We start from the raw sequence: 57,671 nt of genomic DNA, 5'->3' as shown, positions 1-57,671 counted from the left end.
GTCGGCGCCGGCTCGGGCAAGCAGATCGCCAAGATCGCGTCGGGCCTGGCGAAGCCCGACGGCGTTCGGGTGGTCCGGCGCGCCGAGGAGCGGCCGCTGCTGGGCGGGTTGCCGGTGCGGCGGTTGTGGGGCATCGGGCCGGTCGCCGAGGAGAAGCTCAATCGGCTGGGCATCGAGACGATCGGCAACCTGGCCGCCCTGACCGACGCCGAGGCCGCCAACATACTGGGTGCGACGATCGGGCCGGCGCTGCACCGCCTGGCCCAGGGCGTCGACGACCGCCCCGTCGCCGAGCGCGCCGAAGCCAAGCAGATCAGCTCCGAGTCCACCTTCGCCGTCGACCTGACCAGCCTGGAGCAGCTGCGGGAGGCGATCGACCCGATCGCCGAGCACGCGCACCAACGCCTGCTGCGCGACGGCCGGGGCGCGCGCACCGTCACCGTGAAGCTGAAGAAATCCGACATGAGCACGCTGACCCGCTCGGCCGCGATGAAGACCGTGCGCAGGCTTTCGTGCCGGGCCACCACGTCGCCCAGTGCGGCATGGAACGCGTCGGCATCCACGCGCCCGTCCAGCCGCAGCGCCGCCGCCATGTTGTACACCGCCGACGGTCCCTGCAATTGGTCGAGGAACCACAGCCGGGATTGGGCGAAGGACAACGGAATCACCGCGGGCCGTTCGATCGCCGTCAACGGCGTGCGCCCCGCCCCGTCGTCGCCGAGGCGCGGCGCCAACTGGTGGATGGTGGGCGCCTCGAACAGCGACCGCACCCCGAGGTGGGCGCCCAGGCCGGCGTTGACCGCCGCNCTCACGTGATATAACAAGATCCTAAGTGTACACGTATATCTCACAGAATCAAGTAGAAAAGGTCCCCTCTTGTTTTTTTTTTTAACATCACCGCCGCCCCCACGTATCTCCCCCTCACAATTCGCCGACAGCGTCAGTTGTGAATAAAAGACAGCCGCGGCCCCGGGCCCGGCCAGGACGTTCCCCGCCGACACCGCCGAGCTGACCAAGGCTAACCCGGTCGATTCGCTGGACTGGCCGGAATACCTGGGCGCCCTGCAGGCCCTGGAAGCGAACGAACCGTCAGCCCCACCGGGCGATGACGTCGCCGACCGGTAGCTTCGCGGCCAGCGCGGCCATCATCAGCACCCGGGCCTGCGGTGGCCGCAAGCCGGGCACCATCACCGCGCCCGCGGCCGCCATCTCGTGCCCGGGCCCGTAGCTGGCACCGACCCGGCCGCCCGGGACGCGGGTGGACACCGCGACCGCGACCCCGGCCCGGCACTGCCGACGCACCGCGTCGACCACCGCGTCGCCGGCGTTGCCCGAACCCAGCGCCTCGAGCACCACGCCACGGGCCCCGGCGGCCACGCACGCGTCCAGGGCCACCCCGTCGCTGCCCAGGTACGCGGCGACGATGTCCACCCGCGGCGCGTCCGCCGCGGTGAGGTCGCCCAGCCGGGGCCGCGTCTTGGTGCCGGCCAGCGTGACACCGCCGTTCACCGTGCCGATCAGCTCACCCGCGAAGCCGGTCAGGTCGTCGGTGGCCACCTTGCTCATCCCCAGCGGCTGCAGCACCCGGCCGGCGAAACACACCAGCACACCCAGGCCACGGGCGGCGGGGCTGCCCGCCACCGCAAGGGCGGCCCGCAGGTTGGCCGGGCCGTCGGCGCCGGGCGCGTCGGCGCTGCGCATGGCCCCGGTGAGCACGACGGGAACGTCGCCGTCATGGGTGAGCTCGAGCCACAGCGCGGTCTCCTCCATGGTGTCGGTCCCGTGCGTGATCACCACGCCGTCGGCGCCGCCGTCGATCGCCGCGCGCACCGCTCCGCGGATCCGGTCCCAGTCGGCGGGCATCAGCTGCGAGCTGTCCACGGCCAGCACGTCGACGACGTCGACATCGAGGCCGGCAGCCAGATCGGCCGCGCCATAGGAGGGCCGGTGCACGCCGTCCGCGCCCGTGCCGGTCGATATCGTGCCTCCGGTGGCGATGACGGTGAGCCGGCCCATGGTGAGATCATCGCGCACGCCAACCGCGAACCTCGGCCGGCCCGAGTACGCATTGGGGGATGATGTGAGAGTGCCCGAGGAACCCACAGGATCCACTGAGCCCGTGACCTCAACCGACGAGGCCAAGGACGCGCCCGTCACCGACCCGCAGCGGCCGCCGAGGCGGCTGCGCCTGCTGCTGTCGGTCGCCGCGATCGTCTTGGCCCTGGACGTCGTCACCAAGGTGCTCGCCGTCAAACTGCTGCCGCCCGGTCAGCCGGTGCCCATCATCGGCGACACGGTGACCTGGACGCTGGTGCGCAACTCCGGCGCCGCGTTCTCCATGGCGACCGGATACACCTGGGTGCTGACGCTGATCGCGACCGGTGTGGTGGTCGGCATCTTCTGGATGGGCCGCCGGCTGGTGTCGCCGTGGTGGGCGGTCGGGCTGGGCATGATTCTGGGCGGCGCCACGGGCAACCTGGTCGACCGCTTCTTCCGGGCGCCCGGACCGCTGCGCGGCCATGTCGTGGACTTCCTGTCGGTGGGCTGGTGGCCGGTGTTCAACGTCGCCGACCCGTCGGTGGTCGGCGGCGCCATCCTCTTGGTGGTGCTGTCGGTCTTCGGCTACGACTTCGACACCGTGGGCCGCCGGAGCAAGGCCGACCGTAGCCGATGACCGACCGTTCCATGCCGGTCCCGGAGGGGCTGGCGGGCATGCGCGTGGACGCGGGCCTGGCCCGGCTGCTCGGACTGTCCCGCAGCGCCGCGGCGGCCCTGGCCGAAGACGGCGGCGTCGAGCTCGACGGCGTGCGCGCCGGCAAGTCCGACCGGCTGACCGGGGGCGCGTGGCTGCAGGTGCGGCTGCCCGAAGCCCCGCCGCCGGTGGAGAACACGCCCGTCGACATCGAGGGCATGACGATCCTGTACTCCGACGACGACATCGTCGCGGTGGACAAGCCGGCCGCGGTGGCCGCGCACGCGTCGGTGGGCTGGACGGGGCCGACCGTGCTCGGCGGCCTGGCCGCCGCCGGCTACCGGATCACCACGTCCGGGGTTCCCGAGCGGCAGGGCATCGTGCACCGCCTCGACGTGGGCACCTCCGGCGTGATGGTGGTGGCGCTCTCCGAGCGCGCCTACACCGCGCTGAAGCGGGCGTTCAAACAGCGCACGGTCGATAAGCGCTACCACGCGCTGGTGCAGGGGCATCCGGACCCCTCGAGCGGGACGATCGACGCTCCGATCGGACGCCACCGCGGCGGCGAGTGGAAGTTCGCCGTCACGAAGGAGGGCCGGCACAGCCTCACCCACTACGACACCATCGAAGCCTTCCAGGCCGCCAGCCTGCTCGACGTGCACCTGGAAACCGGTCGCACGCACCAGATCCGGGTGCACTTCTCCGCGCTGCACCATCCGTGCTGCGGCGACCTGGTCTACGGGGCGGATCCGAAACTCGCGAAAAGGCTTGGGTTGGAACGGCAATGGTTACATGCCCGCTCGCTGGCGTTCGCCCATCCTGCGGACGGCAGGCGGATGGAGATCGTCAGCCCCTACCCGGCCGATCTGCAGCACGCGCTGGACGTGCTGCGCGCCGAGGGTTGATCAGTCTGATGGTCGCGACCCGCTGCGCCCGGCTTCGCCGCGCTTGCGATCACTCAGCCGGCTTGCGCGCCTCCACGAGCAGCCGCACCGAGTGCGCGACGAACGGCCCGTCGGCCTCGATCCGCTCGTGCAGTTCACGCAGCCGGTCCCGGTAGGCGTCGACCGTGAAGTCCGGCACCGTCCAGATCACCTTGCGCAGGAAGTAGATCACGGCGCCGACGTCGAAGAACTCGGCGCGCATGCGCTCCATGCGCATGTCGACCACGTCCATCCCGGCGGCCCGGGCCTCGGCGCCCTGGACGTCGGGGTGCAACTCCGCCCACTTCTCCGGCTGTGGGCCGATGAAGTATTCGACGAGCTCGGCCATCGTCGCGGGCCCGATCTGCTGGGCGAAATAGGTGCCGCCCGGCCGCAGCACCCGGGCGATCTCGGCCCACCGCACCGCGATCGGGTGGCGGCTGGTCACCAGGTCGAAAGCCGCGTCGGCGAACGGCAGCCGCGGCTCGTCCCCGGTCACCACGACCACCACGCCGCGGGGATGCAGCCGCTGGGTGGCCAGCGCCGCGTTGGGCGGCCACGACTCCGTCGCGGCCATCGTCGGCGGAAACCGTTCGGCGCCGGCGAGCACTTCGCCGCCGCCCGTGTCGAGGTCGCAGGCGGCCGACGCGCTCGCCAGCCGCCGGCTCATCTGCCGCTGGTAACCCCACGACGGGCGCTCCTCGGTGGCGCGCCCGTCCAGCCAGGAGAAATCCCAACCGTCGACGGGGGCCGCGTCGGCCTCCGCCACGAGGTCGTCGAATGTGCGGGCCATGCCGAGCATGCTAGGCAGTGATCAGCGACGAAGTGAGCGTCCAACCGGTGCGAGTCCTCGAAGCCGTTACTGATCCGATCTTTCGGGTATCGGTCCGCCTCAGCCGGCGGACTGACCGCCGCCGTAATCGCGCGGGGTAGCGCCGAACCGGGTCCGGAACTCGCTGATGAAGTGCGAGACGCTGACATAGCCGACCCGGTGGGCGATATCGGCCACCGCCAACCGCCGGTCCAGCACGAGTTCGCGCGCCCGGTTCAGCCGCACGTCCTTGACGTACTGATACGGCGAAGTCCCCGTCACCTCGCGGAACGCTCTGGTGAATGCGGATGAACTCAGGCCCACCTGCGCGGCCAGGGTCGCGACCGTTATCGGCTCGGCCCAATGCGCGTTGATGTACGTCAGTGCCGCGCCGATGGGATTACCGGCCGCCTGCTGGGTGGCGAAGTCCCTCATTCGCGCAAACTGTTCCCGTTGCAGAACCCGGTACACCAACTCGCGAAGATAGAGGGGCGCCAGCACACGCCGATCGACGTCGGTCGACAGCGACCGCAAGAACCGCAGGATCGAACTCATGACTTCGTCGTCGAGTGCGGAGACGACGCACGATTCGGTGAGATCTCGCACCGCCGCGGCCTCGGCGCGCTCCCGGCCCGGCATTTTCTCGGTGATGTCGCGAACGGTGGATGGATCCACCTCCAGCACCATGCACAGGCAGGGCTTGCTCGGCGACGCCTCAAGCACCTCGCTCTGGAATTGCAGATCACCGTTGATCACCAGGTAACTGAACTGGTCGTAGACATGACGCCGACCCATCTCAATGACCGCCTTGCGGCCTTGCGCGACGAGTCCGATCGACAGTCCCCGGATCTCCTGCCACTCGGGTTCGGCGGGCTCGGTGAAACGGTAGATCGTCAGACCTGGCCATAATCCGACGTTTGCGCCGGAATGCCATGCACGAGCCGTCAATTCGGCGACAAGATCGCCGGAGGTGAGATGGTGCTCGATGGGTTCGGTGGCGGTCAGGTCGGCACCCCCTTGGCATCAACACACCGCGGAGGCCGCAACCGCTCCGCAAACAAAAGGTATCGGACTGCCGGGGTCCTCGCTGGGTAAGTGTCGCCGGGGCCGGATCGAAACGGGCAAACATTGAGCAGGAATCTTGTACCGCGGCCGCCATTGATCCGGTTGGCTTTTGATCATCCTTCGGGCAGGACCCATACCGGCGCCATAGGCGATCACATTGCGGACATCGAGGAGAGATCATGCCGATGCGGGCAGCACGCATGCACGGATACAACCGGCCGCTGGAGATTGACGAAGTTCCCATTCCCGATGTCGGGCCCAGCCAGGTCCTGATCAAGGTCGCGGCGACGGGCATGTGCCGCAGCGATTATCAGCTGCTGGATGGCTACTTCCGGGACGGCCTGCCGGTGGACTTCCCGTTCATCCCCGGACACGAAGTGGCGGGCACCATCACCGAAGTGGGCGCCGACGTGCCGGATGCCGCCGGTATCGGCGAAGGGGACCTTGTCGTGGTGGACCCGAACTGGGGGGACGGCACCTGCCGGCAGTGCCACGAAGGCAACCAGCAACTGTGCGCCGATGGGCAACTCGTCGGATTCGGACCCAATGGGGGTTTCGCCGAGTACATGGCCGCTCCTTACGACCACGTGATCTCCGTTGCCGATCAACCGAATGCCGAACCCCGGTACCTGGCCCCACTGACCGATGCGGGCCTCACGCCTTACCGCGGTATGAAGAAGTTGCGTGACGCGGGCAAGCTCGGCGCCGGCCGCACGGTGGTTGTCAACGGTATCGGTGGCCTCGGCAGCTACGCGGTCCAATACGCCCGGTTGCTTGGCGGCGGCGCGACCGTGTTCGGGTTCGCCCGCAGCGACGAAAAGCTCCGGATCGCAACGGACCACGGCGCCCATCACACCGTCAACGTCCGGGACAAGTCCGTCGAGGACGTGCAGGACGAGATCGAGGACGTGACCGGCCGCCGCACCGTCGACGCGGTGCTGGACTGCGCCGGGTCCCCGGAGTCCCTGGGACTGGCGGCCGCAATTCTCGCGACCGAGGGCGCGCTGTCGCAGGTAGGCCTCATGGGAGAGCGGGTGGAACTGCCACTGTTTCCGTTCGTCAGTGGAGAGAAGTCCTACTTCGGCTCGTTTTGGGGCAACTACAACGACCTGCGGGAAGTGCTTGCACTCGCCGGCCAAGGCCTGATCAAGCACCACGTGGTCCCGGTCAAACTCGACGACATCAACGACAAACTGGAAGCGTTGGGGCGAGGAGACATCGTCGGCCGGGCGGTCGTCGTCTTCGACTGATCCGTCGGCCCTTCGCGCGCCGAATCACGGTGCGCGGCAGACGAATTTGGTGCCGTTCAGGTCAAGCTTGACCTCGCCCTGGTGCTCCCAGTACTGCGAGCCCTGCCGGCCGTATCGGGCGCCGCTGCCCGACGGCTCGAGGAAGAGGATCTCCTGGTTGCCCTTCCAGTTGAGCACCGCCGCGGGCGGGTCGAATTCGTTGTAGAACTGCGCGGTCAACGGCCCCGCGTCGGCGGGGCACTGGTAGGTGACGACGGGCGGGCTCAGGGTGCCGGGGTCGGCGATGGCCAGTTCGACCAGCCGCGTCTGATACGCCTCGACCAGGCAGGTGCGCGCTTCCGGGTTCTGTGCGCAACCGTCGCGAGTGGTCGCCCAGCTGTTCTGCGCGGACGTCAGCGCGCCCTGGTCCACGCCGGGCCGGGCAAGGGCCTGTTGGTAGGCGGCCTGCAGGCGGTGGTCGAGGTCGGTCAGCTGCGGATCGCGGCACACCAGCTGCTGCGCCGCGTTGGCCGGTTTGGCGCAGTCGAGCGCCGCCGCGGTCGGCGGGGCAGTCGTGGTGGTGGTCGTTCCCGTGGTGGTGCCGGCCGACGGCGGGGTCGTTTTCGCACCGCAGGCGCCCAGCATCAGGGCCGCAACGATGACGGCGAGCAGTCGCATACGTGCTGACTACCGGTTGCAGGCCGCCGCCCGGGCGCGACACGCCGAGCTCGCCGGCGATCTCGGCGGAGCGGTCAGACGGTCGCCTTGTTGGCCTCGCCGGTGGCGATCTCGGGAGCCAGCGGCGCGATCGCACCGATGATCTCCGTGACCGTCTCGGAGGGAACCCCGGCCGCCGCGAGCGCGTCGGACAGGTGCCTGGCCACCAGGTTGAAGTGGTGCATCGTGATGCCGCGACCCTGGTGCACCTGCTTCATCGGCGCGCCGGTGTAGGGCTCGGGGCCGCCGAGTGCGGCCGCGAAGAACTCCACCTGCTTGCCTTTGAGACGGTTCATGTTGGTTCCGGTGAAGAAGCCCGCGAGTTGGTCGTCGGCAAGCACGCGAACGTAGAAGTCCTCGACCACGACTTCGATCGCCTCGTGCCCACCGATCCGGTCATAGATCGCGACCGGCTCGGGTTTGCGCAAGCGTGCCAGAATTTTCATAAGTGCGATTGGAACATCTCGGCATTGCTCGCCAGTTAGTTCGCGATCACACGCGGATATCTTTGCGTAACAAGCGGATTGCCGCCTTTTGACGGTTGCGCACGGCCGGCCGTGAGACGTGCGCCCGCTGTTACATGCCCGAAATCTGCATCGAGCCGGCGAACCTATGCCATAGGTTGGCTCAATGACTCACGTCACATCATGCACACCGCCCCGCCAGGCGATCGTGGTCAACGGGCAGGCCAATTGCGGTCGGGGGGCCGACACCATCAGGAGCGAAAGCCGATGAATCTTGGTGACTTGACGAGCTTGGTCGAAAAGCCGCTCGCGAACTTGGTGGAGAAGCCGATCGCGGCGGTGTCCCACCTCGTCAACACGCCCAACTCCGCGGGGCGCTACCGGCCCTTCTACCTGAGGAATCTGCTCGACGCCGTCCAGGGCCGCACGCTCGACGAGGCGGTGGGGGGCAAGACCGTCCTGATCACTGGGGGATCGTCGGGCATCGGCGAGGCCGCCGCAAAGAAGATCGCCGAAGCGGGCGGCACGGTCGTGCTGGTCGCGCGGACCCGGGAAAACCTGGAAAAGGTCGCCTCAGAAATCGAAGGCAACGGTGGCACCGCACACGTCTACCCGTGCGACCTGTCCGACATGGACGCCATCGCCGCGATGGCCGACCAGGTGCTGGGCGACCTCGGCGGCGTCGACATCCTGATCAACAACGCGGGGCGGTCCATCCGGCGCTCGCTGGAGCTGTCCTACGACCGGATCCACGACTACCAGCGGACCATGCAGCTGAACTATCTGGGCGCCGTCCAGCTCATCCTCAAATTCATCCCCGGGATGCGGGAACGCGGATTCGGGCACATCATCAACGTCTCCTCGGTGGGTGTGCAGACCCGTGCGCCGCGCTTCGGCGCCTACATCGCCAGCAAGGCCGCGCTGGACAGCCTGTGCGATTCCCTGCAGGCCGAAACCGTCAACGACGGCGTCAAGTTCACCACCGTGCACATGGCCCTGGTGCGCACGCCGATGATCAGCCCGACCACGCTCTACGACAAGTTCCCGGCGCTGACGCCGGATCAGGCGGCCGGGGTGATCGCGGACGCCATCGTGCACCGGCCCCGGCGGGCCAGCTCGCCGTTCGGGCAGTTCGCCGCCGTCGCCGACGCCGTGAACCCGGCGGTGATGGACCGAGTGCGCAACCGGGCGTTCGCCATGTTCGGCGACTCCGAAGCCGCCCGGGGTGACGAATCTGCAAGCGAGTCACAGCAATTCGACAAGCGCAGCGAGACGTTTGTGCGGGCGACCCGCGGGATACATTGGTGACATCATGAGCCTTCCCAAGCCCGACATCCAGACCACCGTCGTCATCACCGGCGCCTCGTCCGGCATCGGCGCCGAACTGGCCCGCGGGCTGGCCCGCCGCGGCTTCCCGCTGTTGCTGGTCGCGCGGCGCCGGGAACGCCTCGACGAGCTGGCCAACGAAGTCGGCCAGGAGTACTCCGTGGCGGTCGAGGTGCTGCCGCTGGACCTGGGCGATTCGAAGGGCCGCGCGAAGCTGGCGGACCGGCTGCGCGCCGAGCCGATCGCCGGCCTGTGCAACAGCGCGGGCTTCGGCACCAGCGGCGTCTTCCACGAGCTGCCGCTCGAGCGCGAAAGCGAGGAGGTCACCCTCAACGCGCTGGCGCTGATGGAACTCACCCACGCGGCCCTGTCCGGCATGGTCAAGCGCGGTGTCGGGGCGGTGATGAACATCGCCTCGATCGCCGGCTTTCAGCCGGTGCCGTACATGGCGGTCTACTCGGCCACCAAGGCGTTCGTGCAGACGTTCTCCGAGGCCGTCCACGAGGAGCTGCACGGCACCGGGGTGTCGGTCACGTGCCTGTGTCCCGGGCCGGTGCCGACCGAGTGGGCCGAGATCGCCAACGCCGAGCGGTTCAGCATTCCCATCGCGCAGGTCTCGCCGCGCGACGTCGCCGAGGCGGCGATCGCCGGGATGCTGGCCGGCAGGCGCACCGTCGTGCCCGGTGTGGTGCCGAAGGTCGTCAGCACCGGCGGCAGGTTCGCGCCGCGGGGTCTGCTGCTGCCGGGGATCCGGATCGGTAGCCGCTTCCGCGGGGGACCCAGCCGCTGAGCGTGCGCCGCGTCCCCTCGGTCACTTCCGTCACTGCGCCGGGGCGATCGACGAGGTGCCCGCCTCACAGCGACAAAGGCGGCTACCGCGCAGCGGGTCTCGGATTGTCGCTACGAGGCGGGCGCAACGCCGCATCCCTCTGATCCGCATCCCTCCGAGCGGGGGCGCGCGGGGCGGGTGTGACGAAGCGGCCGCGCTAGGCTCCGCGCATGGCCGCTGTTGACCTGACCGCCGACGTACCGATGAGCCCGCAGGACATGTGGGACCACGTCTCCGACTTGTCGGACCTGGGAGACTGGCTGGTGATGCACGAGGGCTGGCGCAGTGATCTGCCCGACGAGCTCGGCGAGGGCGTCCAGGTGGTGGGCGTCGCCCGGGCGAAGGGGTTCCGTAACCGGGTGACCTGGACGGTGACCACGTGGGATCCGCCGCACGAGGTGGCGCTGTCGGGTTCGGGCAAGGGCGGCGCCAAGTACGCCGTCACGCTCACCGTGCGAGCCGCCGCCGAGGGATCGACGCTCGGACTGCGGCTCGAGCTGGGCGGGCGTCCGCTGTTCGGCCCGGTCGGTTCGGCGGCGGCGCGCGCCGTCAAAGGCGATGTGCAGAAGTCGCTGAAGAACTTCGTCGAGATGTACGGGTAAAACCGCGCGAGACACACGCGGCGACACGCCGAACTCGTGTCGGTCCGCGGTCATAGACTGGCGTCCCTATGAACCACTCCTCCTTCGTGCACCTGCATAACCACACCGAGTACTCGATGCTGGACGGGGCCGCGAAGATCACGCCGATGCTGACCGAGGTGGAGCGGCTGGGGATGCCTGCGGTCGGGATGACCGACCACGGAAACATGTTCGGCGCCAGCGAGTTCTACAACGCGGCGGCCAAGGCCGGGATCAAGCCGATCATCGGGGTCGAGGCGTACATCGCGCCCGGCTCGCGCTTCGACACCCGCCGCATCCAGTGGGGTGACCCGGGCCAGAAGTCCGACGACGTCTCGGGTAGTGGTTCCTACACGCACCTGACGATGGTCGCCGAGAACGCCACCGGACTGCGCAACCTGTTCAAGCTCTCGTCGTTGGCCTCCTTCGAGGGCCAGCTCGGCAAGTGGTCGCGGATGGACGCCGAGCTCATCGCCGAGCACGCCCAGGGCATCATCGCCACCACGGGCTGCCCGTCGGGTGAGGTGCAGACCCGGCTGCGGCTGGGGCACGACCGTGAGGCGCTGGAATCGGCCGCCAAGTGGCGCGAGATCTTCGGCGCCGACAACTACTTCCTCGAGCTGATGGACCACGGGCTGTCCATCGAGCAGCGCGTCCGCGAGGGCTTGCTCGAGATCGGACGCAAGCTCGGCATCCCGCCGCTGGCCACCAACGACTGCCACTACGTCACCCGCGACGCCGCCCACAACCACGAGGCGCTGTTGTGCGTGCAGACCGGTAAGACGCTGTCGGACCCGAACCGGTTCAAGTTCGACGGCGACGGCTACTACCTCAAGTCCGCCGCCGAGATGCGCCAGATCTGGGACGCCGAGGTGCCCGGCGCCTGCGACTCGACGCTGCTGATCGCCGAACGGGTGCAGCCGTACGACGACGTGTGGACGCCGCGGGACCGGATGCCGGTCTTCCCGGTGCCCGAGGGACACGACCAGGCGACCTGGCTGCACCACGAAGTGATGGCCGGGCTTCGGCGGCGATTCCCCACGGGCGTCGGCCAGGACTACATCGACCGGGCCGAGTACGAGATCAAGGTCATCTGCGACAAGGGCTTCCCGTCGTACTTCCTGATCGTCGCCGACCTGATCAATTACGCCCGGTCGGTCGACATCCGGGTGGGGCCCGGCCGCGGTTCGGCGGCGGGCTCGCTGGTGGCCTACGCGCTGGGTATCACCAACATCGACCCGATCCCGCACGGGCTGCTGTTCGAGCGGTTCCTCAACCCCGAGCGCCCGTCGGCACCCGACATCGACATCGACTTCGACGACCGTCGTCGCGGTGAGATGGTGCGCTACGCCGCTGACAAGTGGGGCCAGGACCGCGTCGCCCAGGTCATCACCTTCGGCACCATCAAAACGAAAGCGGCGCTGAAGGATTCGGCGCGCATCCATTACGGTCAGCCCGGCTTCGCCATCGCCGACCGGATCACCAAGGCGCTGCCGCCGCCGATCATGGCCAAGGACATCCCGCTCTCGGGCATCACCGACCCGGCGCACGAGCGGTACAAGGAAGCCGCCGAGGTCCGCGGCCTGATCGAAACCGATCCGGACGTCCGCACCATCTACCAGACCGCGCGCGGCCTGGAGGGTCTGATCCGCAACGCCGGCGTGCACGCCTGCGCGGTGATCATGAGCAGCGAGCCGCTCACCGAGGCCATCCCGCTGTGGAAGCGGCCGCAGGACGGCGCCATCATCACCGGCTGGGACTACCCGTCGTGCGAGGCCATCGGCCTGCTGAAGATGGACTTCCTGGGCCTGCGCAACCTGACGATCATCGGCGACGCGCTGGAAAACATCAAGGCCAACAGGGGAATTGACCTCGACCTGGAGTCGGTGCCGCTCGACGACAAGCCCACCTACGAGCTGCTGGGCCGAGGCGACACCCTGGGCGTGTTCCAGCTCGACGGCGGGCCGATGCGTGACCTGCTGCGCCGCATGCAGCCGACCGAGTTCAACGACATCGTCGCCGTGCTCGCGCTGTACCGCCCGGGCCCGATGGGCATGAACGCCCACAACGACTACGCCGACCGCAAGAACGCCCGGCAGGCCATCAAGCCGATCCACCCGGAGCTCGAGGAGCCGCTGCGCGAGATCCTCTCGGAGACTTACGGTCTGATCGTCTACCAAGAGCAGATCATGTTCATCGCCCAGAAGGTCGCCTCCTACACGATGGGCAAGGCCGACGCGCTGCGCAAGGCGATGGGCAAGAAGAAGCTCGAGGTCCTCGAGGCCGAGTACAAGGGCTTCTACGAGGGCATGACCGCCAACGGGTTCTCGGAGAAAGCCGTGAAGGCGTTGTGGGACACCATTCTTCCGTTCGCCGGGTATGCGTTCAACAAGTCGCACGCCGCCGGTTACGGCCTGGTGTCGTACTGGACCGCCTATCTCAAGGCCAACTATCCGGCCGAATACATGGCCGGGCTGTTGACCTCGGTGGGCGACGACAAGGACAAGGCCGCGGTCTACCTGGCGGACTGCCGCAAGCTGGGCATCACCGTGCTGCCGCCGGACGTCAACGAGTCCCTGGTGAACTTCGCGTCGGTCGGCCAGGACATCCGGTTCGGGCTGGGTGCGGTGCGCAACGTCGGCGCCAACGTGGTGGGTTCGCTGATCAAGACCCGCAACGAGAAGGGGAAGTTCACCGACTTCTCGGACTACCTGAACAAGATCGATGTCTCGGCCTGCAACAAGAAGGTGACGGAGTCGTTGATCAAGGCGGGCGCGTTCGACTCGCTGAGCCATGCCCGCAAGGGCCTCTTCCTGGTGCACACCGATGCCGTCGATTCGGTGCTGGGCACCAAAAAGGCTGAGGCGATGGGGCAATTCGACCTGTTCGGCGGCGAGGACGGCTGCACCGAGTCGGTGTTCACCATCAAGGTGCCCGAAGACGAGTGGGAGGACAAGCACAAGCTGGCCCTGGAGCGGGAGATGCTGGGCCTGTACGTGTCGGGGCATCCGCTGAACGGCGTGGCGCACCTGCTGGCGGCGCAGGTGGACACCCAGATCCCGGCCATCCTGGACGGCGACGTCCCCAACGACACCCAGGTTCGGGTCGGCGGCATCCTGGCGTCGGTCAACCGGCGGGTCAACAAGAACGGGATGCCCTGGGCCTCAGCGCAACTGGAAGACCTCACCGGTGGCATCGAGGTGATGTTCTTCCCGCACGCCTATTCCACCTACGGCGCCGACATCGCCGACGACGCGGTGGTGCTGATCAACGCCAAGGTCGCCGTCCGCGACGACCGGATCAGCCTGATCGCCAACGACCTTGTGGTGCCGGACTTTTCCAACGCCCAGCCGAACCGGCCGATCGCGGTCAGCCTGCCCACCCGGCAGTGCACCGTCGACAAGGTCAGCGCGCTCAAGCAGGTGCTGGCGCGTCACCCCGGCACCGCGCAGGTGCATCTGCGGCTGATCAGCGGGGACCGCATCACCACCCTGGAACTGGACGCCTCGCTGCGGGTGACGCCCTCGCCGGCGCTGATGGGTGATCTCAAGGAGCTGCTCGGTCCGGGGTGCCTGGGCAGCTAGACCGCGGCTCGGGCGTCAGGGTTCATGCCCAAGCATTGATTGAATCGCGCTTTGAGTTGGTACTTTGCGGGCACAAGACTTTGACATGGCCGCGCAACTCGGTTTCTGCTGCCAGACAACGATGTTGTGCAAGTACTCGCGATGGTGCGGAACGTGTCGCGGACGGGATCGTGCGCTCAGATAAGGTCACTCGCATGGCGATCACGAAACGCATCACCAAGCGTTCTGGAATGCCGAATCCCGATCCGGCATGATCGCCCGTCTCTGGTCGATTCGACATCAGCGTGTCATCAATGGCGCGCTGATTGCGGTCGCGGCGACCGACGGCACGGTATCCACCCTGTACAGCCAGGCTTATGTCCCTGGCCTGGCATTGTCAACGCGCTTTAGTTTGCTGTTGGCCGGGGTCGCGATAGTCGGATTGTTTTTCCGTCACCGCGCGCCCTATCTGGCTTTTGCGTTAACCATTCCGGCTGCGGCAGTCACCACCGGCATGCTCGCTTCCCAGGTGGCATTGTTGACGGTGGCGCGAAGGCGGCCGTCGCTCCGCGCGCTGGGCGTCTGCGGGGGCACCGCGTTCATCTGCTTCACCGAGCCGTGGGCGAACCCGTATTCGGTTCTGAGCACCGTCTGGGCTGCCCTATACGCCGTAGTGTTCGCGGTTGCACCGATCTTGCTTGGTTTGCTGATTCGGGCCCGAGCCGATCTGTCGAGTCAGCTGGACGAGATTGAGCGCGTACGCCGGCACGAGGAGCAGTTGCTCATCGAGCGCGCGCTGGCACGCGAACGCGCCGACCTCGCGCGGGAGATGCACGACGTGGTGTCACATCAAGTGAGCCTGATCGCGGTGCAGTCCGGCGCCCTACAGGTCACCGCGAACGACGACGCCACCGCACAAGCAGCCCGGACAATACGGGCACTCAGCGTGCAGACGCTCGACGAACTGCGCCAAATGGTCGGAGTACTGCGCGCATCCGCAAGCCAAACTGCCGAGGTCACACCTCAACCCGGGCTTGCAAATATTGACAGCCTGGTCGCCGCTTCCGGCGTGCCAGCTGTCATCAGACCTCGTCCCGACACCGCGATCATCCCGTCGCCCGTAGTGCAGCACACCATTTACCGCGCAGTACAAGAGGGTCTGACCAACATCACCAAGCATGCTCCAGGGGCCACCGCCACGGTCGAGCTACAGATCGACCACGGCCAGGTGAGGCTGCTGCTCGTTAACAGCAAACCCGACCGCCCACCTGACCAACTGCCCGGGGCGCAACAGGGGCTGCCGGGTCTACGCGAACGCGCCGAACTGCTCGGAGGCACCTTATGCGCAGGCCCGCTCAGTGACGGCGGCTACCAAATGTCGATGACGCTACCCACACATGTTTGACCATGACGCGGCTACAGAGGCTCACAGCCGCGTCCATTTCACGAATCACCGAACATCCGCGTCTTCTTGGCTTTCCGAAGCGAGTCGGCGAGCACAAGCAACACTTCCCGTTGGTGATCGGTTGTGTCGTCGCCGCACATTAATTCCTCGACCACTCGGATCGCCGCAGCCATGCCCTCCGCAAATCCGCGTTCGTAGAGGCACCACAATTGGATGAATTGCTCGGCACCCCGAAAGCTGTTGACGTCCAATATTTCTTTCCGATCAGCAGAATGTGGTCTGAGAAACGATCCCCCAGCCTTGACTGTGACCGGTTTCAGCCTGTGCAGGTGAAGGGTGAGTTGCATTTGATAGTCAACGGCGCCGTGCAGCCCGAGGCGGTCAATGCCGCGACGGCGAGGATCAGACCCGCCGCAGGCCTGAACCTGAGACGAGACTCACTCAAAGTGGCCCTCGCGCCGAATTGACCCGGCTGCGCAGTTCTTTGACTCATCGATACGACCTTGACGGCCCGGATCGGAAACCGAAATCCGGCAGGTGTCGGTTTTAGCCATCCGAGTGGATGGACGCGCTTACCCGGCTAGCTGGATTCGGCGCTCGGCGCGCCGTCCTCGTGTGCTTGGCGCGAGGGGTTCGACTCTAAACGTCGCGGCGCGCTCAGTCGAGTCGATACGGCGCAACCTCAGGTGGCCAGTTTTGGCAGCCAGTTGGCTGGATGTTGGGTCGGCCGATGAACTGCGTCCGCGGTTGCGAGTACCTTCACCGCAGAGACCGTCGGTGCATGAGGAGGTCCCGTCTCGTGATCAGCGTGGTCATTGTCGATGACGAAGCCTTGATCCGGTCGGGCTTCGAGCTGATCCTGTCAGCGGCCCCGGACGTTGACGTGGTCGCCACCACCGACGGTGTCCATGCCGTGGAGCTGATCGCCGAGCACCAGCCGGATGTGGTGTTGCTGGATATCCGGATGCCCGGAAAGGATGGTTTGGCCGTGTTGGCCGAACTCATGGCCGCCGACTGGTCACCCGTGGTGGCGATGCTGACGACCTTCGACGCCGACGAATACATCGCCTCCGCGCTGCGACTGGGTGCCGCCGGATTCCTCTTGAAAGACACCGACCCCGTCCAACTTCCCGCGATGGTGCGCAGCTTGGCCGCCGGTGGGCTGGTGCTCTCGGACAAGGTCAGCCCGAAGGTGATCGCGGGTTACCTGGCGGACCCCGTCGATCGTGTCGCGGCAAGCAAAGTTGGTGGCCTGAGTGCACGCGAGGTCGACGTGCTGCTACTTGTGGCGCGCGGTTACTCCAACGGCGAGATCGCCTCTAAGCTTTTTTCCAGCGTTGGCACCGTCAAGGACCAAGTCAGCTCGATTCTCGCCAAGCTCTCGGTCAAGACGCGAGTGGAAGCCGCAATCATCGCCCAACGTGCAGGGATTTTGGAGCGTGATCCGACGTGATGACGTCGCTCCCGTCGGGGACCCGTCAGCATGCGATCAACGGCATCTTGATCGTACTGGCGGCCGCTGACGCCGCGGTATCGATCCTCACCAGTGAGACCCATTCTCCGGGCTGGATTTTGGCGGCTGCTGTCGGCATTGTCGGCTTGTGTTTCCGCGCCCGCGCCCCCTACGTGGTTTTCGCGCTGACGGTCGCCGCGACGGTGATCGGTTATGGCGTGCTGGCCGCGATGGTGGGCTTGTTCACGGTAGCGGAACGACGACCGGCCCGAAGCGGGCTAATCGCGTGCGCACTGATCGTGTTCGTCTGCTATTCCGCGCCGTGGCGGGAGGAGGAGTCCTACTGGAGTCTGGGCACCGCGTGGTCCGCCCTCTACGGCATCATTTTCGCAGTCGCGCCGGTGTTGCTCGGCCTGCTCGTGCGAGCCCGGTCCGAGCTGTCGAGCAAGCTGGCCGAGATTGAGCGCGCCCACCGGCATGAAGAGGAGCTGCTCGTTGAGCGTGCGCTGGCGCGAGAACGCGCGGATCTGGCCCGCGAGATGCATGACGTGGTGTCGCATCAAGTCAGCCTGATCGCGGTGCAGTCGGGTGCGCTGCAGGTCACCGCGCCCGACGATGCCACCGTGCGAATAGCTGAGACGATCCGCGCGCTGTGCGTGAAGACCCTCGACGAGCTCCGGGAAATGGTGGGAGTACTGCGGGCGGCTGGCGGCAACACCGCCGCGCCGGCGCCGCAACCGGGACTCGATGATGTGGCCACCCTCGTTGCCGGATCCGGTGTGTCGGCGGTAGTCAGGACACGTTCAAACGCCGCCATCACCCCTTCAGCGGTGGTACAGCGTGTCATCTATCGAGCCGTGCAAGAAGGCCTGACCAACGTCACCAAGCACGCTCCCGGCGCCACCGCCTGCGTCGAGTTGTCGATCGACCGGCGACGAGTGGGGTTGACACTGACCAACAGCAAGCCCCACCGGCCTCCCGACCAGCTGCCCAGCGCCCAGCAGGGGCTGCTCGGCTTGCGTGAGCGCGCCGAACTACTTGGCGGCACCCTGCACGCAACCCATCTCAGCGACGGCGGCTACCAACTACAGATCAGGCTGCCCACCCACGTCTAAGGTCTGGCCGGTTGGTCGCGCGGAATAGCCAGTTGCCCGGTGCCGCAATACCGTTGGATCCAGCACGATTGCACAGTGACTGGATTAGTTGACGAACCTACCGCCGTCGGTGATGACGAGTCTCAACCATCCGTTGCCGGCCGGATCACCGGCGTCGATCTGGCACGGGGCCTAGCGGTATTGGGAATGTTTGCCGTCCATGTGGGGCCGGATCCTAGAGCGGGCGGCGTGGCGGGTCCGATGGCGTACGCCTCGCAGGGCCGAGCCTCGATACTGTTCGCCACCTTGGCCGGTTTGTCTCTGGCATTGGTCACCGGTGGCCCGCGCACCGCTGGTCAAACTGTGCCCGCTGTGCTTAAGCGGCGGGTTGTGGTGCGTGCCGGCATCATCTTCGCAATCGGCACGGGCCTGACAATATGGGGCACGGCGATACCGGTGATCCTGGCGTATTACGGCATCCTTTTCCTGATCGCGTTGCCGTTCTTGCGATTGCGACCGGCCATGAACCTTGGAATCGCTGCAGTCCTCGCGGTTCTGACCCCGATCGTGTCGATCATGTTGCGCCACCCGGCCGTCATCACACCTTTGAAGGCGGCCGAGCGGTTCGATCCCGTAAGTCGGATAGGGGGGGACGGTCTGACGAATCTGTTTCTCACTGGCGGCTACCCGGTTCTGACGTGGACGCCGTTCGTGATCGGCGGGATCGCGCTGGGCCGGCTCGAGCTACAACGATCGACTGTCCGTCGGAAGCTGATTGCAGGCGGTGCTTCGGTCGCCCTGCTCGCTTACGGCGGCGCATGGGTTTTGGGTAAGACCGTCAATGGTGCCGCGGTCGCCTCGTTCGACGAATCACATGGGACAACCGGGAACTCTGGGGCGGATGTGCGGTGGACCTCGTTGCTCAACGCCGAGGGGCACACCGGCACACCATTCGAGATTCTCGGCGGTCTGGGCATAGCGATCGTCGTGGTGGCGTGCTGCATCTCGGTGGCGAATCGGATCCCGCGCGCTGTCGCGCCCCTGGTCGCTATGGGGTCGATGTCGTTGACCGTGTATGTCGGCCACCTCATCGCCATAGAGGCAATGGATATGGCAGCGCGCGACGGCGGATCCAGTCCACCCCCGACGGGCGAATCGGTGCTGAGCTTTTGCACGTTCGCCGCCATTGCCGTTGTCGCCTCCTGGATTTGGATGCGATACAGCCGGCGCGGTCCGATTGAGGAATGTATTCATCGCGTAACGGCGCGGGTCTCGTGATCCATCGACGCGACGTGCAAAAGAGCGATCCGCCAAAATCGGCAGTCGGACGTCGGAGCCCGGTGCTGTGCACCTGGAGCTGAGCATGGACCGGCGTCGTCGCAACCTCCGCTGATCTGAGCCCTCTTCAATGTCGAAAAACCATGTAGCAGCCGCCGGTCCAAATTGCGGCCGGACACGATTGGGATTGCTCTGGTCGTTCACCAGACCCCATCGCGGCGCGCTGCTGGCCGGCCTCCTTCTCGGCCTGCTGGCTTCAACTGCGGGACTGGCGACGCCGATGATCACCAAATCGGTTCTCGACACCCTCGGTGGCCATGCATCACTGAGGGGTCCGGTGGCGGCACTTGCCGGGTTGTTAGCCCTCAGCGCAACGATCCGGTGCGTCCAGATGGTGCTGCTCGGCACCGTCGGCGAGCGCATCGTGCTCGGCGCTCGAAAGTCGCTGGTGCATCGGCTTGTTCGGGTAACCGTGCCGACTCTGATCAGCCGACCGGCGGGTGAGCTCGTGGCCCGGGTCACCTCCGATTCCGTGCTGCTTCGCGACGCCGCTTCGACGAGCGTGGTCGCCCTGATCAACGGAACTGTGATGATGGTTGGCACCCTGATTCTGATGGGCGTGCTCGATCCCGCGCTGCTGGTGACCACGCTCACCGCAATCTCCCTGGTGGCATTGCTTTTCATGCTGCTGATGCCGGGCATCGCTGACGAGCAGCAGACGGCCCAGAGCCATCTCGCGCACGCCGGCGGCATATTGGAGGGCACGCTTCGAGCAATTCGCAGCGTGAAAGCCAGCCGCGCAGAGGACCGCCAGGCTGATCGCGTGATCGGCGCCGCCAAGCAGGCTAGCCGTCATGCTGTCCGCGCCGTACGCAGGAAGGCGATCGCCGAGACGATCGCCTGGGCCGGCGTGGATCTCGCGATCATCGTCGTTGTCGCTGTGGGAGCATCGCGGGTGAGCGCGGGCGCGATGACACTCTCCAGTCTCATCGCCTTCCTGTTGTACGCGTTTGGTCTGATGGATCCGGTTACCGAACTGTCGGTCAATGTTTCGACACTACAATCGGGAATCGCTGCGGCGGGTCGCATGTTGGAAATCCAAGCACTCGACACGGAGGCCGACCCCACCTCTCAGCCCCTCGGAGACGGCGCGGGTCGGGTCGGCGCTCCGCCGTTAATCGAATTTCGTTGTGTTACCGCGGACTACGGTGGACACCGATACGTTGTGCGGGGACTCGACCTGGTCATCCCGCGTACCGGACAGCTGGCTATTGTTGGCCCTTCGGGCGCCGGAAAGACGACAGTCTTGTCATTGATCATGCGCTTCCTGGAGCCACGGGAAGGCGAAGTGCTGTTGCTGGGCGAGCCCTACTCTCGGTATACACATGCCGAGATCCGCCAACGCATGGCCCTGGTCGAACAGGAGGTGCCGGTCATACCGGGTACCGTCCGCGACAATCTCACGCTTACCTATGAGGATGCGTCCGAATCCGAGTTGCACAAGGCGTTAGCGAAAGTGCAACTTGCCGAAGACATCGCAGCTCTCGAGCACGGTCTTGACACCGACCTCACCTCTTCACCACTTTCGGTGGGCCAACGGCAGCGCATCGCTCTCGCGCGCGCAATCATCCGGCCCTCAGAGATACTCCTGCTCGATGAGGCAACCGCACACGTCGACGGGCTGACCGAAGCCGCGATCCAGTCATGCGTTCGCGAGCAGGCACGCGAGCAGATGGTCATAACTGTGGCCCACCGCCTTTCGACGGTTACCGACGCGGACACGATCGTCGTCATGCACGACGGTCGAATTCGGTCTCAGGGTAAACATCCTGAGTTGCTCTCCACCGATGATCTTTACCGCGATCTGGTCAATTCCCTGCGTATCGGGAGAAATGGATCGCCGTAGGTGGAACCGAGGCAGCTCGGCTTACTTGTGCATCCATTCGGATGGCAAGAATCGACGCCTGGCGGATCGCCATTTTCGGCACAAGCCACGACGATTGGGTCTATGAACGAAATAGCCACGCAGCGAGAGCAATCCGCGACGACGAGAGTTGAGAGCGGCATGGTCGGTCGTGCTGAGTCATCGCAGAGGATCTATCGGATCGCTGCGGGGGTCGGAATCGCCGTTGGCGGTGTGGTCATTGCCAGCGCCATTTTCGCGCTGGGATACCTCATAGGCGGCCAATCTTCCGACTGCTGGGGCTCCGATGCCGCATACGATGGCCCGGGCTGGCACGACGGGCCGTATGGGTCCGGCCCCGAGCCGGGCTGGGGCCCGTCGCCGTTTGGTACCGGCGCTCCCAGTACTGGGAGTCCGGGTTCGCCGCCGGCCGGCGCGCCGACGCCCCCGCCAACCTCGCGACCCTAGTCTCCATCACCCCCGTACCCACGGCGTGCAAAGAGGTGACTTGTCGGCAACCAAGCCGGATGCCCGTTGGCATCGGCGCCACTACGCCACCTCCACCCGGACGATGACGCTGTCGGGCCACACGCCGCGGTCGCGAGCGCGGGCCAGCTTCTCGCGCCCGCACAGGTCTTGGTGAACGTTGGTGACACCCGGCACCTTGATCAGCGGCACGATGTTCCACTGCCAGCCATACCGGGCGCGCAGGACGCTATTGGCCCGCTCGGCCGCGGCACCGGAGAGGAGCGTGGCGCGGCCCGCCACCACCGGAGCGCCCGGCCGAATTCGCCCGCGGTAGTCGCAGGCGGTGAGCTCGACGCCGGGGTGCGCGGTCAGCCGCCTGGTCTTCGGCCCCACCTTGGTGCGGAACACCAGCGCGTCGCCGTCGCGCCCGAACCAGATCGGAGTGTCGACGGGGGTGCCGTCGCGGCGGAACGATCGCAGCAGCGCGTAGCGCGCCGCGCCCAGCCCGTCGAGTGAATGTGTGTGCATCGCCCGAGTCAACGACTTAGAGTTGGCTCTAAGTCAAGCGCCGAAGGAGGCCCGATGCTGACGATCGGCGAGGTGGCGCGCCGGGCCGGGGTCGCGGCGACCACGTTGCGGTACTACGAACAGATCGGGCTGGTGCCGGCGCCCGGACGGTTGGGGGGTCAGCGGCGCTACGACGACTCGGTGCTGGCCCGGCTCGAGGTGATCCGGCTCTGCAAGTCCGCCGGCTTCGCGCTGGAGGAGATCCAGCTGCTGTTCGCCGACGACGCGCCGGGTCGTCCGGCCAGCCGCGCGCTGGCCGAGGCCAAGCTCGCCGAGATCGACGCGCAGATGGAATCGCTGGCCCGGGCGCGCGCCGTCATCGAGTGGGGTATGCGCTGCACGTGTCCGTCGATTGACGCGTGCACGTGCGGCATTCACACCGCCGTGCCCGCCTGAGCGAAGGAGCCTCCATGAACCGGCCGCCCACCATCGCCGTGCAGAACTTCTCCCACGTGTGCATCGGCGTCTCCGACATCGAGGCCTCCCTGGCCTTCTACACCGCGGTGCTGGGCATGGACGTCGTCTTCGACGTCGAACTCGGCGGAGCCGGCCTGGATTCGGTGACAGGCGGCGCGGCGCAGCAGGGTCGCATGGTGGGCGGGCTGATCGGTGCCGCCATGGTCGAACTGCTGTCCTTGGGTGAGGTGCCCGAATGTCCGAGCGGGCCGCACCTGGGCTACACCAACGTCTCGTTCCGGGTCGACGACCTCGACGCCACCTTCGACGCCGTCCGGCGCGAGCACCCCGAGGTCCGGGCCGAACCGCCCGTCGATATCGGCGGCGTGCGCATGTTCTTTATCTACGACCCCGACGGCACCCCCATCGAACTGCTGGAACTGCCCGCCGGCATCTCGAGCACGCTGCAGCTCTGGCGCCCCGATACCGCGTGATGTGTTCCGCGCCACAACCGACGCACGTACGCTCACACACATGACGACTGCCGAGCGCCCGGTCACCTTGTGCGAGGCCTTCCAGCGCACCGCGTCGATCGAGCCGGATGCCGTCGCGCTTCGGACTCCCGGCAACACGCAGACCATGACGTGGAGCGAGCTTGCGGCGCAGGTGCGGAAGGTCACCGCAGGGCTGGCCGGCCTGGGGGTCGGCCGGGGCGACACGGTGTCGCTGATGATGGCCAACCGGATCGAGTTCTATCCGTTCGAGATCGCCGCCCAACACCTCGGCGCCACTTCGTTTTCGGTGTACAACACGCTGCCCGCAGAGCAGTTGACCTACCTGTTCGACAACGCCGGCACCAAGGTCGCGATCTGCGAGGAGCAGTACGTCGACCGCATCCGCGCCAGCGGCGCGCCCGTCGAGCACATCGTCTGCGTCGACGGTTCGCCGCCCGGCACCAAGTCGGTCGACGACGTGTGTGCCGCCGCGCCGCCGGATTTCGACTTCGAGTCGACCTGGCGGGCCGTGCAGCCGGACGATGTCGTCACGCTCATCTACACCTCGGGCACCACCGGAAATCCCAAGGGCGTGGAGATGACCCACGACCATCTGCTGTTCGAGGCGTTCGCCCTCGACAGCGTCCTGCCCTCCCAATACGGTGACCGGGTCACGTCCTACCTGCCGACGGCACACATCGCCGACCGGGTGATGGGGCTGTACGGGCTGGAAGTGTTCGGCGCCCAGGTCACGGTCGTCTCCGATGTCCGCGCCATCGCCGCCGCGCTGCCCGACGTCCGGCCGACGGTATGGGGTGGCGTCCCGCGCGTGTGGGAAAAGCTCAAGGCGGGAATCGAATTCGCCGTCGGCAACGAGGCGGACGAGGTCAAGCGCCAGGCCCTGCAGTGGGCGATGTCGGTGGCCGGCAACCGCGCCGCCACCCTCCTGGCCGGTGACCCGATGCCCGCCGAGCTGGCCGCCGAATGGGCCCGGGCCGACGAGCTGGTCCTGTCGAAGTTGCGCGAGCGGCTCGGCTTCGGCGAACTGCGGTGGGCGGTGTCGGGCGCCGCCCCGATCCCCAGGGAGACGCTGGCGTTCTTCCTCGGTATCGGCATTCCGATCGCCGAAGTCTGGGGGATGTCGGAATTGAGCTGCGTCGCCTCGGTGAGCCACCCGCGGGACGCGCGCCTGGGCACCGTCGGCAAGCTGCTCCCTGGGATGGAGGGCAAGGTTGCCGAGGACGGCGAATTCCTGGTCCGCGGGCCGTTGGTGATGAAGGGCTACCGCAAGGAGCCCGCCAAGACCGCCGACGCCATCGACGTCGACGGGTGGCTGCACACCGGAGACATCATCGAGGTCGACGACGAGGGCTATCTGAGGATGATCGACCGCAAGAAGGAGTTGATCATCAACGCCGCCGGAAAGAACATGTCGCCGGCCAACATTGAGAACACCGTGCTGGCCGCGTGCCCGATGGTGGGCGTGATGATCACGATCGGTGACGGGCGGCCGTACAACGCTGCGCTCATGGTCTTCGACGCCGAATCGGTCGGTCCCTACGCGGCCCAGCTGGGACTGGCCGACACCTCGCCGGCCGCCCTGGCGACCCATCCGGAGGTCATCGCCCGGGTCGCCGCGGGTGTGGCCGAGGGCAACACCAAATTGTCGCGGGTGGAACAGATCAAGCGCTTCCGGGTGTTGCCGTCGCTCTGGGAGCCGGGCGGAGACGAGATCACGTTGACCATGAAACTCAAGCGCAAGCCGATCATGACGAAGTACGCGAGCGAGATCGAGGAGCTCTACGCACCCGAGTTGCACCCGGACGTGCACGAGCCTTCGGCGACCGCGACGGTGCAACCGGCATGAGCCGGGGACCGGGGGCGACGGCCCGTGAGTTCGGCAAGGTGGGGGTGCGAAAGCTGCTGCAGCGCACCGGCATCGTCGAGGAATCGACGACACCGCTGACCACCGACCCGGCGGAGGTTGTCCAGCTGCTCGCCGCGCCGTGGTACGACGAGCGGCTGAGCGGACTGGCCGACGAGCTCGGGCGGGACTTGCCGGGCGTGCGGGCCGAGGCCGCGTGCTACCTGAGGGAGATGGCCCCCTCGCTGGACGAGCGGGCCGTGAAGGCCTGGCGCAGCTTCAGTTGCTGGCTGATGCGGGCCTACGACGTGCTGGTCGACGAGGATCAGATAGCGCAGCTGCGCAAGCTGGACCGCAAAGCGACACTGGCGTTTGCCTTTTCGCATCGCTCCTATCTGGACGGCCTGCTGTTGCCGGAGGTGATTCAGGCCAACCGGCTCTCGCCGGCGCTCACCTTCGGCGGAGCCAATCTGAACTTCTTCCCGATGGGCGCGTGGGCCAAGCGCACCGGCACGATCTTCATCCGGCGTCAGACCAAGGACATCCCCGTCTACCGGTACGTGTTGCGGGCCTACGCCGCGCAGCTGGTGCAAAACCACGCCAACCTCACCTGGTCGATCGAGGGGGGCCGCACCCGGACCGGCAAGCTGCGTCCGCCGGTGTACGGGATACTGCGCTACATCAGCGACGCCGTCGACGAAATCGACGGCCCAGAAGTGTATTTGGTGCCCACGTCGATCGTCTACGACCAGCTGCACGAGGTCGAGGCGATGACCACCGAGGCCTACGGTGCGACGAAGCGGCCCGAGGACTTCCGTTTCCTGGTTCGGCTGGCGCGCCAGCAGGGGGAGCGGCTGGGCCGCGCCTACCTGGACTTCGGCGAACCGCTGCCGCTGCGCAAGCGCCTGGAAGAGCTGCGCGCGGAGGAGACCGGAACGGGCACCGAGATCGAGCGCATCGCGCTGGACGTCGAGCACCGGATCAACCGCGCCACCCCCGTCACGCCCACCGCGGTGGTGAGCCTCGCGCTGCTGGGTGCCGACCGTTCGTTGTCCATCAGCGAGGTGCTAGCCACTGTGCGGCCGCTGGCCAGCTACATCGCGGCGCGCAACTGGTGCGTGGCCGGTGCCGCCGACCTGACGAATCGCTCGACCATCCGCTGGACGCTGCACCAGCTCGTCGCCTCCGGTGTGGTCAGCGTCTACGACGCCGGCACCGAACCGGTCTGGGGGATCGGGGCCGACCAGCACCTGGTCGCCGCGTTCTACCGCAACACCGCCATCCACATCGTGGTCGACCGCGCCATCGCCGAGACGGCCCTGCTGGCCGCCACGGAAGACGCCGAAAACTCCGTCGACGGCTTGGTTTTGCCGGCGACCGTGCGTGACGAGGCGCTGGGCCTGCGCGAGTTGCTGAAGTTCGAGTTCCTGTTCTCGGGGCGGGCGCAGTTCGAAAAGGAGCTCGCCGATGAGGTGCGCTTGATCGGGCGGGTGGAGGACACCAGCAAGCCGGCCAGCGCGGCCGACGTACGTGGCCTGCTGGAGAAGGCCGACCTGCTGCTGGCGCACCTGGTGTTGCGGCCGTTCCTGGATGCCTACCACATCGTCGCCGACCGGTTGGCCGCCTACGACGACGAATCATTCGACGAGGACGCGTTTCTCACCGAATGCCTTGAGGTCGGCAAGCAGTGGGAGCTGCAGCGCAGGATGGCCAGCGCCGAGTCCAGGTCGATGGAGTTGTTCAAGACCGCGCTGCGGCTGGCCCGGCACCGCGAACTGGTGGACGGCTTCGAGGACCTCGATATCGCGCGGCGACGCCGCGAGTTCGCCGACGAGATCGCCACCGCCGTGCGGCGGGTCAACACCATCGCTGCGCTGGCCGGGGCGCGGTAACGGCTTCCCCACAAAATCCGACGACGACGGCACAACCAAGTGCATCACCGACGTAGGGTCGATGGGTGGGCCTGGTAATCGATGCGATGCCCGAACTCGGTATCACCAGGATTTCGCGGTGGGTCTTCAACTGCTATGTGATCCACAACCAGGGAAGCGCGATCGTCGTCGATGCCGGATTGCCCTCTGCGGCAGCCGATCTGGCGCCCGTTCTGAACCGGCTCGGCGGAGATGTCCACGCGATCGTCGCCACTCACGGCCATAGTGATCACGTCGCCGGCGCCGCCCGTCTCGCGGCGAAGTATGGGGCACCGATTCATCTGCCCGCGGTGACGATGAAGTATCTGGCGGGCGAGCGCCCGCGGACCCCCAGCGCGGCTCGCGTCGCCCGCATCTGGCCCACGCTGATCGACCAGCCGCTGGACCGGATCGGCGTGGTCGGGCTGCTTTCGGGCGCCCGCTCCGCCGGCTATGGGACCGCCGGGATGCGTTGGTCCGGTCCACCACCGGTCCGTGCGCTCGCCGACGCTGAACCGTTGCCCGGTGCCCCCGACTGGCTGATCCTGGCCACCGCGGGCCACACGGACGACAGCATCGCTTTCTGGAACCCGCTGAGCCGCAGCCTGATAGCGGGTGACGCCGTTCTGAGTGCACGTGGGCGGGCCTGGCACACTCCCGAGACGGTTGATGACACCGCCGCCGCGCGCACCCGCGAGCGTCTGGAGGAACTCCCCGTCGCCCACCTGCTGCCCGGACACGGCCGGGTGGTGCACGCCACGACCACGGTGTGGGAGGGACAACGCCGGTAACGTCGTGCCCGACCCGTCCAACCAATCGGCCACCGAACGGATATCACCATGACCACCGTCGACAATCCCATTCCGCCGCAGGACTTGTCGGGGATCGTGGGACATCGGTTCATCTACACCTACGCCAATGGCTGGCGTTACGAGATGTATGTGAAGAACGACCGCACCATCGACTACCGGATTCATTCCGGTCATGTCGGTGGCCGCTGGGTCAAGGGCCAAGAGGTGGACCTGGTGCAGCTGGACGACGACAGCTACAAAATCTCGTGGACCGAACCCACGGGGACGTCGGTGGCCGTGAACGTCATGCCCGGCAAGCGGCGCATCCACGGGGTGATCTTCTTTCCGCAATGGATTCGGCAGCACGGCGAGCGCACGGTGTGTTTCCAGAACGATCATCTCGAGGAGATGCACGCCTACCGCGACGCGGGGCCGACCTACCCGATCTATGTCGTCCCCGAATTCGCCTACATCACGCTGTTCGAGCGTGTCGGTACCGACGACGAATCGGTGATTGACGTGGCCCCGGGGGAGCTTCCGCCGGGCTGGGCCGACCACAGAGGTTGACCGTGGAGCGCGCCACCATGAGCGGTGACCGCCGGCCCGACGACGATGCCGACCCGGAATAGTTGTTCTCATGATCCGAATGGCGACGCCCGACGACGCGGCCGCTATCGCCGACATCTATGCGCCATATGTGCGCGACACCGTGATCTCCTTCGAAACCGTGCCGCCGACCGTCGACGAGATGCGATCCCGATTAACCACCACGCTGGCCCAGCTGGCCTGGCTGGTCGTCACCGATGAAGGCGTTGTGAGGGGTTTCGCCTACGCGGGCCCGCACGGCGAGCGGGCCGCCTACCGCTGGTCTGTGGACGTGTCGCTCTACCTGGACAGGTCACTCCACCGACAGGGGCATGGTCGCCGCATCTACACCTCATTGTTCAATCTGCTTGCGGCACAGGGGTATAGCAACGCCTACGCCGCCATTGTGCTGCCCAATCCGGCAAGCGTCGGCCTCCACGAGTCGATGGGGTTCACCCGTGTCGGCGTGTTCGGTGGTGTCGGTTTCAAGAACGGTCGGTGGTGGGACATCGGTTGGTGGCACCGCCCATTGGCCGACCGGTCTGCGCGGCCGCACGACCCGCGGCCATGGTCGCAGCTGCCTGCCCGCACAGTTGAGGGTGTGCTGGCGGGTCGCACCGCGTAGAACCGCGCCCCGCGGATAGCGCTCGCGCTCCGCGGAGGCGACGTCAACCAGCCGCGCGGCTCACAGGCACCGTCAAGGTTCGGTCGCAATACTGGCTTACCGTCGGACGCGCTGAGTTCACCGTCTGTTCATGAGGAAGGGCACCGGGCCGGGGACCCGAAGGTATGACTTATGCTGTGTCGCTGTGGGGCAGGCCATACGCGCCGCCGTGGCAACCGGCGTCGACCCATCCCGATTTCGTGGCGAGAGCCCGCGATGAATGATCCGTGCGGGGGAAAGACTCGTCCGCTGATCGCGTTCACCACCGGAGCCGACGCGCCGCCGATAATTCCGGCCCCCATCAGCCGGCCCTGGATGTCGCAGATGCGCAACGGTTGGCCGAACCGGTGCTTGCCGATGCTCATCGCGAACCAAAGTGGCTGGGAGGTGCGCAACCCGTGTGCATTCACCGCCACCTGGATGGGTGGCGACGACAGCATGGGGGTGATCATCGCTCCCGACCGGCGCGACGCCTGCCAATTCCTGCCCGTCAGCCACTTCGGTCACGGCATCGTGACCTGGCATCTGCCGATGCTGTTTCGCACCCCGCCCGGTTACAACCTGTTGGTCCGCGGGCCGGCGAACTACCCGAAGGACGCCGTATCCCCGCTGGAAGGAATAGTCGAAACAGACTGGGCCACGTCGAGTTTCAGCATGAGCTGGCAAATCACCCGCAAGATGATGCCGGTGCGCTTCGAGGTGGACGAGCCGATCTGCATGATCGTCCCGCAGCGCCGGGCCGAGCTGGAGGAATTCGCCCCGGAAATCAGGCCGATCGCCTCCGACGAGGAAGTGCGCCGCAAGCACGAGTTCTTCCTGCGTTCCCGTTACGAGCTGGGGCAGGCGCAGGCCGCGACCAACACCGCCCTGGGTGAAAAGGTGCCGTGGCAAGGCGACTACACGCGGGGCAAGCATTCCGACGGCGAGCCCGGGGCCCCCGATCACCAGACGCGCATCCACCTGCGCCCGTTCGTCGCGTCAGACCGCGAGAAGCAGCAATAGGGCTCACGCCGCGCGCGTCGCGGCCAGCTCGGCGATTCGCGTCGGCGCATGGGCGGATGGTCCGGCCCACGCGATGTATCCGTCAGGGCGCACCAGCACCGCCGGCCCGCGATCAGCCCGCTCAGCCTGCAGCAGCCCGGGAGCCTCGACCGGCGGGGCCCCGTGTTCGCGCACGAGGACGAAGCCCCCGCCCCGCTGCAATTCGGTCAACCGTCCCTGTACGAGCGGGATCTGCGTCGCGCGGGTGCCGACCAGCCCGCGGCGGCCGTAGCGCAGCGTCGTGCCCGCGAAGCTGCCCGCCACCACATCCCGCACCGCCGGAATCCGAAGCAGCCTGGGCACCAATAGGTTCCGCATCCATCGCGCGGGCCGCGGATGCAACGTGGCGGCGCGGGCGACCAGCCCGGACTGCATCAGGACCCGCCTACCGATCGGGTGGCGTTCGTCGTGGTAGCTGTCCAGTAGCCGCTCGTCGGCCCCGCCGAGCACCGCGTCGATCTTCCAGGCCAGGTTGGCGGCGTCCTGAATGCCGGTGTTCATGCCCTGACCCCCCATCGGGGAGTGCACGTGCGCGGCGTCGCCGGCCAAGAACACCCGCCCGTGCCGGTACTGCTCGACTTGCCTTTCGTCGCAATGGAATCGGGACTTCCAGCTGACCTCGAGAACCCGGTAGTCGGTGCCCATGCCCCGCGCGAGGACGTCGACGATCTCGGCGTCCTCGACCGGCTCGCCGTCGGGCACCTGATGGGCGCGGTCCCACAGCATGGCTCGGTACCACGTGCCCTCCCCGTCGTGGCGGTCGTAGGGGGCCAGGAAGGCCAGGACGTCACCGGGGGCCGCGACCGTGAGGCCCCCGCCGGTGGGCCCGTCCGCCAGCTTGACGTCGGCCAACACGATCGACGTCAGCACCGTCTTGCCGGCGAATCCGGCGCCCACCAAAGTTCGGACCGTGCTGTGCGCGCCGTCGGCACCGATCACGTACCGCGACCGCCACGTCAGCCGGTGCGCGGGATCGTCGTCGTCCTTGGGGCGGGCGGTGACCGCCACGCCGTCGGCGTCCTGCTCGAGCGCGATCAACTCGATGCCGCGCCGGATCTGCGCGCCCTGAGCCAGCGCGTAGCGACGCAGCGCCGCATCGACGTTGGTCTGCGGAGTGACCAACACGAACGAGTAGGGCGAGTCGAGATGGGTGAGGTCGATCTGCGCGCCGGCGAACAGCCGTACGCGCGGCGCGCGATGTCCGACCGCCAGCAGGTCGTCGGCCAGGCCGCGGGCGTCGAGCAATTCCAATGTGCGCGCCATGGTGGCGAACGCCCGGCTCGACGGGTTCTCCGTCGGCCAGCGTTCCAGCACCGTGACCGACCGCCCGGCACGCGCCAAATCGCCCGCGGCCGTCAGGCCCGTGGGGCCCGCCCCCACCACCAGAACGTCGACGTCGTGGGCGGTCATCGCGCCGCTCCTTCCGGCTGCGGGTACCAGCGGCGGATGTCGGCGGGCGTGGACTGCGCCGCGCGGTTGAAGACGAAGCGGCAGCCTGGCTGGGTCGCGTGCGCGGCGTTGACGATCGACTCGAACAGCAGGGTGTTGCCGGCGACCAGGCGAATCCCGGCCCCGATCAACACCGCGTCATAGCGCTTGGCCTCAAGCCGCCGCCGGACCTTCTCGGCGCCGGCCGCGCCGAAACCGATCAGGCAGTTGTCGACGTCGTAGCCGACGGCACGCAGCGCGGCGACGTTGTCGTGGTTGGCCGCCCGCAGCGTGTCCCTCGACAGCCCCCCGAACTGCGCGAAGTCCGGCGACGAATAGTCGATCACGTCCGGGTCCAGCCCGATCTGGATGACGGTCACGGTCATGGGGCCCTCCTCGCAAGTTGAGTTCAACAATTGTTGAACTCAACGGTAGGCCTGGCCCCTGGCCGTGTCAACAGTTGTTGAATACACTTTCGGTCATGTCCGCGAAAGCCCGCGACGGGAAGATCACGCGCGCCACGATCCTGCGCGCGGCGCGCGCACAGTTCTCCACGCAGGGCTTCGAGCGGACCACCATCCGCTCGATCGCGTCGGAGGCCGCCGTCGACCCCGCGCTCGTCATGCACTACTTCGGCAGCAAGGCGGACCTGTTCGCCGCCGTGTCGCGGCTGGAGGTCCGCTTTCCCGACCTGTCGGGTGTCGCCCCCGAAGACCTCGCGGACGTGCTGGTGCCGCTGTTCGTCCAGGTCTGGGATCCGCACGGCTCCTTCCTGCCGCTGCTGCGCGCGGCCGCGACCAACCGCACGGCCGCCGACACCCTGCTGGCGGTGTTCGTCGAGCAGGTCGCCCCGGCGCTGGCCACGGTCACCCCCGACCGCGCCGTCGAGCGGGCCGCGCTGGTGGGCTCCCAGGTGCTCGGGATCGCAATGGCGCGCTACGTCGTCGGCGTGCCGGCGCTGGCCGACATGGACGACGCGACGCTGACGGAATGGGTGCGCCCGGTGCTCGCGCGCTACCTGACGGGCCCGGCGCCCGTGGGGCCCGCCGCATAGAGTTGGTGGCATGCCACTTTCAGGGGAATACGCGCCGAGTCCATGGGACTGGGCCCGCGAGCAGGCCGAGAAGTACGAGCAGTCGGGCGGGACCGAAGCCACGGACATGAAGGGGAAGCCCATCATCGTGCTGACCACGGTCGGCGCCAAGACGGGCAAGCTGCGCAAGACGCCCCTGATGCGGGTCGAGCACGGCGGCGAGTACGCGATCGTGGCCTCCCTCGGCGGGGCCCCGAAGCACCCCGTTTGGTACCACAACGTCGTCAAGAACCCACGGGTCGAGCTGCAGGACGGCGCCGTCACCCGTGAGTACGACGCCCGTGAGGTGTTCGGAGACGAGAAGGCGGTCTGGTGGGAGCGCGCCGTCGAGGCCTGGCCCGATTACGCCGAGTACCAGAAGAAGACGGACCGCCAGATCCCGGTCTTCGTGCTGACCCCGGTCGGCTGAATTCCGGACTTGATCGGCTGGCATGGCACCATTGATCAGTGTCCGCCGAATTGAGCCATAGCCCGAGCGTCGCGCCGCTGTGTGCGGCTGACATCGACGGCGCGGCCAAGCGGATCGCCGCGGTGGTCACGCCGACCCCGCTGCAATTGAGTGATCGGCTGTCGGCGATCACCGGTGCGAACGTCTACCTCAAGCGGGAAGACCTGCAGGTGGTGCGCTCCTACAAGCTGCGCGGGGCCTACAACCTGCTGGTGCAGCTGTCCGATGAGGAGCTGGCCGCGGGCGTGGTGTGTTCGTCGGCGGGCAACCACGCGCAGGGCTTCGCCTACGCGTGCCGGACGCTCGGCGTGCACGGCCGCGTCTATGTGCCCGCCAAGACCCCGCAGCAGAAGCGGGACCGCATCCGCTACCACGGCGGGGAATTCATCGAACTGATCGTGGGCGGAACGACCTATGACCTGGCCGCGGACGCCGCGCTGGCCGACGTCGAGCGCACCGGCGCCACACTGGTGCCGCCGTACGACGATCTGCGCACCATCGCCGGTCAGGGGACCATCGCCGTCGAGGTGCTGGAACAGCTGGATAACGAGCCCGACCTGGTGGTGGTCCCCGTGGGCGGCGGTGGCTGCATCGCCGGCATCACCACCTACCTGGCCGAGCGGACGACGAACACCTCGGTGCTGGGCGTCGAACCGGCCGGGGCCGCGGCCATGATGGCCGCGCTGGCCGCCGGCAAGCCGGTGACGCTGGACCACGTCGACCAGTTCGTCGACGGTGCGGCGGTGCGGCGCGCGGGCACGCTGACCTACGCCGCGCTGGCGGCCGCCGGTGACATGGTGTCGATCACCACGATCGACGAGGGAGCGGTGTGCACCGCGATGCTGGACCTCTACCAGAACGAGGGCATCATCGCCGAGCCCGCCGGCGCGCTGTCGGTCGCGGGACTGCTGGACGCCGACATCGAGCCCGGCTCGACGGTGGTGTGCCTCATCTCGGGCGGCAACAACGACGTGTCGCGCTACGGGGAGGTGCTGGAACGCTCGCTGGTCCACCTCGGCCTCAAGCACTACTTCCTGGTGGACTTTCCGCAGGAGCCCGGGGCGCTGCGCCGGTTCCTCGACGAGGTGCTGGGACCCGACGACGACATCACCTTGTTCGAGTACATCAAGCGCAACAACCGCGAGACCGGTGAGGCACTGGTGGGGATCCAGCTGGCGTCCTCGGCCGATCTGGACGGCCTACTGGCGCGGATGCGGGCCACCGAGCTGCACGTCGAACGCCTCGAGCCCGGCTCGCCCGCCTACCGCTACCTGCTGTTCTAGCCCAGCGAGCGTCCGCATTCGTACGCGCTTTACGGCGTGTCGCCGTGCAGACACGGACGCTCGCGCAGTCGGGGGAGGTATGCCGGCACCGGCGTGGCGGGATCCAGGTCCCCGGCCGGCACCGGCGGCCCGGCCGTCACTCTCAGCGGCACCACCCCCGCCCAGTGTGGCAGCGCGCAATCCTCCGGGTCGTCCACCGGCCCTCCGGTGCGCACCTTGGCCGATACCTCCACGAGGTCGAGCGCGAGAACGCCGGTCGCGGCCAGTTCGCGCGGGTTCGGGCCCCGGCAGTCGGCGGCGCGCCCGGGCGCGAGGTGATCGAGCAGGCCGGCGAGAGCCCGCCGTTTCTCCGCCTCGTCGTCGACCGCGCGCGCGTCGCCCAGCACGACCACCGAGCGGAAGTTCACCGAATGGTGCATGGCGGAGCGCGCGAGCACCAGCCCGTCGACCAGGGTGACGGTGACGCACACGGGCAGGCCATCCGGCGCGGCGCGGGCCGCGAGCAGGGGGCCGCCGCCGGTGGAGCCGTGCAGGTAGAGCGTCTCGCCGAGGCGGGCATGCGTCGTCGGCAGCACCACCGGCCGGCCGGCGCTGAGGTAGCCCAGGTGGCAGATCAGCGACGCGTCGAGGATCTGGTGGACCGTCTCGCGGTCGTAGTGCATGCGCTCGCGGTAGCGCGTGGGTGTGGTTCGCGGCGTCGGCTGGTATCCGGTCTGCATAGCCTTTGCTTTCGTACTAGTACATAATTGGTAGCGTGTCAGTACAAAGCAGCATAACCGGGACGGGTGCGGACTCCATAGCCGCCAGCATCGAAGAGGCGATTTCGGCGGGTTCCCTGGCGCCTGGGGATGCGCTGCCGCCCGTCCGTGAGCTGGCCGCCCGCCTCGGCGTGAACGCCAACACCGCCGCCGCGGCCTACCGCCTGCTGCGTCAGCGCGGGGCCGTCGAGACCGCGGGCCGGCGAGGTACCCGGGTGCGGCACCGCCCGGCGACCACGCCGCGGTCACTGCTGGCGCTCGACGTGCCCGCCGGGGTGCGCGACCTGTCGACCGGGAATCCGGACCCCGCCCTGCTGCCCCTCGCGGGGGCCACCCTGGCCGGACCCGTTGCGGGCCGCCCGGTGCTGTACGGCGAGCCGGCGATGTCGGCGGCGTTGGCCGAGTTCACCCGGGCGGCGCTTTCCGCCGATGGCGTTCCGGCCGAGCACCTCGCGGTGACCAGCGGCGCCCTCGACGGCATCGAGCGCGTCCTGACCGCGCATCTGCGTCCCGGCGACCGCGTCGCCGTCGAGGACCCGGGCTGGGCCAATCTGCTTGATCTGCTTGCCGCCCTCGGACTTTCAGCCGAGCCGGTCCGGGTTGACGACGACGGGCCGCTGCCGGCCGACCTGGCGCGGGCGCTGGCCCGCGGGGTGCGCGGGATCGTCATCACCAATCGCGCCCAAAACCCCACGGGGGCGGCACTATCCGCCGACCGCGCCGAGGCGCTGCGGCGACTGTTGGCGCAGCGGGCCGACGATCTGCTGCTCGTCGAGGACGATCACTGCGCGGGCATCTCCGGCGCCCCGCTGCGCACGCTGGCCGGCACGACCCGGCACTGGGCGTTCGTGCGGTCCGCGTCCAAGGCCTACGGACCCGACCTGCGCGTGGCCGTGCTCGCGGGCGACCGCCGCACCGTCGAACGGGTGCACGGCCGCCTGCGGCTCGGCCCGGGCTGGGTGAGTCACCTGCTGCAGGACCTGGCCATCCGCCTGTGGTCGGATCAGGCGGCCACGCGACTCGTCGCGAAGGCCGAGCGCCAGTACGGCGAAACCCGCCGGCGACTGTCCGCCGCCCTCGCCGAGCGCGACGTCGTGGCGCACGCGCGCTCCGGACTCAACGTCTGGGTCCCCGTGCCCGACGAGACCGTCGCGATCACCCGGTTGCTCGGCGCGGGCTGGGCGGCTGCCCCTGGCACGCGGTTTCGGATCGGCACCCCGCCGGGGATCCGCGTCACCGTCGCGGACCTGACGGCCGACGAGATCGACCCGCTGGCGGACGCGATCGCCGCGGCGGTGCACGGCGCGGGCCGCCCCAGCGTCTAAACGCCTTAGGTGCGACCGTTTCCCAGACCGGGGCCCGTCCACAACAGGACCACGCTGCGCTCCGGCGGCGTCTCGTCGAGCGCGACCGGCGGAGCCGGCGTCGTGTTCTTCTTCCTCAGCAGGCCGATACACCGGCCGAATGCGGATCGATTCATTGGCGAATCATCGACGGTCGCCCGGCGCGGCCGCTCACCGTTATCCACAGCCGCGCCTTTACGTCTGGGCGCGCACCGCCAGGATGGCGAAGGACTGGCCTTCCAGCACCGTGTGGTCGGCGTCGACCGAGGGATCGCCCCAGGCCAGGACCACGTCACCGGCGACGGGCACCTTCACCGCCTCGGGCCCGAGGTTGCATACGATGCGCAACCGCCCGCGCGACACGCTGATCCAGCGCTGGTCCTCGTCGTAGTCGACCGTGAGGTGCTCCAGCCACGGGTCGGCCAGGTCGGGGTCGCTGTGCCGCAAGGCGATCAGCTCGCGGTAGAGCCGGTGCACGCGGCCGTGCTCGCCCGAGTCGACCTCGTCCCACCTGAGTTTCGAGCGCCGGAACGTCTGCGGGTCCTGCGGGTCGGGGATCTCGTCGGCATCCCAGCCGTGTTCGGCGAACTCGGCCTTGCGCCCTTCGGCGGTGGCCTTGGCCAGCTCCGGCTCGGGATGCGAGCTGAAGAACTGGAACGGCGTCGACGCCGCATACTCCTCACCCATGAAAAGCATTGCGGTGAAGGGCGTCCCGAGCGCAAGCGCGGCCTTGATCGCCAGCTGCCCGCCGGTCAGGTTCTGTGACGGCCGGTCCCCGAGCGCCCGGTTGCCGACCTGGTCATGCGTGCAGGTGTACGCGACCAGCCGGGTGCCGGGGATGCCCGACTTTTCCGTGGTGTCCAGCGGCCGGCCGTGGCGGCGGCGCCGGAACGACGAATACGTGGCCGCGTGAAAGTATCCGTGGCGCAGCGTTTGTCCCAGCGTGGCCAGCGACCCGAAATCCGCGTAGTAACCCTGCCGCTCACCCGACACCGCGGTGTGGATGGCGTGATGGATGTCGTCCGCCCATTGCGCGGTCAGGCCGTACCCCCCACGGTCGCGCGCGGTGATCAGCCGCGGGTCGTTGAGGTCGCTCTCGGCGATCAGCGACAGCGGACGGCCCAACTGCTGCGACAGCCAATCGGTTTCGGTCGCGAGCTCCTCGAGGATGTGGATGGCCGTGGTGTCCACCAGGGCATGCACGGCGTCCAGCCGCAGCCCGTCGGCGTGGAAGTCGCGCATCCAGCGCAACGCGCACCCGATGATGTAGCGGCGTACCTCGTCGGAGTCGGCGTCGGCGATGTTGATGCCCTCGCCCCAGGGGTTGCTGGCCGACGACAGGTAGGGCCCGAACTTCGGCAGGTAGTTGCCCGACGGGCCGAGGTGGTTGAACACCGCGTCGATCAGCACGCCCAGACCCCGCGCGTGGCAGGCGTCGACGAACCGGACGAGGCCGTCGGGGCCGCCGTAGGGTTCGTGCACGCTGTACCACAGCACCCCGTCGTATCCCCAGCCATGCGTTCCGGCAAAGGAATTCACCGGCATCAGCTCGACGAAGTCGACGCCCAGGTCCACCAGGTAGTCCAGCTTCTCGATCGCGGAGTCGAAGGTGCCGGCCTCGGTGAAGGTGCCCAGGTGCAGTTCGTAGATCACCGCGCCCTCGACCGGCCGGCCCTGCCAGTCGTCGTCGGTCCACGCCGCGCCGGCCGGGTCCCACAGCTGCGAGCGCGCGTGCACGCCGTCGGGCTGGCGGGGTGAGCGCGGGTCGGGCAGCACGGTGGGATCGTCGTCGAGCACGAACCCGTAGCGGGCATCCGGCGCCGCGTCGACCCTCGTGTGCCACCAGCCGTCGTCGGCGCGCGTCATCGGGTGCACCCGGCCCTCGACGTCGAGCCGGACCGACTCCGGTTTGGGTGCCCAGACGCGGAATTCAGTCATGGTGACGCTCCAGCAGTACGACGGGCAGGTCGGCGAACAGCTGCGCGGCCGAGGTCGGGCCGTCCGCGACGGCACCGGTCAGGGCGTCCTTCCAGGTCCCGTCGGGCAGCGGCAGCACCGTGTTGCCCCAGCCGGTTTCGGCCAGCCGCACGGTCCAGCGGGTCACCGCGACCACGATGTCGTCGCCTCGGCGGAAGGCGAGCACGTGGTCGCCGGCGTCGCCGTCGGCCAGGACGGGCACGTAGTGGCCATGCAGGAAGGTTTCCGGGTGGGCGCGACGCACCCGGAGCGCCGTCGTGACCACCCGAATCTTGGGGTGCTCCAACGCCTTCAACGCGTCGCGCCGGGCCGCGTAGTCGACCGGCCTGCGGTTGTCCGGGTCCACGAGGCTGTCGTCCCACAGTTCCGTGCCCTGGTAGACGTCCGGTATCCCGGGCACCGTCAGGGCCAGCAGCTTCTGGCCCAGTGCGTCGCTGGCGGCGTGCGGGTTGAGCTGGACGACCAGTTCGGTCAGTTGGCCCGCCACCGGGCCGTCGAACACCTCATCCAGCCACCGGTGCACGGCGTCCTCAAACTCGGCGTCCGGGTCATTCCACGAGGTGCGCCAGGCCGCTTCGCGGATGGCCTTCTCGGCGTAGGCGTGCAGCCGCTGGCGCAGCTCTGCGGTGACCTCGCCGCCGACCGGCCACACGCCGAAGATGTTCTGCCACAGGAACTGTCCGGTGGCCCGGTCGGGTGAGGGCGCGTCGACCTCCCAGCGGGCGACGAACTCGGTCCACAGCGAGGGAACCTGCGACAGCACCCCGATGCGGGCTCGCACGTCCTCGCCGCGCTTGGTGTCGTGCGTGGTCAGCGTCGTCATCGTCTGCGGCCACAGGCGGGCGCGGGCGGCGGCGCTGTGATGGAACTCCGCCGCGCCGACGCCGAACCGGTGCGGTTCGCCGCCCACCTCGTTGAGCGACACCAGCCGGGCATCGCGGTAGAAGTAGCAGTCCTCGCTTGCCTTGGCGGTGACCGCGCCGCACAGCTGCTGCAGCCGGGTGGCCGGCTCGCCGCCGGAGGCCAGCGCCGCGGCGAGCACCTGCAGGGCGGGCCCCAATTCCGGTGCGCGCGCTTGGGTTTCGGCGAGCGCGGTCGGCATGATCGCCGACAGCCCCGGATAGTCGCAGCGGTAGACGCCGATATGGGTGAGCAGCGCGGCTACCGCGTCGGGCAGCCGTGGGTGATCGGCGCCGGCCGCCGCCACGACGGCGCGGCACAGCCGGCGCAGTTCGCTGGCCAGCGTGTCGGTGGCCGCGTGGATCTTCAGTTCGGACAACATCTGCGGCGCCGCGCCGTAGTCCAGGCCCGCCGACTCGACGAGCTCGGTCAGCGCGGGCGCGCCGCTCGGGTCGACGAACACGCCGCCGACCTCACGCAGCACGTCGTAGCCGGTGGTGCCGCCGACGGGCAGGGTGGGCTCGAGCGCCTCGTCGACCGCGAGGATCTTTTCGATCACGATCCACGTTTGCGGGCCAACCGATTCGCGCAACCACGCCAAGTAGCCGCAGGGGTCGGACAGCCCGTCGGGGTGATCGATGCGCACGCCGTCGACGAGTCCCTCGGCCACCCAGCGGGCGACCTCGGCGTGGGTCGCGTCGAACACCGCGCGGTCCTCCTGGCGCAGCCCGGCCAGCGAGGTGATCGAGAAGAAACGCCGGTAGCCGCACACGCCGTTGCGCCAGCCCACCAGCCGGTAGTGCTGGCGATCGTGCACCTCGGGTCCGGTCCCCTCCGCGGTGCCGGGCGCCATGGGCAGGGCCAGGTCACCCAGCCGCAGCAGGTCACCATCGACGTGCAAGTCGGCGGCGTCGTCGTCGGAACCCAGGATCGGCAGCACGATGCGGCCGTCCGCGTCGAGGTCCCAGTCGATGTCGAAATACGTTGCATAGTCCGAGGACCGGCCGTGCGTCAGCACGTCCCACCACCACGCGTTCTGCTGGGGCTGGTCGATCCCCACGTGGTTGGGCACGATGTCGACGATCAGGCCGATGCCGCGCTCGCGCGCCGCCGCCGACAGCCGTTCCAGCCCATCGCGGCCGCCGAGCTCGGGGGAGACCGTCGTCGGGTCGGTGACGTCGTAGCCGTGGTTGGACCCGGTGGCCGCGGTCATGATCGGGGACAGGTAGAGGTGCGACACCCCGAGCTCGTCCAGGTAATCCAGCAGATTTTCCGCGTCGGCGAAGGTGAACGCGAACCCGCTGGCCTCACCCCGCAGCTGCAGCCGGTAGGTCGACAGTATGGGTAAGGCCATGCGTCACATGGTCTTACGTAATACCAGAAGTGAACGTGAACCCACCACGATCTGCTCCTCGGCGTTCATCACCTGGGGGCCATCGTCTTTGACGCCCACCTGGTCGTTGGTGTCCAGTTCCACGGTCCACTCCTGCGCATATTCGTTGTTCGGCAGTACGAACTGCACCGGCTCCTCGCCGGCGTTGAAGCACAACAGGAATGAGTCGTCGACCACCCGTTCGCCGCGTGCATTGGGTGCGGTGATCGCCTCGCCGTTGAGGAACACCGCCACACACTTGTGAATGCTTGCACCCCAGTCCTCGTGCGTCATCTCGCGGCTGCTCGGATTAAGCCAGGCGATGTCGCGCACGTCGTCGCCGCTTCGGATCGGCTCACCCTCGAAGAACCGGCGGCGGCGGAACACCGGGTGGTTCTTGCGCAACTTGCTCACCTTGCGCGCGAACGCCAGCAGGTCCGAATTCTTGTCCACCAACGACCAATCCATCCAAGACAATTCGGAGTCCTGGCAGTACACGTTGTTGTTGCCGTTCTGGGTGCGGCCCAGCTCGTCGCCGTGCGCGATCATCGGCGTGCCCTGACTGAGCATCAGGGTCGCCCAGAAGTTACGCATCTGGCGGGCGCGCAGCGCCAAGATCTCCGGGTCGTCGGTCGGTCCCTCGACGCCGCAGTTCCATGAGCGGTTGTGGCTTTCGCCGTCCCGGTTGTCTTCGCCGTTGGCCAGGTTGTGCTTTTCGTTGTAGGAAACCAGGTCGTTGAGCGTGAACCCGTCGTGGGCGGTGACGAAGTTGATGCTGGCGCTCGGGCGACGGCCGGTCGCCTCATACAGGTCCGACGACCCGGTCAGCCGGGACGCGAACTCGCCCAAGGTTGCGGGCTCGCCCCGCCAGTAGTCACGCACAGTATCGCGATACTTCCCGTTCCACTCCGTCCACAAACCCGGGAAATTTCCGACCTGGTAGCCACCCTCGCCGACGTCCCACGGCTCGGCGATCAACTTGACCTGGCTGACAATCGGATCCTGCTGCACCAGATCGAAGAACGCGCTCAATCGGTCGACGTCGTGCAGCTCCCGCGCGAGCGTGGCGGCCAGATCGAAGCGGAACCCGTCGACGTGCATCTCGGTCACCCAATAGCGCAGCGAGTCCATGATCAGCTGCAGGACGTGCGGGTGGCGGGCGTTGAGGCTGTTGCCCGTGCCCGTGTAGTCCTTGTACAGGCGCAGATCCTCGTCGACGAGCCGGTAGTAGGCGGCGTTGTCGATGCCGCGGAAGTTGATCGTCGGGCCGAGGTGATTGCCCTCGGCGGTGTGGTTGTATACCACGTCGAGGATGACCTCGATGCCGGCTTCGTGCAGCGCACGCACCATCGACTTGAACTCGGCGACGCTCGCGTTGCGGTTGGCCGCGTATTGATTGTGCGGCGCGAAGAACCCGAAAGTGTTGTAACCCCAGTAGTTTCGCAAGCCGAGGTCCAGCAGCCGCGAGTCGTGCATGAACTGGTGCACCGGCATCAGCTCCAGCGCGGTGACGTTCAGCGACTTGAGGTAGTCGATGACCACCGGGTGAGCCATGCCGGCAAAGGTGCCGCGAAGTTCGGCGGGGATGCCCGGGTGGGTCTGGGTCATGCCCTTCACGTGGGCCTCGTAGATCACCGTTTCGTGGTAGGGGGTGAGCGGCGAACGATCCGAGCCCCAGTCGAAGAAGGGGTTGCTCACCACGCTGGTCATGGTGTGGCCCAGCGAGTCGACCATCGGGGGAGTCCCGGGGTCGGCGTCATCGCCGTCGGGGTGGACGGCCTTCATGTCGTAGGAGAACAGCGCCTGGCCGAAGGTGAACTCGCCGTGGAACGCCTTGCCGTACGGGTCGAGCAGAAGCTTGCTCGGGTCGCAGCGGTGGCCGGCGGCCGGATCGAAGGGCCCGTACACCCGGAAGCCGTAGCGCTGGCCCGGGGTGATGTTCGGCAGATAGGCATGCCAGACAAAGCCGTCAACCTCGTCGAGCGGGATGCGCGATTCCGCCCCGGCGTCGTCGATCAGGCACAACTCGACCCTCTCGGCGATCTCGGAGAACACCGAGAAGTTGGTCCCCGCCCCGTCATACGAGGCGCCGAGCGGATAGGGGTTCCCCGGCCATACGGTGGCCAGTTTCGGCTGCTGATTACCAGATACGCCTGCTGCTGAAGCGTGATTGTCGGTCGGCACCACTCGACCTTAGTCGCGGTCAGCGGCGCCGGGCGCGTTCACCACCAACCGGTGTTGGCGGCGATCTGGCCGCCCAATTCACCCGCCATGGTCCGCACGTAGGTGGGGGTGAGGTGGTGCGCGCCGTGGTAGATCAGCACGTTGCCCTCGACCGGGCGGCACACGTCGGCGCGGCAGATGGCGTCGGACATGTCGAGCACCTTCAGCAGGGGGAACTGTGTGACGAAGTCGAGGGTCTGGTTGCGGTCGGACAACACGTCGGATCGCTTGATCGCGCACGACTGGGGGTTGCCGCCCTTCTTGGCCAGGCAATCCGCCGGATCGAACGGCTGGCCGTTTTTGACCAACCAGGGGGTGTCGCGCATGCCGAGGATCGGAATGTTGTTGTCGGAGAACCGCTGCCAGATTCCGATGTACGTCGCCGGCATCACGTCACCGGGCTTGATGTTCCACGGCCGGGTGGTCGTGGTGAACACGTAGTCGGGGCGATCGGCGATCACCTTGTCCATCGCCTGTTCCACCCACTCCCGGCACTGCGGGTAGGCGAGGTTGTTGCCCATGATCAACGGGACTTCCTCGGTGGACAGCGGGCAGCCCATCTTGAGATATGTCGTCACCTTGAAGTGGTGCATCCGGCCGAGCAGGCTCAGCGCGGGCAGCCAGTGCTCGGCGTGGGACCCACCCGCCAGCGCGATCGTGCGGTCCGCGGTCGTGTCGCCGTAGGTGCACACCACCACCGCGGGGTTGACGAAGTCGCTGATGCAACCGTCGCGGGTGGAGGACGGCAGGTCGTCCTTGACCTCCAGCACGCTGGGCCGCATCGGCAACGCCGGTACCCGCACGTGCTCGGTCAGGGCGCGGGCCCCCGGATAGTCCTGCGGGTTGAGCACGCTGAGCTCCTTGCCCGCGGCCCGCAGGACGGTGACGTGCTGGCGCCACGTGAACGACGTCGCCGTCAGCGTGACGCCCAGCAGCACGATCGCCGTTCCCAGCGCCATCGTGGGCCTGGGCAGGTGGGCCAGCCAGGCGGGCGCGGGCGCCGGTGCCCTCCCGGCGGTGCGGTAGCGCAGCGGATCCTCGACGAGCCGGGTGGTCAGGTATGCCAGCAGCCCCGAGACCAGCAGCACCGCCGTGCCTTCGACGAAGTTGGCGTGCCGGTGCCCGGTGAAGGACAGCCAGAAGATCAGCAGCGGCCAGTGCCACAGATAGAGCGAATACGCCATCGCGCCCAATGCGACCAGCGGCCCGGTGGCCAGCAGCCGGTTCGGCAGCGGCAGCCGGTCCTTGGCTGCGGGATCGCCCTGCAGGCCGGCCCCCGCGAGGATCATCAGCGTGGTGGCCCCGACGGGCACCAGCGCCCACGGGCCGGGGAATTCCTCCACGCCGTCGATCAGGGCCCCGCACGACGCGATCGCGGCCAGCGCGGCGGTGGCCAACAGCGTGCGCAACCACATCGGCCAGCGGATGGACGGCACCAGCGCACCGACGAGCGCCCCCACCAACAGCTCCCAGGCGCGCGCGAAGCTGTTGTAGTAGGCGGCGGCCTGGTCGCTCTGGTGCGCGACGATCGCGTAGACGAACGACGCGACCGTCAGCGCCGTCAGCAGCACCAGGAACAGGGTGCGCAGGCGGGCGCCCAGCCGACGGCGGAAGAGGTACGCGCACCCGGCGACCAACAGCAGGAAGGCGACGTAGAACTGGCCCTGCACCGACATGGACCAGACGTGTTGCAGGGGGCTGACGGCTTCGCCCGCGCGCAGGTAGTCCGACGCGGTGCTGGCCAGCTCCCAATTCTGGTAGTAGCCGAGGCTGGCGAGGCTCTGGTCGGCGAAGGTCTCCCAGCGGGTTTCCGGCTGCACCAGAATGGTCAGCACCGCGCACCCGGCCAGCACCACGACGAGAGCCGGGACCAGGCGGCGCACGAGCCGGATCACCTCCGCCACCGGCGACAGGGTGGCGGCCGGGTTCAGCGCCGCGCGAATGATCTTGCCGCCGAAGAAGAATCCCGACAGCGCCAGGAACACGTCGACGCCGCCGGAGACCCGGCCGAACCAGACGTGGAACACGGCGACCAGCGCGATCGCGATGCCGCGCAACCCGTCGAGGTCGTAGCGATAGAACCCCGTCTTACGCGCTCCCGAAGTGACCGGTTTCGCGGTCGCGACCGGTCGGGGAGGCAGGGACAGGGTCGGCATGATTGACCGCTAATTTACCGAAAACCGCCACCCGCTCCCGGTCAGGAGCAGGTGGCGGTGTTGAAAACACCCCGGGAAGCGCCGGGAATTACCGGGCGGTGCCGGCCGCCGGGGGCAGGAACGGAGATTGCTGGGGCGGCAGCAGCTGCACGGGGGCCTGTTGCGGCGACGCTTGCTGGGTCGGCAGTTGCTGCATCGGGGTCTGCTGCAACGGCGCCTGCTGCAACGGTGCCTGCTGCAGCGGCGCCTGCTGCAACGGTGCCTGTGGCGCCGGGTGTTGCTGCATCGGGGCCTGCTGCAGCGGGGCCTGCGCGGACTGTTGTTGCAGCGGCGCCTGCTGCACCGGGGCCTGCTGTGTCGGCAGTTGCTGGACCGGCGGCTGCTGCAGCGGGGCCTGCTGGGCCGGCAGTTGCTGGGTCGGCGCCTGCTGCACCGGGGCCTGCTGTGTCGGCAGTTGCTGGACCGGTGGCTGCTGCAGCGGGGTCTGCTGCGTCGGCGCTTGCTGCGCGGGCAGTTGCTGCGGCAGTTGCTGGGCCGGCGTCGACGGGACACCCAGGACCCGGACCAGGTACGGGGCCATGCCGTTGGCGCGCACCGGCGAAACCTGCACGACGTCGCCCACCTCGAGCATCTGGTTGTTGCCCAGGTACATCGCCACGCTCTGGGTGCCCTCGGGGCCGTAGAAGATCAGGTCGCCCTTGTGCGCCTGCTGCGGCAGCACCTTCTGGCCGACCTTGTACATCGCCCCGGACGAGCGCGGCAGCTTGATGCCGGCGCCGGCGTAGGCGTATTGCATCAGGCCCGAGGCGTCGAATCCGACGGTGTTGATGCCCGTCCCGGTGCCGCGGGTGGGGCCGTTGATGCCACCACCGGCCCACGAGAACGGCACGCCGCGCTGCGACAGCCCGCGCGCGATCACCACGTCGGTGGCCTGCTGGTAGTCCATCGACCGGGCGCCCGGGTCGGCGGACGCGACGACGGGGGCGGCGGCCACCGGGGCCGCGACGATCGCCAGACCGATCGCGAAGGCGTAGATGCGTTTCATGTCCTTGGCCTCTCAGGGCTCTCTGGCCTCAGCGCGGTGACTTCACGCGTCCGCCGCCGTTGCATGACTTGGGCGAGAGCCTCCACATTGGGGCCGACGCCGCTGCATGACCTTTGCGGATGTGAACAGCGGGGGAAGCCCCTGTTTTCACATCAGTCACTGCAACCACTCTGACAACAACGCTTGTTAGCCGCCAGCCTCCGGCGGGATTTTTTGTCGTACCGTGACCGGAAGGTGACTGGGCGGGCGAATCCCGTATGCGCAGTTGTGATTTGGGTCTCAGCGTGGGGCCCGGAGCGCCCGACGGCCGAACCGCGGTGGCGGGGCGCCTACACCCAGTAGCGTTCGCTGAACATGGTCAGCAGGGACCCGGCGACGGAGCTGACCATGATCAGGGTGAGGGCCAGCACGGGCCAGAAGGACATGTACCAGCCCTTCAGCATGGACACCAGAGGGCCGACTACGGCGGCGGCGATCGCCGCACCGATTCCGCCCCACACCACCGGGCGGATGTAGTAGTCGATCCCGAAGGGCACCGGTCCGCAGGTCTCGTCGGCGCACACGTGCTCGAGGAAGCCGAACAGGCGGGTCGGCCACGTCGTCGCGGTGGCCAGCAGGATGAGCACGGCCAGCAACACGACGGTGCAGGTCACATCCCATGCGGCCAGCCGCAGCCGGATGACCCGTGGCGCTTCGTCGTCGTAGTCGACCAGGGGGGAATTGGGGTCCTTGGTCGGATAGGGGCCCGTGGCGGGTTTACCGGGCGGGTGCGGCGTAGCCATCGGGTCCCATGCTCCACGATGGGCGGAGTTTGTGCGACTCGGCTGCTTTACCCTCGATCACTATGCCTGCGGCGAGGGCCGGGCTGACGCCCGAGCAGATCAGCGCGATCGACGCTGCGCACGTGTGGCACCCGTACAGCACCATCGGCAGCGAAGCCGTCGCGCCGGTGGTGGCGGTCGCCGCCCGGGGCGCCTGGCTGACCCTGATCCGTGACGGCAGGCCGATCGAGGCGCTGGACGCGATGAGCTCCTGGTGGACTGCGATCCACGGGCACGGCCACCCCGAGCTGGACGCCGCGCTGACCGCGCAGCTGGGCGTGATGAACCACGTCATGTTCGGCGGGCTCACCCACGAGCCGGCCGCGCGGCTGGCGCAATTGCTGGTGGAGATCACCCCGCCGGGGCTGGACACCGTCTTCTTCAGCGACTCCGGATCGGTGTCGGTCGAGGTCGCGGTCAAGATGGCGCTGCAGTACTGGCGCGCCCGCGGCCGGCCCGGCAAGTACCGGCTGATGACCTGGCGGGGCGGCTACCACGGGGACACCTTCACGCCCATGAGCGTCTGCGACCCCGACGGCGGGATGCACTCGTTGTGGACCGACATCCTGGCCCGCCAGGTGTTCGCCCCGCAGGTGCCGCGCGACTACGACCCGGCCTACAGCGCGGCCTTCGAGCAGCAACTCGCGCGGCATGCCGGAGAACTGGCGGCGGTCATCGTCGAGCCCGTGGTGCAGGGCGCGGGCGGGATGCGTTTCCACGATCCCCGCTATCTGCGCGACCTGCGTGAGCTGTGCCGACGGCACGGCGTCCTGTTGATCTTCGACGAGATCGCGACCGGCTTCGGCCGCACCGGAGCGCTCTTCGCGGCCGACCACGCCGGGGTGAGCCCGGACATCATGTGCGTCGGCAAGGCGTTGACCGGTGGATATGTCACCCTGGCGGCCACGCTGTGCAGCACCGAGATCGCGCACACCATCAGCGCCGGCGAGGCCGGCGCGCTGATGCACGGCCCGACCTTCATGGCCAACCCGCTGGCCTGTGCGGTCTCAGTGGCCAGCGTCGAGCTGCTGCTCGGCCAGGACTGGCGTGGGCGGGTCGCCGGCCTGTCCGCCGGGCTGGCGGCCGGCCTCGAACCCGCCCGCGCGCTGACCGGCGTGACCGACGTGCGGGTGTGCGGCGCGATCGGCGTCATCGAGTGCGCCCGCCCGGTCGACCTGGCCGTCGCCACCCCGGCGGCGCTGGACAACGGCGTCTGGCTGCGCCCCTTCCGCAACCTGATCTATGCGATGCCGCCCTACATTTGCACGCCAGACGAGATCGCCCAGATCACCTCGGCGATGGTTCAGGTCGCCCAGCTCGTCCGCTAGCAGTGACGACCCGCAGCGCCCGGCATCGCCGCGCTCGCGGTCGCCACCGGGCTAATGGTGACGACCCGCAGCGCCCGGCATCGCCGCGCTCGCGGTCGCCACAGGGCTAATGGTGACGACCCGCAGCGCCCGGCATCGCCGCGCTCGCGGTCGCCACAGGGCTAATGGTGACGACCCGCAGCGCCCGGCATCGCCGCGCTCGCGGTCGCCACTAGGCTGATCCCCGATGAAGGCACCGATCGAGACGTCACCGCTGTCGTGGCTGGAGGCCGTGGAGAAGCAACGCCGCGAGGCCGGGCTGCGTCGCTCGTTGCGGCCCCGCCCGGCCGTCGCCACCGAGCTCGATCTGGCCTCCAACGACTACCTCGGACTGTCACAGCATCCCGACGTGATCGAGGGCGGCGTCGCGGCGCTGCGCATGTGGGGCGCCGGGGCAACCGGCTCGCGGCTGGTCACCGGCGACACCGAACTGCACCAGCAATTCGAGTCCGAACTGGCCGAATACGTCGGCGCATCGGCGGGCCTGCTGTTCTCGTCGGGATACGCCGCCAACCTGGGTGCCGTCGTCGGCCTGTCCGGCCGGGGCGCCCTGTTGGTGTCCGACGCCCTGTCGCATGCCTCCCTGGTCGACGCCTGCCGGCTGTCGCGGGCCCGCGTGACCGTGACCCCGCACCGCGACGTCGCCGCAGTGGAGGAGGCCCTCGCCTCGCGCGCGGAGGAACGCGCCGTCGTCATCACCGAGTCGGTGTTCAGTGCCGACGGCGCGCTGGCGCCGCTGCGGGAGCTGCACGAGGTCTGCCGTCGCCACCGCGCGCTGCTGATCGTCGACGAGGCCCACGGCCTGGGCGTGCGCGGTGACGGGCGCGGGCTGCTGCACGAGCTCGGGCTCGCGGGCGCCCCCGACGTGGTGATGACCACGACCCTGTCCAAGGCGCTGGGCAGTCAGGGCGGCGTGGTGCTCGGCCCCGCGGCGGTGCGCGCGCACCTGATCGACGCGGCGCGGACGTTCATCTTCGACACCGGCCTGGCGCCGGCGGCGGTGGGCGCCGCCCGGGCCGCGCTGAGCGTGCTGCGGGCCGAACCCTGGCGGTCCGGGGCGGTGTTGCGGCACGCCCGCATCCTGGCCGGGGCCTGCGACGTCCCCGGTGTCCCGCAGTCGGCGGTGGTGTCGGTGATCCTCGGCGACCCGGAGGTGGCCCTGGCCGCCGCGACCGCCTGCCTGGACGCCGGCGTGAAGGTCGGCTGCTTCCGGCCCCCGACCGTGCCCGCCGGGACCTCCCGGCTGCGGCTGACCGCGCGCGCGTCGCTGGACGCGGCCGAACTCGACCTCGCCCGGCGCGTGCTCACCGAGGTGCTCGCCGTGACGCGCCCTTGACCGTCCTGGTCGTCACCGGCACGGGCACCGGCGTCGGCAAGACCGTCGTCACCGCGGCGCTGGCCTGCCACGCGCGCCAGGCGGGCATGGACGTGGCGGTGTGCAAGCCGGTCCAGACCGGCACCGACGCCGGGGACGACGACCTCGCCGAGGTCGTCCGGCTGTCCGGCGTGACGGAGGTCGCCGGCCTGGCCCGCTACCCGCAACCCCTGGCGCCGGCCGCCGCGGCCGAGCAGGCCGGCGCGACGCTGCCCACCGGCCGTCAGCTGCTGCGGCTGATCGCCGGCCTGGACCGCCCCGGCCGGCTGACCCTGGTCGAGGGAGCGGGCGGGTTGCTGGTCGAACTCGCCGACGCGGGCGTCACCCTGCGCGACCTGGCGGTCGAGCTGGCCGCCGCGGCGCTGGTCGCGGTCACCGCGGAACTGGGGACTCTCAACCACACCGCCCTCACTCTGGAAGCGCTTGCCGCGCACCACGTTTCGTGCGCCGGCCTGGTGATCGGCAGCTGGCCGGCAAGGCCCGGACCGGCGGAGACCTCGAATCGCTCGGCCCTGGACCGGCTGGCGCCGGTGCGGGCGGCGCTGCCCGCGGGGGCGGGAGCGATGGACGCCGCGGCGTTCGCGGACATGAGCGCGGCGGCGTTCGACCGCGACTGGGTCACCGCGCTGGTCCGCTGATGGTCCATTCCATCGAGCTGCTCTTCGACGGCGAGACCGAGGCGACGATCCGTGGGCTCTGGGAGGCGCTGTCCGGCGCCGGGATTCCGGGCCAGGCGCCCGCCGGGCGGCCGCACGTCACGCTCGCGGCGGCCGACCGCATCGCCGGGGAGGCCGACGCCGCCCTGCGGCCGATCACCCAGCGGCTGCCGCTGGGCTGCGCGGTCGGCGCGTCACTGCTGCTCGGGCGGTCCAACGCGATCCTGGCCCGGCTCATCGTGCCCACGGTCGAGTTGCTGGCGTTCCACGCGGACGTGCACCGGTTGTGCGGCGAGCACCTGGCACCCGCGCCGGCGCCCACCAGCCTGCCGGGCCAGTGGACGCCCCACGTCACGCTGGCCCGCCACGTCGGGGGACCGGCGCTGGGCCGGGCGCTACGCATCGCGGGGCGCCCGCCGCTGGTCGAGGGCAGCTTCGCCGGCCTGCGGCACTGGAACGGCGAGAAGAAGGTGGACTACCTGATCGGCTAGCCGCCGAACAGTAGATACAGGCCGGTGAAGGTGTAGCCGACCATGACCAGCATCATCGTCAGCTGGCCGGTGAGCTGGTGGCCGCTCGGCAGCAGCCGCAGCGCCTTGTCGTGCGCCGCGATCACCGCGACGATGTGGCCGGTCACCACGCAGGCCACCTTGATCCCGGCCAGCACCGGCGGGTGGGTGGACAGCACGTAGGCCACCTGCTGGTGCGCCAGCCCGAGCACATTCCAGCCGCGGCCGAACGGGTCGGCCAGCGCGAACACGGCCTGCTGCCCGCGCTCGACCAGATAGGTCAGGTAGTGGGCGAAGATGTAACCCACCACGATCGGGATCAGGGAATGCGCCATCTGGCCCGGCAGCGCACGGCGTTGCTGCGAGTCCACGCCGCCCGTCGCGCGGGCGGCGAGCGAAAACGTCACCGCCACAACGGAAATGAAGACGATCAGCCCGGCGGTTCGGAGCACCGACGACGACAGCGTCGGGGTCAGGCCCATGCCGCGAGAAAGGCCGTCGGCGAAGCCGCGCCACGTCGGCGACGACGAGAAACTGTCGAACGCCGTCGACCCGAGCAGCACCGCGAGCAGCACGACCACGCCGGGCCGCACGGGCAACGACGGCAGATGATCGAGCGGGTTGCCGACGACGATTTCCCCGCTTCGCGGGTTGCGGCGAATCGGTGACAGGCGGGACACCGCCATGCTGTACACGCCGAACGGGTCGGCCCGGGCCAGCCAGCGCTGGCCGCACAGCCAGGCGCCCACCAGCATGGCCGCGGCATAGGCGCCCAGCCACGCCCGCACCGCCGGCAGCGATGCCGGGTCGGGGCTGGCGAGTTCCATCCAGACGAACGCGAACAGGCCGAGCGCGGCCGGGCGGTAGCCCCAGCGTTCGGGATAGGACCACCGCGCACGGTGCAGGCGCTCGGACGTGGCGCGCCGCAGCAACAGGTACACGGTCCGCATCGGCGAAAGGACCCGCCAGACCGGGCCGAACAGCAGCGACATCGCCACCAGCCCGACCCACAGCAGCACGTAGAACACCCCGAGCAGGGCGTTGGTCTCCGACCGCGGGCCCCACACCCCGGCCGCCACCGCCCACGCCCCGAAGATCAGCCCCAGCGCGGCCGCCGTCCACCGCGTCGCCCGCGCGTCGACCACGGCGGTCACCACCGCCGGCAGCGGGCGGCCCGGCTTGCCCGGGTCGAACCGCGGCCGCCGCCAGGCGAACGCCACGAGCGCGAAGGTGAACGTCAGCGCCCACGCCGCGCCGACCATCGCGTACAGGTACGGCACCGGCAGGTCGCCGGATCCGCCGAGACCGTGCGCGAGCACCACCGTCGCGCCACGGGAGCTCACGGCTGGACTTGGATGGTCGCGATCGTGCGGTTCAGATGGTGCAGTTCCACCTCGACGTTGCCGGGCACGTCGACGCTGAACTGGAACGTCTGGTTGGCCGCGACCGCCACCGGGAACCTGTTGTCGGGCGTCGAGTGCACGTGCAGCTCGTCTGCGGCGTCGCTGGTGACGTGCAGGGTGATCGGCTGTTTAACCCTGGCCTGCAGGGCGGCGTTGGTCGGGGTCACCTGGCCGTTGGCGATGGTGATGTAGACGTCCAGGCCGGCCGGCGGCGGCTGGGCCGGCCCTTTTGCGCCGCAGGCGACCAAGGCCCACACCAGTGCCGCCGCCCACGCCGCCGTGAGGGCGCTACGAATCGCCATCGATCACGCCGCCTGGCGGGTGCCGGGCACGGTGTGCTTCTCCTCCTCCGGCCGCCTGGGCAGGTTTTCGTAGTTGTTGATCCGGCCGGCGCCCCAGGTGAGGGCGCTGATCACCATCAGCGTCAGGAACAGCACGACGATCCCACCGGCGGTGAACAACCAGGCCGGCGCGCTCTGGTCGCGTTCGCGCTGCAGGATAGTGGCCTCCAGCACGAAGGGCCGGGTGCTGGACGCCAGCGCCGGGACCTCGGGCGCCGGGATGGCGTCGTCGGCCGGCTCGTAGATCGGGACGGCCGTCATCGTGCGGCCGTCCTGCACCCGCAACAGCGTCTTCCAGTCTCCCCACACCGGGACCGGCTGGGTGGACCGATAGTGCCCCGGCCCGACCTTGGCGAGCTTGTCGATCATCAGGCCACGGTCGTTCTGCATCCGCCCTTGCCAGGACAGGATCGTCAGCCAGTCCGGGTGGTCACTGACCATGGTCGTCGGGGAGATCATCACGTCGGCCGACACCATCCGCTGCCCCGCCGGACTCGGGAGATCCGTCAACGTCACCGTGGCGGTGTTCTGGCCCGGCACGAGGATGTGCAAGCCGTTGGCCACCGCGACGCCGATCACCAACACCGCCGCGGCCACCACCGAGATGCCGACCCCGCGGCTCGGCAGGCGCCGGCCGGTGAGGACCAAGCCGAATAGCGCGCCGCATACCCCGGTCAACGCCGCGACGGGCACCGACATCGCCAGCGCCTCGCCCCACATGCTCGTCGGCCACGGGTAGTGGTACACCGCCCCGATCCATAGCGACTCCAGCCACAGCCCCACCGTGGCGACCGCGAGGCCGCAGACCGCGCCGAAGGCCACCGGACGCTTGATCAACGGGGTCAGCGCCACCAGCTCGACGACGAGGGCGGGACCCAGGTACAGCGGGAACCAGTTGATCGGGGCGCCCAGGATGGGGCCGACCAGCACCGCAACCGCGCCCCGCAGCGCGATGGCGAACACCGCCGCGATGATCGCGGCGCCGCGTCCCATCGTCATGCGGGCGGCGACGGCCGCCAGCGCGGACGCCGCGGCGATAAGCATCGGCTGAAACACCAGCCGGAACTGCGGGACCCCGAAGTCGAACTCGATCTGGTAGACGGACAGGCCGATGAACAGCCCGCCGAAGGACAGATAGCGCAAGAAGGTGATGAAGGCGCCGTGGATTCCCTCATCGGCTTCGTGGGCCTCGCCTTCACGCTCCAGCATCAGCACCGAGAAGAGCGAGAAACACGCCCCGCCGATCATCATCAAATGCGTTGGGCCCCAGAGAGTTACGTCTTGTCCGAAGATCCGGTGCCAGATGTCGTCGAGGGGGAACCCGATCATCGCGTACATCCCGCAGCCCGCCATCAGAAGGCCGCCCACGGGCGCGTACCAGTTGCGCGTGATGCGCACCGCCGCGGGGCCCGGCTTGTCGAACGGCAGCACGACCGAGACCATGCCGGCGACGAAGATTCCGAACAGGCCGATGATGATGAAGTAGTGCGCGGGGTTGGCCAAGGGGCCGGGGTCGCGCCCGTTGCCGATGTGCCAGCTGACGTCCCAGATGAACCCGAACAGGGCACAGATGATGAACGTCGTGAAGATGAGGACCGGAAGTGCCACCCAATTGGGCCGGTGGAACTTCTCGCCCAGCTTGTCGGCGATCCGGGTCAACCACTCGATCCGATGGGTGCGGTGGGCATGACCGACCCACAGCATGCCCGCGGCGATCACCACCGCCGCGACCGACAGGCCGATCACCTGATTCAGTCCCGCGCCCCGCGCCGGTGGCTCGGCGAGCAGCATCAGCCCCGTCGACGTCATCGTTGTGCCCTCCCACACTCGCGTCCGGTCCAGCCGATCGCTAACTTACTTCGGAGTAAGTTAGCGATCCGGTGTCTGTTCGCGGAATGCCCCAGCGGGCGTGTCGTCAATCACGTTTTTCGTCGGCGCCGTGGCGGGCTTCGGAGCCGCCCGGCGCTGCGTCGCCGTCGCCGGCGCGACGGTCCTTCAAGGCGACATACAAGATCACGGCCACGACCACCACCGCCGGCAGGAATGCCGGAATCGCCAGCAGGAGCATGTGGTGGGCGACGTACACGGCGTGCGGATCGGTCATGGTGGTGAGATACCCCGGCGGACGCTGTCTTCTGCGGCCGTTACCCTACTTTGAACACTTTTATTCGCGCTGCCACCACGTGGCAGGGGTGGCCGCATGCTCGGCCAACGACGATGCAGGGGAGTACTGGTGACTCAAGCGGCCACTCGACCGGCGACCGGCGCCCACGGCGCAGACATCCTGGCGGTTGCCCGCGACCAGGTGCTCGAGCGCGGTGAGGGACTGAGCCGGGAGCAGGTGCTGCAGGTGCTGCAGCTGCCCGACGACCGGCTCGACGACCTGCTGGCGCTGGCCCATGAGGTGCGCATGCGCTGGTGCGGCCCCGAGGTCGAGGTCGAGGGCATCATCAGCCTGAAGACGGGCGGCTGCCCGGAGGACTGTCATTTCTGCTCGCAGTCGGGGTTGTTCGCCTCCCCGGTGCGCAGCGCCCGGCTGGACATTCCCAGCCTGGTCGAGGCCGCCAAGCAGACCGCCAAGTCGGGTGCCACCGAGTTCTGCATCGTGGCCGCCGTGCGCGGCCCCGACGAGCGGCTGATGACCCAGGTCGCGGCCGGCATCGAGGCGATCCGCAACGAGGTCGAGATCAACATCGCCTGCTCGCTGGGAATGCTGACCGCCGAGCAGGTCGAGCAGCTCTCGGCGATGGGCGTGCACCGGTACAACCACAACCTGGAGACGGCCCGCTCGTTCTTCACCAACGTCGTGACCACCCACACCTGGGAAGAGCGCTGGCAGACCCTGTCGATGGTGCGCGACGCCGGGATGGAGGTGTGCTGCGGCGGCATCCTGGGCATGGGCGAGACGCTCGAGCAGCGCGCGGAGTTCGCCGCCGAACTGGCCGAGCTGGGGCCCGACGAGGTGCCGTTGAACTTCCTCAACCCGCGGCCCGGCACGCCGTTCGGCGACCTCGAGGTGCTGCCGGTGGCCGAGGCGCTGAAGTCGGTGGCCGCTTTCCGCCTGGCGTTGCCGCGCGCGATGCTGCGGTTCGCCGGGGGCCGCGAAATCACCCTGGGTGACCTGGGCGCCAAGAAGGGCATCCTGGGCGGCATCAACGCGGTGATCGTCGGCAACTACCTGACCACGCTCGGCCGTCCGGCCGAAGCCGATCTGGAACTGCTGGACGACCTGCAGATGCCCATCAAGGCGCTCAACGCCACCCTGTAAGAGACGTGGCGACTGTGGTTGGGGATCTTGGTGCTCCGGTCAGTGCCGGCGTCTACAACGTCTACACCGGGGAATTGGGGGGCACCGCAGTGCCGACAGCGGCGCAGTTGGGCCTGGAGCCGCCCCGGTTCTGCGCGGAATGCGGACGCCGGATGGTCGTGCAGGTTCGCCCCGACGGCTGGCGGGCGCGGTGCTCGCGGCACGGTCAGGTCGACTCCGTCGACCTGGAGGCCCACCGGTGACCCAGCCCGCGGAAACCGCGCCCCCCGCGACCGCCCCGGCCACGTCCCGGACTCGCGCCATCGCCGTCGCCGCTCTGGGCTCCCTGGCGCTCGGTGTGCTGATCGGCGGGCTGTGGGCGTGGATCGCGCCGCCCATCCACGCCGTGGTGGCGCTCACCCGCGCGGGTGAACGGGTCCACGACTATCTGGGCACCGAGTCGGAGCACTTCTTCGACGCGCCGTGCCTGATGCTCGGTCTGCTGACCGTGCTCGCCGTGGTGGCCCCGGTGCTGGCGTGGCAGTGGCGTGTTCGGCGCGGACCGGGAATGGTGGTCGCACTCGCGATCGGCATGATGACCGTCGCCGCGGCCGCGACGGCGACCGGGGCGGCGTTGGTGCGGCTCCGCTACGGCGCACTGGACTTCGACGCGGTGCCGCTGTCGAAAGCCCCGTCGGTGGCGTATGTCATCCAGGCGCCGCCGGTGTTCTTCGCGGGCCATCCGCTGCGGGTGGCGCTGACCCTGCTGTGGCCGGCCGCTATCGCCGCGCTGCTCTATGCGGTGTTTGCGGCCGCCGACGCCCGCGACGACCTGGGCGCCTATCCTCCGGGCGGCCGGTCTGGCGACGCGCTGCCGGTGGGAGCCGGGGGCGCACCGGACACGCCCCTGTCATAGCGGACGGCGGTGAATCCTCCGGCCGAAGATGACCTTGGCGGCGATCTTGGCCAGGCGCGCCATCCCGACGTAGGTCATCGGGTGGAACATCGTCGGCCAGGTGGTCCGGATCAGATGCTCGGTCAGCGGCCGGCGGTCGAACCGGTCCGTGAGCCAGCGCAGCGTCATCGGAGCCGACAGCGGGTGTAACAGCATGTGCTCGTTGAACGCGTCGCGATGGTAGGTGACCTGGGCGCCGCCTGCCGAATAGGCGTCGGCGAGCACGTCGATGTCCTTGACGTCGATGAGGTAGTCGTGGACCGCCTGCACGATCAGCACGGGCGGCGTCGGGACGGCCGCACCCAGCTTGATGTTCTCGAACACGTGGGTGACCTCGGGCGTCGAGAGGATGCTCTCGAGCGGCTCGTCGAGGTAGTCACCCATGTTCTTGCCGGCCATCCGGATGACCGCCTCCACGGTGGTCATCTTCTCGAGCGATTCGAGCAGGGCGCGCCCCTCCTCGTTGCTGTGCTCTTTGATCACCCGGTCCAGCTCGGGGTAGATGTGGGCGAGCGCGGCCACCACCAGCGCGGGCAGGCCCGACAGGAAGCTGCCGTTGAGCCTGCGGAAGGTGTTGCCCAGGTCGCCGACTGGTGATCCCAGCACCGCCCCGACGACGTCGAGCTCGGGCGCGTACTCGGCGCACAGTTCGGCGGCCCAGGCACTGGCCAGGCCGCCGCCGGAGTAACCCCACAACCCGATCGGCGCCGACGGGGACAACCCGAGGCGGTCCGAACCCAGCGCCGCCCGGATGCCGTCCAACACGCGATAGCCGGGCTCGTACGGCGCACCCCAGAGGCCGTGCAGGCCCTCGTGGTC

The 57,671-nt window shown here is 68.5% G+C and carries 52 protein-coding genes and 3 pseudogenes (2 of these 55 cut by a window edge); 32 read left to right on the top strand and 23 right to left on the bottom strand.

From position 1 onward, the window contains the following. Positions 1-492 (top strand): annotated as a pseudogene (locus tag C1737_RS07870) (DNA polymerase IV); its annotated part reaches 411 nt to the left of the window's first position; the annotation flags it as partial. Here the strand turns inward: C1737_RS07870 and C1737_RS27500 are convergent. Continuing rightward, positions 480-806 (bottom strand): annotated as a pseudogene (locus C1737_RS27500) (condensation domain-containing protein); the annotation flags it as partial. The pseudogenes C1737_RS07870 and C1737_RS27500 overlap by 13 nt on opposite strands. 283 nt (positions 807-1,089) lie before the next feature. Then, the gene (locus C1737_RS07855; protein ID WP_067917958.1) at positions 1,090-2,016 is read right to left on the bottom strand and encodes an asparaginase; all 927 of its coding nucleotides are present in this window, start codon (positions 2,014-2,016) and stop codon (positions 1,090-1,092) included. A gap of 70 nt (positions 2,017-2,086) precedes the next feature. On the opposite strand from C1737_RS07855, the gene lspA reads away from it, so the two are divergent. Together lspA and C1737_RS07845 are read left to right on the top strand one after the other, a co-directional pair. Continuing rightward, a complete protein-coding gene (gene lspA, locus C1737_RS07850) occupies positions 2,087-2,674 on the top strand; it encodes a signal peptidase II (protein ID WP_082973115.1) in 588 nt (195 codons plus the stop codon). Beyond that, positions 2,671-3,597: an RluA family pseudouridine synthase gene (locus tag C1737_RS07845; RefSeq protein WP_068098513.1), complete on the top strand. Its 927-nt coding sequence runs from the start codon at positions 2,671-2,673 to the stop codon at positions 3,595-3,597. The genes lspA and C1737_RS07845 overlap by 4 nt, the downstream gene beginning before the upstream one ends. A 49-nt stretch (positions 3,598-3,646) precedes the next feature. Here the strand turns inward: C1737_RS07845 and C1737_RS07840 are convergent, their stop codons facing one another. Further along, positions 3,647-4,408, bottom strand: a complete 762-nt coding sequence (locus tag C1737_RS07840) for a class I SAM-dependent methyltransferase (protein ID WP_102417829.1) — start codon at positions 4,406-4,408, stop codon at positions 3,647-3,649. Between the two features lie 99 nt (positions 4,409-4,507). After that, positions 4,508-5,374: an AraC family transcriptional regulator gene (locus C1737_RS07835; protein WP_197516454.1), complete on the bottom strand. Its 867-nt coding sequence runs from the start codon at positions 5,372-5,374 to the stop codon at positions 4,508-4,510. Positions 5,375-5,670: 296 nt separating this feature from the next. On the opposite strand from C1737_RS07835, the gene C1737_RS07830 reads away from it, so the two are divergent. Further along, on the top strand, positions 5,671-6,741 hold the full coding sequence (locus tag C1737_RS07830; protein ID WP_102417660.1) for an NAD(P)-dependent alcohol dehydrogenase: 1,071 nt from the start codon (positions 5,671-5,673) through the stop codon (positions 6,739-6,741). A 24-nt stretch (positions 6,742-6,765) separates the two neighbouring features. Here the strand turns inward: C1737_RS07830 and C1737_RS07825 are convergent, their stop codons facing one another. Continuing rightward, positions 6,766-7,398, bottom strand: a complete 633-nt coding sequence (locus C1737_RS07825) for a lysozyme inhibitor LprI family protein (protein WP_102417659.1) — start codon at positions 7,396-7,398, stop codon at positions 6,766-6,768. 74 nt (positions 7,399-7,472) lie between these two features. Then, positions 7,473-7,883, bottom strand: coding sequence for a group 1 truncated hemoglobin (locus C1737_RS07820; protein WP_102417658.1), 411 nt, complete (start codon positions 7,881-7,883; stop codon positions 7,473-7,475). Positions 7,884-8,168: 285 nt separating this feature from the next. Between C1737_RS07820 and C1737_RS07815 the strand changes: the two genes are divergently transcribed. The 5 genes from C1737_RS07815 (at position 8,169) to C1737_RS07795 (ending at position 15,644) form a co-directional block, all read left to right on the top strand. Then, complete coding sequence (locus C1737_RS07815) at positions 8,169-9,209, top strand: SDR family NAD(P)-dependent oxidoreductase (protein ID WP_102417657.1); 1,041 nt, start codon at positions 8,169-8,171, stop codon at positions 9,207-9,209. A gap of 4 nt (positions 9,210-9,213) precedes the next feature. Further along, on the top strand, positions 9,214-10,017 hold the full coding sequence (locus tag C1737_RS07810; RefSeq protein WP_102417656.1) for an SDR family oxidoreductase: 804 nt from the start codon (positions 9,214-9,216) through the stop codon (positions 10,015-10,017). A 209-nt stretch (positions 10,018-10,226) separates the two neighbouring features. Then, the gene (locus C1737_RS07805) at positions 10,227-10,658 is read left to right on the top strand and encodes an SRPBCC family protein (protein WP_067917932.1); all 432 of its coding nucleotides are present in this window, start codon (positions 10,227-10,229) and stop codon (positions 10,656-10,658) included. Between the two features lie 68 nt (positions 10,659-10,726). Continuing rightward, the gene (dnaE, locus tag C1737_RS07800) at positions 10,727-14,260 is read left to right on the top strand and encodes a DNA polymerase III subunit alpha (protein WP_102417655.1); all 3,534 of its coding nucleotides are present in this window, start codon (positions 10,727-10,729) and stop codon (positions 14,258-14,260) included. 250 nt (positions 14,261-14,510) lie between these two features. Then, complete coding sequence (locus tag C1737_RS07795; RefSeq protein ID WP_102417654.1) at positions 14,511-15,644, top strand: sensor histidine kinase; 1,134 nt, start codon at positions 14,511-14,513, stop codon at positions 15,642-15,644. A 38-nt stretch (positions 15,645-15,682) separates the two neighbouring features. Here the strand turns inward: C1737_RS07795 and C1737_RS07790 are convergent, their stop codons facing one another. Next, positions 15,683-15,895 carry a hypothetical protein gene (locus C1737_RS07790; RefSeq protein WP_067923241.1) on the bottom strand — a complete coding sequence of 71 codons (213 nt, stop codon included), beginning with the start codon at positions 15,893-15,895 and terminating at the stop codon, positions 15,683-15,685. Between the two features lie 548 nt (positions 15,896-16,443). Here C1737_RS07790 and C1737_RS07785 point away from each other — a divergent pair. The 4 genes from C1737_RS07785 (at position 16,444) to C1737_RS07770 (ending at position 21,375) form a co-directional block, all read left to right on the top strand. Beyond that, entirely contained in the window at positions 16,444-17,097 is a 654-nt protein-coding gene (locus tag C1737_RS07785; RefSeq protein WP_197509214.1) for a response regulator transcription factor, read from the top strand. Continuing rightward, positions 17,097-18,212: a sensor histidine kinase gene (locus C1737_RS07780; protein ID WP_233214714.1), complete on the top strand. Its 1,116-nt coding sequence runs from the start codon at positions 17,097-17,099 to the stop codon at positions 18,210-18,212. The genes C1737_RS07785 and C1737_RS07780 overlap by 1 nt, the downstream gene beginning before the upstream one ends. A 75-nt stretch (positions 18,213-18,287) precedes the next feature. Beyond that, on the top strand, positions 18,288-19,469 hold the full coding sequence (locus tag C1737_RS07775; protein WP_142393437.1) for a DUF418 domain-containing protein: 1,182 nt from the start codon (positions 18,288-18,290) through the stop codon (positions 19,467-19,469). A 181-nt stretch (positions 19,470-19,650) separates the two neighbouring features. Next, positions 19,651-21,375, top strand: coding sequence for an ABC transporter ATP-binding protein (locus C1737_RS07770; RefSeq protein ID WP_233214681.1), 1,725 nt, complete (start codon positions 19,651-19,653; stop codon positions 21,373-21,375). 546 nt (positions 21,376-21,921) lie between these two features. Here the strand turns inward: C1737_RS07770 and C1737_RS07765 are convergent. Continuing rightward, positions 21,922-22,368, bottom strand: a complete 447-nt coding sequence (locus C1737_RS07765; RefSeq protein WP_102417650.1) for a PPOX class F420-dependent oxidoreductase — start codon at positions 22,366-22,368, stop codon at positions 21,922-21,924. Positions 22,369-22,422: 54 nt separating this feature from the next. Here C1737_RS07765 and C1737_RS07760 point away from each other — a divergent pair, with 54 nt between their 5' ends. The 8 genes from C1737_RS07760 to C1737_RS07725 all read left to right on the top strand — a co-directional run bounded on the left by C1737_RS07760 (position 22,423) and on the right by C1737_RS07725 (position 30,113). Beyond that, positions 22,423-22,803: a helix-turn-helix domain-containing protein gene (locus tag C1737_RS07760; protein ID WP_068098504.1), complete on the top strand. Its 381-nt coding sequence runs from the start codon at positions 22,423-22,425 to the stop codon at positions 22,801-22,803. Between the two features lie 14 nt (positions 22,804-22,817). Then, positions 22,818-23,297, top strand: a complete 480-nt coding sequence (locus C1737_RS07755) for a VOC family protein (protein ID WP_102417649.1) — start codon at positions 22,818-22,820, stop codon at positions 23,295-23,297. Positions 23,298-23,337: 40 nt separating this feature from the next. Continuing rightward, the gene (gene fadD11, locus C1737_RS07750; protein WP_102417648.1) at positions 23,338-25,164 is read left to right on the top strand and encodes a fatty acid--CoA ligase FadD11; all 1,827 of its coding nucleotides are present in this window, start codon (positions 23,338-23,340) and stop codon (positions 25,162-25,164) included. Next, entirely contained in the window at positions 25,161-27,053 is a 1,893-nt protein-coding gene (locus C1737_RS07745; RefSeq protein WP_102417647.1) for a lysophospholipid acyltransferase, read from the top strand. The genes fadD11 and C1737_RS07745 overlap by 4 nt, the downstream gene beginning before the upstream one ends. Positions 27,054-27,118: 65 nt before the next feature. After that, a complete protein-coding gene (locus tag C1737_RS07740) occupies positions 27,119-27,862 on the top strand; it encodes an MBL fold metallo-hydrolase (protein ID WP_233214680.1) in 744 nt (247 codons plus the stop codon). A gap of 48 nt (positions 27,863-27,910) precedes the next feature. After that, positions 27,911-28,429, top strand: a complete 519-nt coding sequence (locus tag C1737_RS07735) for a phenolic acid decarboxylase (protein ID WP_102417646.1) — start codon at positions 27,911-27,913, stop codon at positions 28,427-28,429. Between the two features lie 79 nt (positions 28,430-28,508). Further along, complete coding sequence (locus tag C1737_RS07730) at positions 28,509-29,072, top strand: arsinothricin resistance N-acetyltransferase ArsN1 family B (protein WP_102417827.1); 564 nt, start codon at positions 28,509-28,511, stop codon at positions 29,070-29,072. Between the two features lie 255 nt (positions 29,073-29,327). Next, positions 29,328-30,113 (top strand): DUF6065 family protein, encoded by a 786-nt coding sequence (locus tag C1737_RS07725; protein WP_102417645.1) that lies wholly within the window; start codon positions 29,328-29,330, stop codon positions 30,111-30,113. A 3-nt stretch (positions 30,114-30,116) separates the two neighbouring features. On the opposite strand, the gene C1737_RS07720 is transcribed toward C1737_RS07725, so the two are convergent. Together C1737_RS07720 and C1737_RS07715 are read right to left on the bottom strand one after the other, a co-directional pair. After that, on the bottom strand, positions 30,117-31,562 hold the full coding sequence (locus C1737_RS07720) for an FAD-dependent oxidoreductase (RefSeq protein WP_102417644.1): 1,446 nt from the start codon (positions 31,560-31,562) through the stop codon (positions 30,117-30,119). Then, a complete protein-coding gene (locus tag C1737_RS07715) occupies positions 31,559-31,966 on the bottom strand; it encodes a hypothetical protein (protein WP_102417643.1) in 408 nt (135 codons plus the stop codon). The genes C1737_RS07720 and C1737_RS07715 overlap by 4 nt, the downstream gene beginning before the upstream one ends. Before the next feature lie 95 nt (positions 31,967-32,061). On the opposite strand from C1737_RS07715, the gene C1737_RS07710 reads away from it, so the two are divergent. From C1737_RS07710 to ilvA, 3 genes are read left to right on the top strand one after another with little or no spacing between them, the layout of a single operon-like run. Next, positions 32,062-32,634: a TetR/AcrR family transcriptional regulator gene (locus C1737_RS07710; RefSeq protein WP_102417642.1), complete on the top strand. Its 573-nt coding sequence runs from the start codon at positions 32,062-32,064 to the stop codon at positions 32,632-32,634. Positions 32,635-32,644: 10 nt separating this feature from the next. Then, positions 32,645-33,082: a nitroreductase family deazaflavin-dependent oxidoreductase gene (locus C1737_RS07705; protein ID WP_068098498.1), complete on the top strand. Its 438-nt coding sequence runs from the start codon at positions 32,645-32,647 to the stop codon at positions 33,080-33,082. A 38-nt stretch (positions 33,083-33,120) separates the two neighbouring features. Beyond that, entirely contained in the window at positions 33,121-34,404 is a 1,284-nt protein-coding gene (ilvA, locus tag C1737_RS07700; protein WP_067923287.1) for a threonine ammonia-lyase, read from the top strand. A 29-nt stretch (positions 34,405-34,433) separates the two neighbouring features. Here the strand turns inward: ilvA and C1737_RS07695 are convergent, their stop codons facing one another. Further along, the gene (locus tag C1737_RS07695; protein WP_102417641.1) at positions 34,434-35,123 is read right to left on the bottom strand and encodes a pyridoxamine 5'-phosphate oxidase family protein; all 690 of its coding nucleotides are present in this window, start codon (positions 35,121-35,123) and stop codon (positions 34,434-34,436) included. Positions 35,124-35,158: 35 nt separating this feature from the next. On the opposite strand from C1737_RS07695, the gene C1737_RS07690 reads away from it, so the two are divergent. Further along, positions 35,159-36,487: an aminotransferase class I/II-fold pyridoxal phosphate-dependent enzyme gene (locus tag C1737_RS07690; protein ID WP_102417640.1), complete on the top strand. Its 1,329-nt coding sequence runs from the start codon at positions 35,159-35,161 to the stop codon at positions 36,485-36,487. A gap of 5 nt (positions 36,488-36,492) precedes the next feature. Here the strand turns inward: C1737_RS07690 and C1737_RS26705 are convergent, their stop codons facing one another. The 7 genes and pseudogenes from C1737_RS26705 to C1737_RS07660 form a co-directional block, all read right to left on the bottom strand. Continuing rightward, entirely contained in the window at positions 36,493-36,642 is a 150-nt protein-coding gene (locus C1737_RS26705; RefSeq protein WP_156751998.1) for a hypothetical protein, read from the bottom strand. A 58-nt stretch (positions 36,643-36,700) separates the two neighbouring features. After that, a complete protein-coding gene (treZ, locus tag C1737_RS07685) occupies positions 36,701-38,443 on the bottom strand; it encodes a malto-oligosyltrehalose trehalohydrolase (protein ID WP_102417639.1) in 1,743 nt (580 codons plus the stop codon). After that, positions 38,436-40,736, bottom strand: a complete 2,301-nt coding sequence (treY, locus tag C1737_RS07680; protein ID WP_102417638.1) for a malto-oligosyltrehalose synthase — start codon at positions 40,734-40,736, stop codon at positions 38,436-38,438. The genes treZ and treY overlap by 8 nt, the downstream gene beginning before the upstream one ends. Before the next feature lie 3 nt (positions 40,737-40,739). Then, positions 40,740-42,938, bottom strand: a complete 2,199-nt coding sequence (gene glgX, locus C1737_RS07675; RefSeq protein ID WP_068098527.1) for a glycogen debranching protein GlgX — start codon at positions 42,936-42,938, stop codon at positions 40,740-40,742. A 38-nt stretch (positions 42,939-42,976) separates the two neighbouring features. Further along, a complete protein-coding gene (locus C1737_RS07670; RefSeq protein WP_102417637.1) occupies positions 42,977-45,133 on the bottom strand; it encodes an acyltransferase family protein in 2,157 nt (718 codons plus the stop codon). 373 nt (positions 45,134-45,506) lie between these two features. Then, a pseudogene (gene ripD / locus C1737_RS07665) lies at positions 45,507-46,178 on the bottom strand (NlpC/P60 family peptidoglycan-binding protein RipD); the annotation flags it as partial. A 329-nt stretch (positions 46,179-46,507) separates the two neighbouring features. Further along, entirely contained in the window at positions 46,508-46,960 is a 453-nt protein-coding gene (locus C1737_RS07660; protein WP_067923306.1) for a hypothetical protein, read from the bottom strand. A gap of 62 nt (positions 46,961-47,022) precedes the next feature. On the opposite strand from C1737_RS07660, the gene C1737_RS07655 reads away from it, so the two are divergent. The 4 genes from C1737_RS07655 to C1737_RS07640 all read left to right on the top strand — a co-directional run bounded on the left by C1737_RS07655 (position 47,023) and on the right by C1737_RS07640 (position 50,888). Beyond that, on the top strand, positions 47,023-48,327 hold the full coding sequence (locus tag C1737_RS07655; RefSeq protein WP_102417635.1) for an adenosylmethionine--8-amino-7-oxononanoate transaminase: 1,305 nt from the start codon (positions 47,023-47,025) through the stop codon (positions 48,325-48,327). A gap of 226 nt (positions 48,328-48,553) precedes the next feature. Beyond that, the gene (locus tag C1737_RS07650; RefSeq protein WP_067923312.1) at positions 48,554-49,702 is read left to right on the top strand and encodes an 8-amino-7-oxononanoate synthase; all 1,149 of its coding nucleotides are present in this window, start codon (positions 48,554-48,556) and stop codon (positions 49,700-49,702) included. After that, positions 49,699-50,379: a dethiobiotin synthase gene (bioD, locus tag C1737_RS07645; protein WP_102417634.1), complete on the top strand. Its 681-nt coding sequence runs from the start codon at positions 49,699-49,701 to the stop codon at positions 50,377-50,379. Before C1737_RS07650 ends, bioD begins: the two co-directional genes overlap by 4 nt. Then, positions 50,379-50,888 (top strand): 2'-5' RNA ligase family protein, encoded by a 510-nt coding sequence (locus C1737_RS07640; RefSeq protein WP_102417633.1) that lies wholly within the window; start codon positions 50,379-50,381, stop codon positions 50,886-50,888. Before bioD ends, C1737_RS07640 begins: the two co-directional genes overlap by 1 nt. Here C1737_RS07640 and C1737_RS07635 read toward each other — a convergent pair. From C1737_RS07635 to C1737_RS07620, 4 genes are all read right to left on the bottom strand, one after another. After that, on the bottom strand, positions 50,885-52,249 hold the full coding sequence (locus C1737_RS07635) for a hypothetical protein (RefSeq protein WP_102417632.1): 1,365 nt from the start codon (positions 52,247-52,249) through the stop codon (positions 50,885-50,887). The genes C1737_RS07640 and C1737_RS07635 overlap by 4 nt on opposite strands. Beyond that, positions 52,246-52,611 carry a hypothetical protein gene (locus tag C1737_RS07630; protein WP_102417631.1) on the bottom strand — a complete coding sequence of 122 codons (366 nt, stop codon included), beginning with the start codon at positions 52,609-52,611 and terminating at the stop codon, positions 52,246-52,248. Before C1737_RS07630 ends, C1737_RS07635 begins: the two co-directional genes overlap by 4 nt. A 3-nt stretch (positions 52,612-52,614) precedes the next feature. Continuing rightward, a complete protein-coding gene (locus C1737_RS07625; protein ID WP_102417630.1) occupies positions 52,615-54,459 on the bottom strand; it encodes a hypothetical protein in 1,845 nt (614 codons plus the stop codon). A gap of 106 nt (positions 54,460-54,565) precedes the next feature. After that, entirely contained in the window at positions 54,566-54,754 is a 189-nt protein-coding gene (locus C1737_RS07620) for a hypothetical protein (RefSeq protein WP_102417629.1), read from the bottom strand. 129 nt (positions 54,755-54,883) lie between these two features. Here C1737_RS07620 and bioB point away from each other — a divergent pair, with 129 nt between their 5' ends. The 3 genes from bioB to C1737_RS07605 are packed head-to-tail and all read left to right on the top strand — an operon-like array spanning position 54,884 to position 56,813. Further along, positions 54,884-55,918 (top strand): biotin synthase BioB, encoded by a 1,035-nt coding sequence (bioB, locus tag C1737_RS07615; RefSeq protein ID WP_067923331.1) that lies wholly within the window; start codon positions 54,884-54,886, stop codon positions 55,916-55,918. A gap of 14 nt (positions 55,919-55,932) precedes the next feature. Next, positions 55,933-56,160, top strand: coding sequence for a hypothetical protein (locus tag C1737_RS07610; protein WP_067923353.1), 228 nt, complete (start codon positions 55,933-55,935; stop codon positions 56,158-56,160). Between the two features lie 59 nt (positions 56,161-56,219). Beyond that, on the top strand, positions 56,220-56,813 hold the full coding sequence (locus tag C1737_RS07605; RefSeq protein ID WP_233214713.1) for a DUF2567 domain-containing protein: 594 nt from the start codon (positions 56,220-56,222) through the stop codon (positions 56,811-56,813). Here C1737_RS07605 and C1737_RS07600 read toward each other — a convergent pair. Further along, positions 56,808-57,671 carry the 3' portion of a lipase family protein gene (locus C1737_RS07600; RefSeq protein ID WP_102417627.1) on the bottom strand. The gene runs 477 nt beyond the window's last position, so the window shows 864 of its 1,341 coding nt (coding positions 478-1,341); its start codon lies off the right edge, out of view — the gene reads right to left on this strand; the stop codon is at positions 56,808-56,810. The two genes, C1737_RS07605 and C1737_RS07600, sit on opposite strands and share 6 nt — an antisense overlap.

This window comes from Mycobacterium sp. 4858 (genome assembly GCF_900240975.1).
Classification (GTDB): domain Bacteria; phylum Actinomycetota; class Actinomycetes; order Mycobacteriales; family Mycobacteriaceae; genus Mycobacterium.
This window is presented reverse-complemented; position numbering and strand designations above follow the sequence as displayed.

Coding starts and splice junctions, on each gene's coding strand:
- C1737_RS07855 (WP_067917958.1), bottom strand. CDS start 2,016: ATGGGCCGGCTCACCGTCATCGCCACCGGAGGCACGATATCGACCGGC.
- C1737_RS07845 (WP_068098513.1), top strand. CDS start 2,671: ATGACCGACCGTTCCATGCCGGTCCCGGAGGGGCTGGCGGGCATGCGC.
- C1737_RS07840 (WP_102417829.1), bottom strand. CDS start 4,408: ATGGCCCGCACATTCGACGACCTCGTGGCGGAGGCCGACGCGGCCCCC.
- C1737_RS07830 (WP_102417660.1), top strand. CDS start 5,671: ATGCCGATGCGGGCAGCACGCATGCACGGATACAACCGGCCGCTGGAG.
- C1737_RS07825 (WP_102417659.1), bottom strand. CDS start 7,398: ATGCGACTGCTCGCCGTCATCGTTGCGGCCCTGATGCTGGGCGCCTGC.
- C1737_RS07820 (WP_102417658.1), bottom strand. CDS start 7,883: ATGAAAATTCTGGCACGCTTGCGCAAACCCGAGCCGGTCGCGATCTAT.
- C1737_RS07815 (WP_102417657.1), top strand. CDS start 8,169: ATGAATCTTGGTGACTTGACGAGCTTGGTCGAAAAGCCGCTCGCGAAC.
- C1737_RS07810 (WP_102417656.1), top strand. CDS start 9,214: ATGAGCCTTCCCAAGCCCGACATCCAGACCACCGTCGTCATCACCGGC.
- C1737_RS07805 (WP_067917932.1), top strand. CDS start 10,227: ATGGCCGCTGTTGACCTGACCGCCGACGTACCGATGAGCCCGCAGGAC.
- dnaE (WP_102417655.1), top strand. CDS start 10,727: ATGAACCACTCCTCCTTCGTGCACCTGCATAACCACACCGAGTACTCG.
- C1737_RS07795 (WP_102417654.1), top strand. CDS start 14,511: ATGATCGCCCGTCTCTGGTCGATTCGACATCAGCGTGTCATCAATGGC.
- C1737_RS07780 (WP_233214714.1), top strand. CDS start 17,097: ATGACGTCGCTCCCGTCGGGGACCCGTCAGCATGCGATCAACGGCATC.
- C1737_RS07765 (WP_102417650.1), bottom strand. CDS start 22,368: ATGCACACACATTCACTCGACGGGCTGGGCGCGGCGCGCTACGCGCTG.
- C1737_RS07760 (WP_068098504.1), top strand. CDS start 22,423: ATGCTGACGATCGGCGAGGTGGCGCGCCGGGCCGGGGTCGCGGCGACC.
- C1737_RS07755 (WP_102417649.1), top strand. CDS start 22,818: ATGAACCGGCCGCCCACCATCGCCGTGCAGAACTTCTCCCACGTGTGC.
- fadD11 (WP_102417648.1), top strand. CDS start 23,338: ATGACGACTGCCGAGCGCCCGGTCACCTTGTGCGAGGCCTTCCAGCGC.
- C1737_RS07745 (WP_102417647.1), top strand. CDS start 25,161: ATGAGCCGGGGACCGGGGGCGACGGCCCGTGAGTTCGGCAAGGTGGGG.
- C1737_RS07735 (WP_102417646.1), top strand. CDS start 27,911: ATGACCACCGTCGACAATCCCATTCCGCCGCAGGACTTGTCGGGGATC.
- C1737_RS07730 (WP_102417827.1), top strand. CDS start 28,509: ATGGCGACGCCCGACGACGCGGCCGCTATCGCCGACATCTATGCGCCA.
- C1737_RS07725 (WP_102417645.1), top strand. CDS start 29,328: ATGAATGATCCGTGCGGGGGAAAGACTCGTCCGCTGATCGCGTTCACC.
- C1737_RS07720 (WP_102417644.1), bottom strand. CDS start 31,562: ATGACCGCCCACGACGTCGACGTTCTGGTGGTGGGGGCGGGCCCCACG.
- C1737_RS07715 (WP_102417643.1), bottom strand. CDS start 31,966: ATGACCGTGACCGTCATCCAGATCGGGCTGGACCCGGACGTGATCGAC.
- C1737_RS07710 (WP_102417642.1), top strand. CDS start 32,062: ATGTCCGCGAAAGCCCGCGACGGGAAGATCACGCGCGCCACGATCCTG.
- C1737_RS07705 (WP_068098498.1), top strand. CDS start 32,645: ATGCCACTTTCAGGGGAATACGCGCCGAGTCCATGGGACTGGGCCCGC.
- C1737_RS07695 (WP_102417641.1), bottom strand. CDS start 35,123: ATGCAGACCGGATACCAGCCGACGCCGCGAACCACACCCACGCGCTAC.
- C1737_RS26705 (WP_156751998.1), bottom strand. CDS start 36,642: ATGAATCGATCCGCATTCGGCCGGTGTATCGGCCTGCTGAGGAAGAAG.
- treZ (WP_102417639.1), bottom strand. CDS start 38,443: ATGACTGAATTCCGCGTCTGGGCACCCAAACCGGAGTCGGTCCGGCTC.
- treY (WP_102417638.1), bottom strand. CDS start 40,736: ATGGCCTTACCCATACTGTCGACCTACCGGCTGCAGCTGCGGGGTGAG.
- C1737_RS07670 (WP_102417637.1), bottom strand. CDS start 45,133: ATGCCGACCCTGTCCCTGCCTCCCCGACCGGTCGCGACCGCGAAACCG.
- C1737_RS07660 (WP_067923306.1), bottom strand. CDS start 46,960: ATGGCTACGCCGCACCCGCCCGGTAAACCCGCCACGGGCCCCTATCCG.
- C1737_RS07655 (WP_102417635.1), top strand. CDS start 47,023: ATGCCTGCGGCGAGGGCCGGGCTGACGCCCGAGCAGATCAGCGCGATC.
- C1737_RS07650 (WP_067923312.1), top strand. CDS start 48,554: ATGAAGGCACCGATCGAGACGTCACCGCTGTCGTGGCTGGAGGCCGTG.
- C1737_RS07640 (WP_102417633.1), top strand. CDS start 50,379: ATGGTCCATTCCATCGAGCTGCTCTTCGACGGCGAGACCGAGGCGACG.
- C1737_RS07630 (WP_102417631.1), bottom strand. CDS start 52,611: ATGGCGATTCGTAGCGCCCTCACGGCGGCGTGGGCGGCGGCACTGGTG.
- C1737_RS07625 (WP_102417630.1), bottom strand. CDS start 54,459: ATGACGTCGACGGGGCTGATGCTGCTCGCCGAGCCACCGGCGCGGGGC.
- C1737_RS07620 (WP_102417629.1), bottom strand. CDS start 54,754: ATGACCGATCCGCACGCCGTGTACGTCGCCCACCACATGCTCCTGCTG.